The organism is Rhodoplanes sp. SY1, assembly GCF_046000175.1.
Taxonomy (GTDB): Bacteria; Pseudomonadota; Alphaproteobacteria; order Rhizobiales; family Xanthobacteraceae; genus Rhodoplanes.
In genome coordinates, this window is sequence record NZ_JBEOMB010000020.1 from 1 (window position 1) to 57,117 (window position 57,117).

The following is a 57,117-nucleotide window of genomic DNA, read 5'->3' on the forward strand; positions in this document are numbered from 1 at the left end:
GGTCCTCGCCGGACGAGCCGGTGAGCGACGTCATCGCCTGGGTGACCAGGAAGCCCGAGCCGTCGAAGGCGCCGGCCGGCTTGTCGCCGGGGGCGTTCGGGCGCCAGGCGAGCGCCGGGCGGATCAGGTCGGCGAGCCGCTCCAGAATGTCGACCCGCACGGCGCGCTCGCCGCACACCCGGTAGCCGATGGTGCGGTAGAGGGTGCGCGGCACCGCCTTGTCGACCGCGAAGGAGGTGCGGCCCGAGGCGGCGAGGCGCTGCAGGTCGTCGAGCCCGGTGGTGTCGACGTCGCCGTGCTTGAGCGCCCACAATTCGGCGGCGAGCGCGCGGGGCGCCGGCTTGAGCAGCGCCGGGACATAGACGTGATAGGCGCCGAAGCGCACGCCGTGCTTGCGCAGCGTCGCCCGCTGGGCCTGGTCGAGCCCTTTCAGCTCCTCGGCGATCTTGAAGCGCTCCAGCACGCCGAGCGCCTCGACGAGCTGGAACGCGATGCCGCGGGCGATGCCGGTGACGTCCTCGGCGGCGCCGAGCACGAACAGGGGCGACAGGATCCGCTCGACATGGGTGCGGGTCCACAGATCCAGCCGGGTCTGGACGTGCTCCAGCGCCGCACCGGTGAGATGCTCGTCGGCGAGGATCTTCACCCGCGGACGCAGAATGTTGTCGCCGGCCAGCAGCTTCGCGACCGGCTCGCCCATCCAGCGGATCAGCCCGTTGGAGGCCAGCACGAACTGGCTGTCGGGCGCGTGGGCGAGGCGGCCGGCGCGGGCGTCGATCTCGCCGGCCAGCGCCTTCTGGGCGGCGGCGGACAGCGCCTTGCTGTCGGTGCTGCCGGTGGTCGCCTCCGGTGCGAAGCGGAAGCCGTCGAGCCGGCCGATCACGTGCCCCTCGACGACGACCTCGCCCGTCTTGGTGATCTCTGTTTCCAACATCGCATTCTCTCGCAGACGCCGCATCAGAACGCTGGTGCGGCGGTCGATGAATCGTTCGGCCAGGCGCTCGTGCAAGGCATCCGAGAGCTTGTCCTCGATGGCACGGGTGACGCCCTGCCAGTGCTCGGGATCGCCGAGCCAGTCCGGACGATTGGCGACGAAGGTCCAGGTCCGGATGTGTGCAATTCGCGTAGACAGGGTATCGATACCGCCCTCGGTGTGATCCGCAAGGGCGACCTGTCGCGAAAACCAGTCGGTGGGGATCGTACCCTCGCGCGCCAGGAATCCAAAGAGGGTGACGACCATCTCGGCGTGCGCGGCGGGCGAGATCTTTCGATAGTCGGGCACCTGACAGGTGTCCCATAGGCGAGCGATGTCGGCCGGGCGACGCGCGAGGTCGCGCACCGCGTCGTCCCGCATCGCATGCTCGAGCACCAGGATGTCCTCGGCGACCGGCGCCCGGGTCAGCCCCGGCAGTGTCGGGGTGACGGCGAGCGAGGCCGACAGCGCACCGAGCGAGGCGAAGTCGAGATCGGTGTTGCGCCACTGCAGGACCTTCACCGAATCGAAGGCGTGGCTCTCCAGGGCCTGGACGAGCTCCTGCTCGAACGGCGGGCAGCGGCCGGTGGTGCCGAAGGTGCCGTCGCGCGTCGCGCGGCCGGCGCGGCCGGCGATCTGGCCGAGCTCGGCCGGATTGAGCTTGCGGTACTGATAGCCGTCGAACTTGCGGTCGGAGGCGAAGGCGACGTGATCGACGTCGAGATTGAGGCCCATGCCGATCGCGTCGGTGGCGACCAGGTAGTCGACGTCGCCCGACTGATAGAGCGCCACCTGGGCGTTGCGGGTGCGTGGCGAGAGCGCGCCCAGCACGACCGCCGCCCCGCCGCGCTGGCGGCGGATCAGCTCGGCGATCGCGTAGACCTCCTCGGCCGAGAAGGCGACGATGGCGGTGCGCCGCGGCAGCCGCGACAGCTTCTTCTCGCCCGCGAAGGCGAGCTGCGACAGCCGCGGGCGCGAGATCACGTTGGCGCCGGGCAGCAGCTTGTCGACCATGCCCCGCATGGTCGCGGCGCCCAGCACCAGCGTCTCCTCGCGGCCGCGCCGGTTGAGGATGCGGTCGGTGAAGACGTGGCCGCGATCGAGGTCGGAGCCGAGCTGCACCTCGTCGACCGCCACGAAGGCGACGTCGAGATCGCGCGGCATCGCCTCGACGGTCGACACCCAGTAGCGCGGATTGGCCGGCTTGATCTTCTCCTCGCCGGTGACGAGGGCGACGGCGTCGGGGCCGATCCGGTCGACGATCTTGTTGTAGACCTCGCGCGCCAGCAGGCGCAGCGGCAGCCCGATCAGGCCGGACGAGTGGCCGAGCATGCGCTCGATGGCGAGATGCGTCTTGCCCGTGTTGGTCGGTCCGAGCACGGCGGTGACGCCGGCCCCGCGGGCACGGCTGTCGCGGACGGATGGGGACGAGAAACTGATGGGCATCGGCTGTTCTGGACCGGAGCGCCGCGGTCAAGCCGCGGGGCGGCACGAGGAGGGGCGCGCCGGATCGCGAGCGACGGCGCGCGGCGAAGCCTCTCGGGGCCGTCTCCGAACCATCGTGTCCGAAGACATCGGGTCGAGAGACGTCGTGACGGATGACGTCGTGAGTGTGGACGTCGAGAAGTGGGACGTCATGTCCGGGTCCGTTCCTGTCCGGGCGGCGCTGTACCGGACGGCGCGTCTCGCCCGCCGCGACCGCGCGGGCCTGCCGGTGCCCCGTCGGACGTCGCGTCCGTTCCCACGGGAGGGATGCACCGGCGGACCTCTCTTAGCCGCTTTCGCCCGCGCACCCAAGCCTCGCCTCGCCTCCCGCGACGTGTTTCCGGAGCAAAGGTGGGGGCCCCTGTCCCGGAATGCGACGCTTTCGCGCGGCGCCGGCCGTTCCCGTTAAGCCCTTGGAACGACTCTCGAACGAATCGCGCCCGAATCGCTGACTCGGGGCGAGTCGAGATTCGTTCTCCTCCACATCTCGGTTTCGTCGCCGCCGGAGCCCCAGATGAGGTAGACGCCCGGTCGCGGCCGGACCGCATCCGCGCCGCTCCGGTTAACGCCACGGCACCGCCGTGCAATGATCAGGGAATGCGCGCGCTGGTCGGTGTCGGCCGGGTGGCGCCCGCGGTCGCGACGAACTGGGTCGCCTCCAGCACGCCGAGGCCGAACGGCGTCGGGATGATGATCTTGTAGGGGACCACGACGCGGGTGCCGGCGAGGGGCGCCAGCCAGATCTCCATGTCGCGCTGGCGCGACAGGTAGGCAATGGCGGGGCGATCCGGGATGTAGCCGGCGATCGGCTTGAAGGTGACGGTGCAGACCGCCACCGGCCCGGAATAGCCGCGCTCGGATTTCACGGTCTCGAGGCGCTTGAAGGCGAGCTGCAGGTCGAAACGCATGCGGCCGTCGAAGATCGGCAGCGTGCGGGCGCAGGCCTCGGTCCCGATCTGCTGACCGGCGCCCGCGACCGTCATCAGGGCCGCGCTCATCGGGTCGGTGACGCCGCGCCGATGGGCGTCGGTGACGGGCAGCCGCTCCGGCTGCGGGGGCGACGGCGGCTCGACCGAGACGTCCTTGACGGTGCCGTTCTGCAGGACGATGCGCAGCTCCTCGGACTTCTTGTCCGAGGTCAGGCTCGACGCGTAGGTGGACGGCAGCAAGGTGCCGCGGCGGACATGGCCGCGCGAGGCGCTGGAGCCCTGGCCGCTGGCGAACAGGCGGACGATGCCGGCCGTGGTGCCGCTCGCGGCCGCCGTGTACTGGTCGTCGGCGATGTCGATGACCCAGGCGCCGCGGCCGATCGGGATGCCGGAGAGGGTCGCCGTGTAGCGGGCGTCGAGCTTGCCCTGCGCCATCGCCGGCGCCACGGCGCCGAGGCCGAAAAACGCAACCAAGGCGCACAGAAGCGGACGGGTGGCGAGACGGCCGGACGACACGGGGGTGCGGATCCTCGCGGGGTGCTGCGGCGATGGTCGGCGATCGGTCCTGTGTCGGGTTCGAATACGTCGTTTCTATGATGTTTCGGCAGGGCGGATCGGCCCGCAACGGCCGCGTTTCCGGCTCTCCGCGTGCTTGACGCTGCCGCTCCCCCTCTCTATACGTCCGCGATCCCGGATCGAGCTGTGGCTCGCGTCCCGGCCTTGCGCGCGCGCAGGGTCGCCGAATTGACAGACATCCATCGAGGTTTCCATGTCGCGACGGTGCGAACTGACCGGGAAGGGGGCACTCGTCGGCCACACGGTCAGCCACTCCAACATCAAGACGAAGCGGCGCTTCCTGCCGAACCTGGTCAACGTGACGCTGCAGTCCGAGGCGCTCGGCCGCGGCGTGCGCCTGCGCATCTCGGCGAACGCGCTCAAGAGCGTCGATCACCGGGGCGGCCTGGACGCGTTCCTGCTCAAGGCCCGCGACACCGAGCTCTCGCCGCGCGCCCTGCTGCTCAAGCGGCAGGTGACCAAGAAGGCCGTGGCCGCCAAGGCCGAGGCCCAGGCCGCGAGCTGACACGGCGCCGGCCGGCGCACAGGCGCCGGCGACCGGCCGTATCGAGATCGAAACGCCCCGTGCGGAGACATCCGCCGGGGCGTTTTCGCGTTCAGGGGGCGCGGGAGTTTGCCGGCGTCCGGGGATTGCCCTAGGCTCGCCGGATCGGCCGACGCGGCCGCGTGGAGCACGCGATGGGCGTCGAAGCTCACGAGCCGGCCCGGGCCGGGCAGATGTCCGGCGAGGCGTTCCGCCGCTTCCAGGACGGCCGTCCCGATCACGAGCGCTGGGAGCTGATCGCCGGTGTTCCGATGATGATGACGCCACCGACGATCGCCCACAATCGCATCGCCGGAAACCTCGAGCGCCTGTTGAACGACGCGCTCGCCGCCCACGATCAGACCCGCCTCGCGACGCAGCGACCCGGACTCGACCTCGGCTCCGGCGACTTCCGACCCGAGCCCGATGTCGGCGTGATCGACGCCGACTATGCGGCGGGTCAGCGCTTCGTCGCCCGCGCCTATCTGCTCGCCGAGATCGTCTCGGAGAGCGACGAAGTCCGGGTGCCGGGCACCCAGCGGAGCTGGATCGACGTCAAGTGCGACATCTACCGGGCGCATCCGTCCTGTGACGCCGTGCTGATCGTCGAGCAGGAGCGCGTCGCGGTGCGGGTCTTTTCCCGCGCTCCGACGGGCTGGACGGCGCAGACGCTCGGGGCGGAGAACACGCTGTCGCTGTCGGCCTTCGGCCTCGCCTGCCCGGTCACCGCCCTCTATGACGGCACACCGCTGCGGCCACGCCCCACGCGATAGGCGACGCCGCGCTCGACCCGGTGGCGACCGCGATGCACGCATCACCGCGCCGTCGGCGCGCCGATGCCCACCCTACGTCAGCACTCGCCGGCACCCGCCGACGCGCGCGGCCGGCAGTCATCTGTCGGGCCTCGCTCCCCCCTATCCGCGCGGCGGCGCCGCGGCGCTGGCGGGGCGCGGGCGGAGCGTGAGGTCGTCCGGGCCACCGTCGAGCGACAGCGACAGCGTCGTGCCGCCGCCGGTACGCGGGATGCGGTGGGCGAGACGGGTCTTCTCGACCTTGACGGGGGCCATCTCGACGACGACGCCGCGACCGACGCCTTCGCCGCGCGTATCGTCCGTCGCGGCGGCGCGGTCGGCACGATCGCGGCGCGCGCCGGCGCGGCGCGGACCGAGGCTGCGGAACCACTCGCGCGACTTCAGGCCCCAGCGCCACAGCGGCACCACCGACATCGGCATCACCAGGAACCAGTGCTCCAGGATGGCGAGCGACATCAGGGTGACGACGAAGGTGAGGCCGGCGGCCTGATGCGGATCGGTGGCCGACAGCTCGGAGGCCTGCACGGCCAGCACGGCGGCGATCACGGTCGAGGCCGTCACGGTGAACGGGAACAGCCAGTTCATCGGCCGCTTGCGGAAGTAGCCCTTCATGTAGGCGAGATGGTCCGGCAGGAACTCCTCGGCGAGGTTGGGCACGCCGAGGAAGATGTTGAGCTTGGTCGACAGCCGCATCAGCCAGAGGATCATGAAGGTCCAGGTGCCGACCTGGTTCGGCTCGCCCCAGCTCGCCCAGCAGACCAGCACGGCCGACACGACGATCCCGAGCTCGTGATACAGGATCGCCTCGACGGCGTGGACGAAGTGCCGCCAGCCCTTGCAGTCGGGCGGGCACGGCGTGGTGCGCGGGCCGGTCACGTAGCCCATCAGGAACGTGATCTCGTTGAAGCCCCAGATGATCAGGCCGCACGTGAAGGTGCAGTAGGCGCCGAACACCGTCATGTCGTGGCTCGACGCGGCGATCCCCCACAGCGCGAGGCCGTACAGCACCGCGGCGGCCGCGATGCTGTACGGGAACGTCTTCCGCGGCAGGCCGTCCAGGAACATGATCACGCCCGTGCTGAACCACCACACGAACAGCGTGTACAGGATCGGAATGCCGTAATGGACCACGCGGGCGGATCCTTCGTCGTTACCAGGCGGGTGCGAGACGCACCCGCTCCGGCAGGGTGTTCTGTTTGACGGGCAGCAGGTAGAGCCTGGCGAGCGTCCAGGCGCCCACGGCGCCGAGACGAACCCGCGTCAGCGCCCCGAGGATGCCGCCGCGGGCGCGTGCCGCGGCCCCCTCCTCGGCGATCCGCCACAGCGTGTCGAGGCCGGCCTTGAACTCCGGCCGGTCGATGTCGAGCTCCAGCGGGAACACCTGGCGCGAGATCTCGGTGGTCTTGCGGAACACCTCGAAGTCGTAGGTCGTCGGGTCCATCCCGATCGCCTTGTGGAACTCGGGCCGCATGTGGTCGCGTACGTACATGGTGGCGAACACGGCGAGCAGGAAGAAGCGGATCCACAGCTTGTTGACGCCGGAGGTCAGGCGCGGGTCGGCCCGCATCAGCAGCGCGAAGGCCTCGCCGTGGCGGAACTCGTCGTTGCACCACTTCTCGAACCACTTGAAGATCGGGTGGAAGCGGCGATCCGGATGGCGCTCGAGCTGGCGGTAGATGGTGATGTAGCGGGCGTAGCCGATCTTCTCCGACAGATAGGTCGCGTAGAAGATGAACTTCGGCCTGAAATACGTGTACTTCTTCGCCCGGCTGAGGAAGCCGAGATCGACCCCGATGCCGAAGTCCTTGAGCGCGTCGTTGATGAAGCCGGCGTGGCGGGCCTCGTCGCGGCTCATGTAGGTGAACAGATCCCGCACGTCGGGATTCTTGATGCGCTTCTTGATCTCGGCGTAGAGCACGCAGCCGGAGAATTCGGCCGTGAGCGACGAGACGAGGAAGTCGACGAACTCCTGGCGCAGCCCCTCGGGCAGCGAGTCGAGATCGGCCTTCCATTCGGCGTCGCGGGTGAAGTGGCCCTTGTTGTGGTCGGCGCGCAGCTCGGCCAGCATCGCCTCCCACTCGGCCCGCACCGACCCGATGTCGACCCGGTCCATGGCGGCGTAGTCGGTCGTGTAGAAGCGCGGGCTGAGGATCGTGTCCTGCTTGGCGATCTCGGTCGTGGTCTGTTCCGACGTGACCGGATCGGTCGCGATCGGATCGGTCGCGACACGTGGGGCCTTGATGGGGTTCGGCCCCACTCCGCCTTCCATCTGGATCATGGCGTCCTCCCAGGGGAAAAGCCGACCTCGTACAATTCGGTCAGCTCGAAGTAGCCGGCGATCCGCGCCATCAAGCGCTCCACGCGTCCGGCCAGGACCACGGTGGCCCGGCTGTGGACGATGGTGCTCTCACCGAACGGGATCGATGTCGGGGCGTCGTGGACGATGACCTCGTCGCCCGGCTCGATCTCTATCCCTTGAAGGTCGACGTGGGCGTGCAGGCTGTCCGCCGTCCGCTCGATCTCGATGGTGCACGGCACCTCGACGACGCGGCGCCCGCGCTTCCATGATCCGATCATCGCGTCCCGTCCCGTCGCTCGAGGAAGCGGCCGAAGGCCTCGGCATTGGTGACGCCGAAGGCCGACAGCTCGACATGACGCCCGGTCGCGGGATCGTCGAGCGACAGCCGCCCGTCGGCCCACCGGGTGAGACGGAACGGCAGCTCGACGCCGATGTCCTGGCGCCGACGCTCGCGGGCGAAGCCGCGCAGCGTGCCGCGGATGAAGTTGTCCTGGCCGGTGGCCAGCGTGTCGATGTCGCGGCCGCTCGCCGCGTCGACCACGGCGACGCCGCCGTCGGGGCGATCGACGAATTTCAGGTCGCGCGCCGCCACCGCGGCGGCCGCCTCGGGCGCCGGCGGCGCGCCGATCGGCACGGTTCCGACGCCGCGCGAGACGCCGACGGCGATCAGAACGAAGGCCAGCAGAGCCGCCGCGCCGAGCAGCGGACCGAGCGGAAACGGTCGTCGCGCCTGATCGCCATTGGCGACGTCGCCCATGAAAAGCTCCGTGTCAGGCCGCGGCGCTGGAGGTCCGCGGCAGGTCGGGGGTCGGCAGGTCGGGGGTCGTGGCGCCCTGCGAAGGGTCGGCGTTCTCGGCCGGCCGGGAGACGATCGCCCGGGCGAGAATCTCGGCGACCTTTCGGCCGTCGGCGACGACCCGCAGCATAGGCTCGGGACGGCGCAGATGCCATGGCCGAGCGTGCGGCCACAGGATCGGATAGGCGATCTTGACGCCGCCGGTCAGGACCACCGGGACGTCGCCGGAGCCGTCGCGATAGAGGCGCACGGCCGCCGCCCCGATGTGCTTGAACGGCAGGTTCAGGGTCATCGGGAAGGCGACGCCGTACTGCAGGATGATCCGGCGGGACGTGATCGTGTACGTCGTGGTCCGCCGGACCAGATAGGCGAACAGCCCCAGGATGCCGATCGCGGCGAGCGCGAGCGGCACCACCCACATGGCCGCGACGACGGCTCCGGCCAGGGAGCCCTCGTCCGCATAGGTGGACGCGCCGAACCACAGGAGGAGCACCGCGAAATAGACGGCGGCCTTCCGGACGTGGAACACGTGCACGGCCAGCGGCGCGAGGAGTGGCCCGCCCCGCCACAGGATCTCTTCACCGTCGGGAAGAGCTTCCGGCAGGGGACGGGGTTCCCAGGGCTTCAGCCATCTCACAGGAGCGGCTCCGCACGGGCCGGGGTGGCGTAGAGCTTGCCGCCGGCGAAGTAGGCCGACACCTTGTCCTCCTCGAGCGCCGTGATCTGGCTGCCGCTCTTGATCGGCGGAACGCCGGCGAACTGGCTGGCCAGCACGGCCGGAACCGAGAGCTCCTTGCGCACGCCGTCGACATAGGCGAACACGGCCGGCAGCATCACGGTCTTGCCCTTGCCGGCGAGCGCGACCTCGTAGTAGCGCACGATCGGCTCGGCCCGGTCGATCCACAGCTCGGTGACCGTGCCGGCGATCTCGCCGTCGGCGGCGACCACGTTGAAGCCGCGCGGATCCGGATCGTTCTCGTCGACCCAGTGGTCGGTCGCGACGCGCAGCGGCACGATGCGGTTCTCGCCGGCCCAGGTGAGGTCCGGATGGTCGGCGCGCTCCGCATAGGCGGCCGGGCCGACGCCCGTGGCCATCGGATCGCCGACCGGCTCGAACGGCGAGCCCGCATGCGGGCCCGGCTTCACGCGGGTGTCGATCGTCAGCGGGGCGTAGGACGGCACCGTGACGGTGGCGCCGCTCGCCAGCAGATAGGTCTTGGGCTCGGGCGGGCGCGGCCAGCCGACCACCTCGACCTGACCGCCGGACGCGACGGTGCGATCGGAATCGAGCGGATAGCCTTCGCGCTTGTCCTCGCGCCGGAGATAGAAGATCAGCCCGGCGAAGAAGATCCAGAAGGCGTAGAGAACGACTTGGGCAACGTCCATATATCCAGTGAAGGCGCCGGTTTGCATGAAAGACCTCCGCGCAATGACGGCTAGCCGGGAAATTCGGCCAGACCGAACTTCAGGGAAGATTGCCCTTTCGCGCTCGCTAAACGAACGAGCGGTCCGATGGCAATCAGGGTGATGAACAGAAGCACGACTTCGATGCCGTAGACGAAGCCGTAGGCGGACGCGACGCTGGAGAAGGTCGATCCGAACGCTCCGCCCGTGACGAGATCGGCGACGACGTCCCGGATGGCGCCGCCGGACGCGATGGCGACGCCCGCCGCCGTCGCCTGGACGGCTCCCCAGGCCCCGAGGGCGAGACCGCTCTCGCCTTCGCGGCCGAGCGACATCGCCGCCGTCAGGGTGCCGACCGCGAACAAGCCGCTGCCGAAGCCGATCAGCGCGGTGCCGATGCGGAACAGCAGGGGCGAGTCGATCGGGGCCGAGATGATCACGGCCACGAAGGCCAGCACGCCGGCGACCACACCCCAGCGGGCGAGCCGGTAGGGGTCGACGCCGCGGCCGAGCTGGCGAGCCGCCAGCCAGAAGCCGACCAGGCTTCCGGCCGACATCAGCGCGGTCAGCAGCGTGGTGGCGCCGACCGAGAGATGCAGGACCTGCCCGCCATACGGCTCGAGCAGAATGTCCTGCATGCTGAATCCAGCCGTGCCGCAGCCGACGACGACCAGCACCCGGGTCGAGTGCCCGCTCGCCGTGAAGGCGCGCCAGGACTCCCGGAACGACGGCCGCGGCCCCTCGCGGTTGGTGCGCGAGGGATCGCGCGGCTCCTGCTTCCACAGGGCCACGCTGTTGAGGATCATGGTGACGAGCGCCGCACCCTGGATCATCTGGATCAGGCGCAGCGGGCTGAAATCGGTGAGCCAGCGGCCGTAGATCAGCGACGCGCCGACCATGCCGACCAGCAGCATGACGTAGAGGAACGCGACGACGCGCGGCCGCTTCTCCTCGGGCACGATGTCGGTGGCGAGCGCGAGGCCGGCCGTCTGGGTCGTGTGCAGGCCGGCGCCGACCAGGAGGAACGCCAGCGCGGCCCCGACATGGCCGATCCAGATCGGGCCGTGCGCGTCGCCGGTGAGGATCAGCAGCGAGAACGGCATGATCGAGAAGCCGCCGAACTGCAGCATCGTGCCGCCCCAGATATAGGGGACGCGGCGCCAGCCGAGCGCCGAGCGGCGGTTGTCCGACTTGAAGCCGATCAGCGCCCGGAACGGCGCGAAGACCAGCGGCAGCGATACCATCAGGGCGACCAGCCAGCTCGGCACGCCCATCTCGACGATCATGACGCGATTGAGGGTGCCGGTGAGCAGCACCAGCGCCATGCCGACCGATACCTGGAACAGCGACAGGCGCAGGAGGCGCCCCATCGGGACCTCCTTGGTCGCCACGTCGGCGAACGGCAGGAAGCGCGGCCCGAGCTGCCCGAGGATGCCGAGAAACGCGCTGCCGAGGGTTCCGACCTTCTGTTTCTTCTTGGTCATGACGGCACGAGCTCCAGGGCCTGCGACGTGTAGAAGCCGACCGCGATCCGCCGGGTGCGGCCGGGCCGCCAGCGGGCGAGATCGGGATCGGCCGCGATCAGCTCGTACAGATGCTCCTCGCGCACCGGCTCGATCGACGGCGCGCGGTCGCTGCGCGGGAAGAAGCCGCCGACGAAATGCATCAGCGCGAGCGCCTTGGTGCGCGGCGCGAAGGTGAAGACGAGCGAGCGCGAGGTGCGGGCCGCGAGCCCGGCGATCACCCGCACGGCGTCCTCGGCCCGGTAGTGGATGATCGAGTCCATGGCGACGACGTGATCGAACTCGCCGAACTCGGGCGACAGCATGTCGCCGGCCACGAACGTCACCCGGCCGGCGAGGTCGGCCGGGATGCGCTCGCGCGCGAGATCGAGCAGCGTCGGCGAGAGGTCGACGGCGACCACCTCGGCGCCGCGACGCGCCGCCTCGATCGACAGCATGCCGGGGCCGCAGCCGGCGTCCAGGATGCGGCGGCCGGAGAGGTCGTCGGGCAGCCACGACAGGAGCGTCGCGCGCATGTCGTCGCGGCCCTTGCGCACCGTCGCGCGGATGCCGGAGACCGGCGCGTCGGAGGTCAGGCGCGCCCAGGCGTCGGCCGCCGTGCGATCGAAATAGGCCTCGATCTCGCCGCGTCGCTCCTGGTAGGTCTCGCCCTGCATCCCTCGTCGTCCTGTCGTTCGCGGTCCTGCCGTCGTGCCCCGATCCTTCGGCGGCCCGATCGGCGTCCGCGCCGACCGGTCGTGTGCGGATCGCTCGTCGCTCACCTCAATCGTAGCCCAGGAGATCGAAGATCTCGCGGTCCTTGAGCGGCGTCGGGGTCAGCGGATCGACGCCGGCCCACAGCTTCTCGGCGAGCTGCAGATACTCGTTCTGAACCGCGATCACCTCGTCGGTCGGATCCATCTCGAACAGCGTCGCCTTCTTCAGGCGGCTGCGGCGGACCACGTCGAGGTCGCGGATATGGGCGAGCGTCTTGAGCCCGGTGCGGCCGCAGAAGCGGTCGATCTCGTCGGTCGCCGCCGAGCGGTTGGCGATGACGCCGCCGACCCGCACCTTGTAGTTCTTGGCCTTCGCCTGGATGGCCGCGGCGATGCGGTTCATCGCGAAGATCGAGTCGAAGTCGTTGGCCGTGACGATCAGGGCGCGGTCGGCGTGCTGGAGGGGGGCCGCGAAGCCGCCGCACACCACGTCGCCGAGCACGTCGAACACCACGACGTCGGTGTCGTCGAGCAGATGGTGCTCCTTGAGGAGCTTGACGGTCTGGCCGACGACGTAGCCGCCGCAGCCGGTGCCGGCCGGCGGACCGCCGGCCTCGACGCACATGACGCCGTTGTAGCCCTCGTAGACGAAGTCCTCCATCCGCAGCTCCTCGGAGTGGAAGTTCACCGACTCGAGGATGTCGATGACGGTCGGCACCAGGCACTTGGTCAGCGTGAAGGTCGAGTCGTGCTTGGGATCGCAGCCGATCTGCAGCACGCGCTTGCCGAGCTTGGAGAACGCGACCGACAGGTTCGACGAGGTCGTCGACTTGCCGATGCCGCCCTTGCCGTAGACGGCGAACACCTTGGCGGTGCCGATCTGGACGCGCGGGTCGAGCTGGACCTGCACGCTGCCTTCGCCGTCCTCGCGGCCGGCGTTCTCGGCGGCCGCGCAGGACCCGCAGCCCTCCTGCTTGACGGGCTCACCGGTGAGATCGGCCGGGCGGGGGATGACGGTCATGCGGCGGCTCCTTGGTCGACACCTTCGAGGCGGTCCTCCAGCTCCTCGCCGGCGCGCCGCAGCGCGTCGAGCATGGCCTCGTCGGGCGTCCAGTAGCGACGCTCGTGGGCCTCGAGCAGCCGATGTGCGACTTTCGCCGAGGCGACCGGATTGAGGTCGGCCAGGCGTCGCCGCATCTTCTCGTCGAGCATGAAGGTCTGGGTCAGCTGCTCGTACACCCACGGCGCCACCTGGCCCGTGGTCGCCGACCAGCCGAGCGTGTTGGTGACCTGCGCCTCGATGTTGCGCACGCCTTCGTAGCCGTGCGCGAGCAGCGCCTCGTACCATTTCGGATTGAGGGCGCGGGTGTGGGTCTCCAGCGCCACCTGCTCGGCGAGCGTACGCACCGTGCCCTCGCCGCGGGTCTGGTCGCCGATATAGACCGACGCCGTGGTGCCGCGGGCGCGCTGCACGGCGCGCGTGATGCCGCCGAGCGTGTCGAAGTAGTGGTCGATCGTGGTGATGCCGAGCTCGACCGAGTCGAGATTCTGGTAGGTGAGATCGACGCTCGACAGCACGTGGGACAAGACCTTGTCCTGGCGGGCCGGCTTGCCGTCGACCCCGTAGGCGAAGCCCTTGCGCCGCATGTAGGCCTCGGCGAGCTCGTCCTCGTCGTTCCAGCCGCCCTGGTCGATGAGCTGGTTGACGTTGGAGCCGTAGGCGCCGTCGGCGTTGGAGAACACGCGCAGCGACGCCTCCTCGATCGAGCCGCCGTTGGCCGCCTGATAGGCGAGCGCGTGCTTGCGCACGAAGTTCGTCTCGGCCGGCTCGTCGGCTTGCGCCGCGAGCAGCGCGGCCTCGGCGAGCAGCTTGGTCTGCATCGGCAGGAGGTCGCGGAAGATGCCCGACAGCGTGACGACGACGTCGATGCGCGGTCGGCCGAGCTTCTCCAGCGAGACGAGCTGGGCGCCGCAGACGCGGCCGTAGCTGTCGTGGCGCGGCTCGGCGCCCATCAGCCACAGCGTCTGGGCGATGGGGCCGCCTTCGGTCTTCAGGTTGTCGGTGCCCCACAGGACCATGGCGATGGTCTCGGGCACCGCGTGGCCGTCGGCCTGCCAGCGGGCGAGCAGGCGCTCGGCCTGGCGGGCGCCGTCCTGGATCGCGAAGGCGCTCGGGATGCGGAACGGATCGAAGCCGTGCAGGTTGCGGCCGGTCGGCAGCACGTCGGTGGTGCGCAGGAGATCACCGCCCGGCGCCGGGGCGAGATAGCGCCCGTCGAGCGCCTTGACGATCGCCGGCAGCTCGTGGTCGACGGCCAGGAGCTTGTCGAGCGCGGCGCGCTTCTCGGCCTCGGTCACGCCGGCGGCGTCGAGCATCTCGGCGCGCTCGGGCGCGGTCGGCACCTCGCCGACCACGTGCAGGCCGTGCGGGATCAGCGTGTATTCGAGCTCCAGCACCTTGTTGGTGAGCGCTGCGATCTCGGTCACCGGGTCGTCCCAGGCGGGCTCGACGGGGGCCAGATTGACGGCCGAGGCCTGCGCCTGCACCAGCACGGCGAGCGCGGTGCGGCTCTCCGGATCGGTGTCGGGCTCCAGCGCCCGCCAGCGGTCGAGCGAGGACTTGAGATCCAGCAGCCCGCGATACAGGCCCGCATTGGTGATCGGCGGCGTGAGATAGCTGATCAGCGCGGCGCCGGCGCGGCGCTTGGCGAGCGTGCCCTCGGACGGGTTGTTGGAGGCGTAGAGATAGAGGTTCGGCAGGTCGCCGATCAGGCGGTCCGGCCAGCACTCGCCCGACATGCCGGCCTGCTTGCCGGGCATGAACTCGAGCGCCCCGTGGGTGCCGAAATGCAGCACCGCATGCGCGCCGAAGTCCTCCTTGATCCAGCGGTAGAACGCCGAGAAGGCATGGGTCGGGGCGAAGCCGCGCTCGAACAGCAGCCGCATCGGGTCGCCCTCGTAGCCGAAGGCGGGCTGCACGCCGACGAAGACGTTGCCGAAGGTCTCGCCGAGCACGAACAGGCTGCGGCCGTCGGTGAGATGGCGGCCGGGCGCCGGGCCCCACTGCTTCTCGATCTCGGCGAGGTGCTTCTCGCGGCGGACATGCTCGTCGGCGCCGATCTTGGCGGCGACATTGGCCTCGCTGCCGTGGCGCGCCGCGTTGCCCTTGAGGATGCGGTCGCGCAGGTCGTCGACCGTCTCCGGCACCTCGACCTTGTAGCCGGCGTCGCGCAGCGTCTTCAGCGTGTTGTGCAGCGAGGCGAAGACCGACAGGAAGGCCGCCGTGCCGATCGCGCCGGCGTTCGGCGGGAAGTTGAAGATGACGATCGCGACCTTGCGCTCGGCCCGCTTGGCGCGGCGCAGGGCGACCAGCTTGGCGACGCGCGCGGCGAGCGTGCCGGCGCGCTCCGGGTGCGCCGTCATCTCGCGCTGGCCCTCGTCGCGCGGGCCGGCATTGTCGGACAGGATCGAGCGGCCGCCGAAGGTCATCGGCCAGATGGCGCCGTCGAGCTCGGGGATCGCCACCATCATGGTGGCCTCGACCGGCATCAGGCCGCGCGGGTCGGCCTGCCACTGCTCGAGCGTCTGGAACTCGACCGGATGCGCCGCGATGTAGGGCACATCGAGCCTGGCCAGCAGCTCGGCGGCGGCGCGGGCGTCGTTGTAGGCCGGGCCGCCGACCAGCGAGAAGCCGGTGAGCGACACCACGGCGTCGACGGTCGCGCGGCCGTCCTTCATGAAGAAGGCCTCGACGGCGGGGCGCTGGTCGAGCCCCGACGCGAAGGCCGGGATGACGCGCAGGCCCTTGGCCTCCAGCGCCTTGATGACGCCGTCGTAGTGGGCGGCGTTGCCGGCCAGCACGTAGGAGCGCATCACCAGCACGCCCACCGTGCCGTTCGGGCCGGCGGTCGGCAGCTCGGCGAGCTTCTCGGTGACCCGGCCCTTGACGGCCGGATGATAGAGGCCGACGTCCGGATACTCGACCGGCGGGCCCGACTTCACCGCGCTGCGCAGCCCCTTGCGCGGGCCGTCGGCATAGCGCTCGACCATCAGGCGGACGAGATTGGTGATGTTCTCGTCGGTGCCGGCGAGCCAGTACTGCAGCACCAGGAAGTAGGCGCGCAGATCCTGGGCCGTGCCCGGGATGAAGCGCAGGAACTTCGGGATCTGGCGCAGCATCTTCATCTGCCCCTGGCCGTTCGATCCCGGCCCTTCGGAGCTCTTGCCGCGCAGCCGCTTGAGCAGGCTCAGCACGCCCATCGTCTCGCCCGACATGCTGAACTTGTGCATGCGGGTGAGGCGCACCACCTCGCCGGCGGCGAGCGCGCAGACGATCGCGTCGCACTTGTCGCGCCGCGCCTGCAGGGCGGGCAGCACCGGGCGGATGTGCTCGTCGAGGAACAGCATCGTGGCGACGACGATGTCGGCCGATGCGATGTCCGCGAGGCAGCGCGACAGCGCCGCCTGGTCACCGCCCCATTCGTCGGCCGCGTGCATCACCAGGTCGAGACCGGGCAGCTCGCGCGACAGCACGGCGCGGGCACGCGCCACCGAGCCCGCGAGATGGCTGTCCATCGTCACGATGACGACGCGGATCGGGGTCGTGTCAGCGGGCGAAGTACGCTTTCGCATCATACAACGTCTCGACTGTGATCAGGGACAGACCGCGATCCTGCGCGAAGCGCTCGGTGTTGCGGCGGGCTTTTCCGCGCACGAAGAAGGGAATCTTGTGCAGTTCCTTCTCGGCGTCGGCGGCCCAGCGAATCGGGGGTGGTGCCGGGGGCGGCGAAACCGGCCCGCCGTCTGCGGACGGGACCGGGGAAGCACGGTCGAGAACCGACGCCGCGACGGCGGCGGCCGGCTCGAGCACCGGCGGGACGGCCGGCGCGGCGACAGGTGAGACGACGGACGGCGCCTCGGCGCGGGCCGCAGCGGCGGCGCCGTGCGACCCGAGATGCGAGGGCGCCGCGTCGGCGTGGAACTCGAAGTCCTCGCGGAACATCTGCAGGAGATGCTCCTCGAGGCCCATCATCAGCGGGTGCACGAAGGTGTCGAACAGCACGTTCGCGCCCTCGAAGCCCATCTGGGGCGAGTAGCGGGCCGGAAAGTCCTGCACGTGCACGGGCGCCGAGATGACGGCGCAGGGCACGCCCAGGCGCTTCGCCGTGTGGCGCTCCATCTGGGTGCCGAGCACCAGCTCGGGATGGGCGGCCGCGATCTTCTCCTCGACGTCCAGATAGTCGTCGGTGATCAGCGGCTCGACGCCGTACTTGGCCGCCGCGGCCCGCACCTCGCGGGCGAACTCGCGCGAGTAGGTGCCGAGCCCGACGACCTCGAAGCCCAGCTCCTCCGCCGCGATCCGAGCGGCCGCGATCGCGTGGGTCGCGTCGCCGAACACGAAGACGCGCTTGCCGGTGAGATACGTCGAGTCGACCGAGCGGGCATACCAGGGCGCACGGCTGCGCGTGTCGGCGAGAACCGGCGCTGCATCGACGCCGGCGAGCGCCGCGACCTCTTTCACGAAGTCGCAGGTCGCGCCGAAGCCGATCGGCACCACCTTGGTGGACTTCTGGCCGAAGCTGCGCTCCAGCCACTGCGCCGCCTGATAGCCGGTCTCGGGATAGAGCACGACGTTGAAGTCGGCCTCGCCGAGGCGGGCGAGGTCGGCCGGGCTGGCGCCGAGGGGCGCGACGACGTTCACGACGATGCCGAGCCGGTGGAGCAGACCGGTGACCTCGTGAACGTCGTCGCGGTGTCGGAAGCCGAGCGAGGTCGGCCCGAGGATGTTGCAGCGGGGAGGCTGGTCCGGCGCCCGTGGCGGCCGCTTGGAGCCGGGCGGCGGCACGGAGGGACCGGCGAGAGTCCGGACGAGACGGTAGAAGGTCTCGGCCGCACCCCAGTTCTCCTTGCGCTGGTACGCGGGCAGCTCGAGCGGCACCACCGGGACCGGCAGCCCGAGCGCCTGGGCGAGACCGCCCGGGTCGTCCTGGATCAGCTCGGCCGTGCAGGACGCCCCGACCATCAGGGCCTGCGGGCGGAACCGCTCGTACGCCTCCTTCACGGAGGTCTTGAACAGCTCGGCGGTGTCGCCGCCGAGATCGCGGGCCTGGAAGGTCGTGTAGGTGACGGGCGGACGCTTCCGGGCGCGTTCGATCATGGTGAAGAGCAGGTCGGCATAGGTGTCGCCCTGCGGCGCGTGCAGCACGTAATGGACGCCCTCCATGGCGGCGGCGATGCGCATCGCACCGACATGCGGAGGAGCCTCGTATGTCCACACCGTGAGCTGCATGCTGCTACACCGTCCTCCTCACACCTTCAGCCGGTCGCGACGCACGAGCGGCCGGGCGAACAGCTCGGCCAAGTCGGCCGCCTGCTCGAAGCCGTGCACCGGGGTGAACAGAAGCTCGATCGACCACTTGGTCGCGAGGCCCTCGGCCTCCAGCGGATTGGCGAGGCCGAGCCCGCAGACCGTGAGGTCGGGTCGCGCCGCGCGGGCGCGATCGAGCTGCCTGTCGACGTCCTGGCCTTCCGACAGCGCCGTGCCGGCCGGCAGCAGCGCCAGCTCGGCGGCGAGATGGCCGCGGTGCAGATAGGGCGTGCCGACCTCGACGAGCGTCATCCCGAGCTCCCGCGCGGCGAACCGGGCGAGCGGCACCTCGAGCTGCGAGTCGGGGAAGAAGAAGATGCTCTTGCCCGCGAGCTTCTCGCGCTGGCGTCCGAGCGCGACGCGGGCCCGCTCGGCGCGCGGCGCGACGACCGCGTCGAAGCGCGCGTCGTCGACCCCGAAGGCCTTGGCGACGGCGCCGATCCAGCCGGTCGTGCCCTCGACGCCGAGCGGGAACGGCGCCGACAGGCGCTGCGCCCCGCGCTTCTCCAGCAGGCGCGCCGTCTCGGCCAGGAACGGCTGGGCGAGCAGCATCCGGGTTTGCGGCCCGACCGGCGGCAGGTCGTCGGAGCGGCGCGGCGGGAAGAAGCGCACCCGCTCGACGCCCAGATCTGCGAACAGGCGGACGAACTGGTCCTCGACCACCTCGGCTAGGGCCCCGACCACGAGGAGCGATGGTGCCGCGTCGGCGGCCTCGGCCGGCATCTGCGGCACCAGGGCGGCCAGGCAGGCGTCCTCGCCCTGGGTGAAGGTCGTCTCGATGCCGCTGCCCGACCACGACAGGATCCGCACCCGCGGCGCGAACGCCTCGGACAGCCGCTCGGCGGCCCGCTGGAGGTCGAGCTTGATCACCTCGGACGGGCAGGAGCCGACCAGGAACAGGAGCTTGATGTCGGGCCGGCGCTCCACCAGCCGGGTCACCACCCGGTCGAGCTCGGCATTGGCGTCGGCCAGCCCGGCGAGGTCGCGCTCCTCGATCACGGCGGTGGCGAAGCGCGGCTCGGCGAAGATCATCACGCCGGCGGCCGACTGCAGGAGATGCGCGCAGGTGCGCGAGCCGACCACCAGGAAGAAGGCGTCCTGGATCTTCCGGTGCAGCCAGACGATGCCGGTCAGCCCGCAGAACACCTCGCGCTGGCCGCGCTCGTAGAGCACCGGGGCATCGGTGCAGCCGATCTCGGCGGACGGCGTGGCGACGGGCGGGACGATGGCGTTCATTGCGCCGCTCCGGCGAGGGCGGCGGCGGCGTCCATCGCCTCCTGCTGCTTGCGGGCGGCCCGCAGCTTGAGGACGAACTGGGTCGCGTTGACGACGTAGGAGGCGTAGGCGGCGAGCGCCAGCGTCATCTGGGTGGTCACGTCGGCCCCGGTCGCGACGGCGACCAGGTAGCCCGTGTGCAGCGCCAGCACCAGCATGCTGAACACGTCTTCCCAGAAGAAGGGACGTGCGAACAGGTACTTGCCGAAGACCACCTTCTCCCAGATCGAGCCCGTGACCATGATGATGTAGAGCACGATCGTCTTGATCACGACCGAGACGGTGGCCGCGACATAGCCCTCGCCGGTGGCGAGGAAGCGCAGCACCAGCCCGAGGCTGACCAGGAAAACGAGGAACTGCAACGGCGCCAGGATGCCCTGCACGAGGGTCCACGGCGACGCATCACGGCGAATGCGCTCCTCGGGCGTGTAAAGCCCGATAGGCACCGCCTTCGATGCTGCATCGGAAGAAACCTGCATCCGATCAGGATCCGAGTTGCCTGACAATCGGTAATGACACGGACTGTCAACCGCCCTTGACGGGCGGGACGCCGGATGGTGCGATGAATCTCCCGCAGCGCCGCGGCCTGCCGCATCTTGCGTTGCGCAACATGCAGACGAGACCACCCCCTCTGAGTCAGCTTTTTGCATCGCGCCGCTCCTTGCGCGTGCCATCGTGAGGCGAGCCTAGGATGCTTCCCTGGTGGTGTCAACAATTCTGTACGTAAACTAAACTTGACTGTTCATCCCCGCGGGCTTTAACTTGTTGAGAGGCGTAGCTATGGCCGAAGCGAGACCCCAGGTGGCGGCGAGGGATTGGTGGGTCAGAACGAGCGGCTATCCTGGCGACGGCCGCGCCGCCGATCGGCTCGCCGTGGCCGAGACGCATCGTTCCAACGACACACCATGGTCTTCGACGGTGGCGCCGGCCGCCCCGCTGGCGACACCCGTCAACCGGGCCGTCGAGCACCACATCCTCCCGAAGCTCGTGCTCGCGCACTCCTGCACCTGTGACGAGCTGCCGATGCCGGGCCGGGCCCTGGACGCGGACGAGGTCGCCGAGCTGACCGACCGGGTGCTGGCCGGCGACGATGCCGGCGCGCTGTCCTTCGTCGAGGCCGTGCTCGCCCGCGGCATGCCGGTCGAGCGGGTCTATCTCGACGTGCTGGCGCCGACCGCCCGGCGCCTCGGCGAGATGTGGAACCACGACACCTGCGACTTCACCCAGGTCACGCTCGGCCTGTGGCGTCTCCATCGCGTGCTGCGCGAGTTCAGCGCCTCGTTCCACAGCGAGGTCGAGCACCTGCAGGAAGGCCTGCCGGTGCTCCTCGTGCCGGCGCCCGGCGAGCAGCACACCTTCGGCATCGCCATGGTGGCGGAGTTCTTCCGCCGCGCCGGCTGGCTCGTTTGGGACGCGCCGGTGCCGGCCCGCGCCGATCTCGCCGCCATGGTCCGCAACGAGTGGTTCGCCGTGGTGGGCTTCTCGTTGAGCTGCGAAACGCGGCTGGAGGCGCTCGCCGCCTGCATCCAGACGGTTCGCCGCGACTCCTGCAACCGTTCGGTCGGCGTGCTGGTCGGCGGTCGCGTCTTCGTCGATCACCCGGACTATGTCGCCCGGGTCGGTGCCGACGCGGTCGCGGTCGATGCCCGCCAGGCACCCATTCAGGCACAGAATCTCGTCGCCGCGCTCGCCCATCGCCCGTGATCGACGCCACGCGCCGACCAGGGACGACGGCGGGCCGGTGACGGCTCGAAAGAGGACTTGGTCGCACGTGAACGGCTTCAGAGCGCCGATAGAGTCGTTGGGCGAGCTGGACGTGAAGGCGGCGGCGACCCTCGTCGCGGCCGCGGCGGACGTTGCGCTGGTGGTCGGCGACAACGGCATCATCCGCGACATGGCCTGCCAGAGCCCGGAGCTGCAATCCGCCCTCGAGGGTCACGGGCCCCTGCTCGGCCAGACCTTCGCCGACACGGTGACGACCGAGAGCCGTCCCAAGGTCGAGGCGCTGTTGCGCGAGGCGGGCGACCTGGCGACCCCGCGCCGCCAGGTCAACCATCCCTCCACCCGCGGCATGGACGTGCCGATCCTCTACTCGGCGATCCGGCTGCCGTCCGGCCCGCTGATCGCGGTCGGCCGCGACCTGCGCCCGGTCGCCGAGCTGCAGCAGCGGCTCGTCGAGGCGCAGCAGTCGATGGAGCGCGACTACACGCGCCTGCGCCACGCCGAGACCCGCTACCGGCTCCTGTTCCAGATGTCGCCCGAGCCGGTGCTGATCGTCGACACCTCGTCGCAACGGGTGGTCGAGGCGAATCCCGCCGCCGCCCAGACCTTCGGGGATCTCGGCCGCCGCATCATCGGCCGCCCGCTCCTGGAGGCGTTCGAGCCCGACACCGTGCCGGCCATCCAGGCGCTGCTCGCCGGCGTCCGCTCGGCCGGCCGATCGGATTCCACGCGCGCCCGGCTGGTCGATTCCGGCCGCACCGTGTTCGTCTCCGCCTCGCTGTTCCGCCAGGAGAACGCCTCGCTGTTCCTGGTCCGCCTGTCGCTGCCGGAGCGCGACGGCGCCGGGACCGGCACGGAAAGCCGCACGAAGCTCCTGCGCTTCTTCGAGCACGCCCCGGACGGCATCGTCGTCACCGACCGCGACGGCCGCGTGCTCGCCGCCAACCCGGCGTTCCTGGATCTCGCCCAGCTCGCCAGCGAGGAGCAGGCGCGCGGGGAATCGCTCGAGCGCTGGCTCGGCCGCTCCGGCGTCGACCTCAACGTGCTGGTCGCGAACCTTCGCCAGATCGGCTCGGTGCGGCTGTTCGCGACGACGCTGCGCGGCGAGCTCGGCGCTCAGGCCGAGGTCGAGATCTCGGCCGCCGCCGTCGCCAACGGGGCCGAGCCCTTCTACGGCTTCACGGTCCGCAATGTCGGCCGCCGCCTGCCGACCGACGCCCGCGCCGGTCGCGAGATGCCGCGCTCGGTCGACCAGCTCACCGAGCTGGTCGGACGGGTGTCGCTGAAGGAGCTGGTGCGCGAGGCCACCGACGTGGTCGAGCGGCTGTGCATCGAGGCGGCGCTCGAGCTGACCGGCAACAACCGCGCCTCGGCGGCCGAGATGCTCGGCCTGTCGCGCCAGAGCCTCTACGTGAAGCTGCGCCGCTACGGCCTCGCCGACGCCGGCGAGCCGGTCGAGCCGGAAGAATGAGCCAATGAGCGAGCTGGTATGAGTGCGACGACGACCCTGCAGGTGCCGGCCCCGTCGGCCGTGCTCGAGCTGTTGAAGCCGATCACCTGGTTCCCGCCCATGTGGGCGTTCGCCTGCGGCGTCGTCTCGTCCGGGCTGCCGCTCGGGCCGCGCTGGCCCGTGGTGGTCGCCGGCATCGTGCTGTGCGGGCCGCTGCTGGTCGCCACCAGCCAGGTCGTCAACGACTGGTTCGACCGCCATGTCGACGCCATCAACGAGCCGCACCGGCCGATCCCGTCCGGCCGCATCCCGGGCCGCTGGGGCCTCTATCTCGCGATTCTCTGGACCGCGATGTCGCTGGCGCTGGCGAGCCAGCTCGGCGACTGGGTGCTCGGCGCCGCCGCGGTCGGCCTGGTGCTCGCCTGGCTCTACAGCGCGCCGCCGGTCCGGCTGAAGCAGAACGGCTGGTACGGAAACGCCGCCTGCGCCATCACCTACGAGGGCTTCGCCTGGTTCACGGGCGCCGCCGTGATGATCGGCGGCCTGCCCGACTGGCGGATCGTGACACTCGCGTTCCTTTACAGCGCCGGCGCGCACGGCATCATGACCCTCAACGACTTCAAGTCGATCGAGGGCGACATCCGCACCGGCGTCCGCTCGCTGCCCGTGCAGCTCGGCGTCGACGCCGCCGCCCGCCTCGCCTGCATCGTGATGGCGGTGCCGCAGGTGATCGTCATCGCCCTGCTGCTCGCCTGGGGCAAGCCGATACAGGCCGCCATCGTCGCGGCGCTGCTGGTCGCGCAGGGCGCGCTGGCGGTGCGCTTCCTGCGCGAGCCGATCGCCAAGGCGACGTGGTTCAGCGGCCTCGGCGTCACGCTCTATGTCGCCGGCATGATGACGAGCGCCGTCGCGCTCGCGAGCCTCGGAGCCCCGGCATGAGCCCGACCGCGCACCTCGCCTCGGGCGCAAGACCGCTCGACCTCGTCGGGATCGTCCGGCTCGGCCTCGTGCAGACGGCGCTCGGCGCGATCGTGGTGCTGACCACCTCGACCCTCAACCGGGTGATGGTCGTCGAGTTCGCCCTCCCGGCGATGCTACCCGGCGCGCTGGTCGCCATCCATTACGCCGTGCAGGTGCTGCGGCCGCGCTGGGGCCACGGCTCCGACTCGGGCGGCCGGGCGACGCCGTGGATCCTCGGCGGCATGGCGACGCTGGCGCTGTCGGGCGCCGCCGCCGCGATGGGCACGGCCCTGCTCGGCACCAGCGTGGTGCTCGGCGTCGCCATCGCGGCGCTCGCCTTCGTCGGCATCGGCATCGGGGTCGGCGCCGCCGGCACCTCGCTTCTCGTGCTGCTCGCCAAGCGCGTCGATCCGGACCGCCGCGCCGCCGCCGCCACCATCGTCTGGGTGATGATGATCGTCGGCTTCATCGTCACGGCGGGCGGCGCCGGCCATCTGCTCGACCCGTTCTCGCCGGCCCGGCTCGTCACCGTCGCGACCAGCGTGTCGGCGATCGCCATCGTGGTCTCGGTGCTGGCCGTGTGGGGCGTCGAGGGCGATCCTCGCGCCGCGGCCGCGCCGGCCGCCACGGGCCGCGGCGAGGACACGCGAAAAGTGCCGTTCCGCGAGGCGCTGGCCCAGGTCTGGGCCGAGCCCGAGGCGCGCCGCTTCGCCATCTTCGTGCTGATCTCGATGCTCGCCTACAGCGCCCAGGACCTGATCCTCGAGCCGTTCGCCGGCACCGTGTTCGGCTTCACGCCGGGCGATTCGACCAAGCTCTCCGGCGTCCAGCACACCGGCGTGCTGATCGGCATGGTGACGGTCGGCATCGCCGGCACGGGCCGCTTCGGGCGGGCGCTCGCCTCGATGCGGGGCTGGTGCATCGGCGGCTGCATCGCCTCGGCGATCGCGCTCGCGAGCCTCGCGCTCGGCGCCTTCGTCGGCCCCGGCTGGCCGCTGCGGGCCTGCGTGTTCATGCTCGGCGTCACCAACGGCGCCTACGCGGTCGCCGCCATCGGCTCGATGATGGGGCTCGCCAGCGAGGGCCGCGAGCACCGCGAGGGCGTCCGCATGGGCCTGTGGGGCGCCGCCCAGGCGATCTCCTTCGGGGTCGGCGGCTTTCTCGGGACGCTGGCGAGCGACGTCGCGCGCGCCCTGCTCGGCTCGCCCGTCTCCGCCTACGCCACCGTTTTCGCGCTCGAGGCCGTGCTGTTCCTGGTGTCCGCCGTGCTGGCCGCCCGGGTGCATCCGGGCCGCGTCTCCGAGCGCACCGTCGCTTTGACCGAGGGCGAGACCGACGCGGACGACCCGCTCTACGCGCCCGCGAAGGCAGGGAGGTGATGACCATGCCCGCACTGGAGACCTACGACACCGTCGTCGTCGGCGGCGGCCCCGCCGGGGCGACCGCCGCCACCGATCTCGCCCGCCGCGGCCGCGCCGTGCTGCTGCTCGACAAGGCCGGCCGCATCAAGCCGTGCGGCGGCGCCATCCCGCCGCGCGCCATCCGCGACTTCGACATTCCCGAGCACATGTTGTGCGCCAAGATCACCGGCGCCCGCATGGTGGCGCCCTCGGCCCGCCAGGTCGACATGCCGATCGACGGCGGCTTCGTCGGTATGGTCGACCGCGGCCCGTTCGACGAGTGGCTGCGCGAGCGCGCCGCCAAGGCCGGCGCCGTGCGGCGCACCGGCACGTTCGAGAAGCTCGAGCGCGACGACTCCGGCCTCTCGGTCCTCCACTATCGCGACAAGGAGAGCGGCGCGCCGCAGAGCGTGCGGGCCCGCACCGTGATCGGCGCCGACGGCGCGGTGTCGCAGGTCGGGCGCCAGGCGGTGCCGGGCGCCGACAAGGTGCCGATGGTGTTCGCCTATCACGAGATCGTCCGGTCGCCGGAGGCCGGCGTCGGCGACTTCGATCCGGCGCGCTGCGACGTCTACTACCAGGGCCCGCTGTCGCCCGACTTCTACGCCTGGATCTTCCCGCACGGCACGACCACCAGCATCGGCACCGGCTCGATGAAGAAGGGCTTCGCGCTGCGCGAGGCGGTGGCACAGCTGCGCCGCGCCACCGGGCTCGACGCCTGCGAGACGCTGCGTCACGAGGGCGCGCCGATCCCGCTGCATCCGCTCAAGCGCTGGGACAACGGCCGCGACGTGCTCTTGGCCGGCGACGCCGCCGGCGTGGTGGCGCCGGCCTCGGGCGAAGGCATCTACTACGCGCTCGCCGGCGGCCGCCTCGCCGCCGAGGCGGTCGACGAGGCGCTGGCGACCGGCGACGCGCGCGCCCTCGCGCTCGCCCGCAAGCGCTTCATGAAGGCGCACGGCCGGGTGTTCTTCATCCTTGGAATGATGCAGCGCTTCTGGTATCGCAGCGACTGGACGCGCGAGCGTTTCGTCGGGATGTGCCGCGACCCGGACGTGCAGCGGCTGACCTGGCAAGCCTACATGAACAAGGAGCTGGTCCGGGCCAAGCCCGCGGCTCACGTGCGGATCTTCTTCAAGGACGTCGCCACGCTGTGCGGTCTCGCTCGCCCCTGACGCTTCGCGTCGACCTGCCGCAGGAGCCGCGCGAGCGCGGCTTCTGGTGGCCCCTCGTGCTCGCCACGCTGTTCACGGCGGCGATCGCCACCATCGGCGGCGAGCTCACCCAGCTCGGCGACTGGTACCAGGCGCTCAAGAAGCCGTCCTGGCAGCCGCCCGACTACGCCTTCCCGATCGTCTGGACGACCGTGTTCGCCTTCTCGGTGATCGGCATGGCGTTCGCCTGGCGCGACGTCGCCTGCCCGCGCCGGCGCGGCGTGATCGTCGCGCTGTTCGTCCTGGTCGGCGGCCTCAACATGTTGTGGAGCTTCCTGTTCTTCAATCAGCAACGGCCCGACTGGGCGCTGATCGAGGTCGGCGCCCTGTGGCTCGCCGTGTTCCTGATGGTGGTCGCGCCGCTGAAGGACTCCAAGCTCGCCAGCCTGTTCTTCTTCCCTTACCTCGTGTGGGTGACGATCGCGTCCTATCTCACCTGGACCGTGGTCCAGCTCAACGGCCCGTTCGGCTGACCGGCCCCGCGATGGCCGAGCTGTTCGCCAGCGGCCGGGTGATCGACCTGATCCTGGCGCTCGTGGTGGTCGAGACGATCGCGCTGGCGCTGGCGGGGCGGATGACGGCCCTCGCCGGGCGCCTGCCGCCATTGCGCCGGCTGCTGCCCAATCTCGCCGCCGGCGCCTGCCTTCTCGTCGCCGTCCGGGCCGCATTGGTCGGGGCGGACTGGGTCTGGGTGGCGGCGTCCCTGCTGGCCGCGCTGATGGCTCATATCGCGGATTTGCTGACGCGCCTGACAGAACCACCCGTCAAGTCGTCCGGACAACACTCGACAGTTTCGCAGTGACAACCCGGTAGGCGCAACTTCGCGGGATCTACGCCATAGTTGCATACCAGGTCAAAAAAACCTGACAGTTTGCGTGTTGACGCTTGAATTACGCCGCGATCCGCAATAGCTCCATTGACGGACGCCGCGTCAGCTGTCCAATTGACAAGCAAGGAATGGGAATTCGAGCCATACTGATTCGCCCCTGGTGAGCGAACCCCTGTGCCGCCGGGCTCCCGCTGAGACCATCGTCGTGGTCATGACAACTTGATCATCGAGGGCAGCGCGCGGTCGCCTCTTTAACGTTTCCGGTATCGAGCGACCATGACCAGTCTCAACATCTCGCAGCCGGACGTCACCCTGTTGCTCGACATGAACGGGGTGATCCGCGAGGTCACGCTCTCCGATGCCATCTCCGAGAAGGGCGTCGAAGCCTGGCTCGGACGGCCCTGGGTCGACACCGTCACCGAGGTGGGCGGCGAGAAGGTCCGCCGCATGGTGGAGGACGCCCTCAAGACCGGCGTCTCCGCGTTCCGACAGGTCACCCAGCGCTTCCCCAGCGGCCGCGAGCTGCCGATCGAGTACACGACCGTACTGCTCGGCGGCCGGCCCGGCCTGCTCGCCATCGGCAAGAACCTGCAGGCGGTCGCCGAACTGCAGTCGCGGCTGATCGCCGCCCAGCAGACGATGGAGCGCGACTACTGGAAGCTGCGCGACGTCGAGACCCGCTACCGGCTTCTGTTCCACACCTCGACAGAGGCCGTGCTGCTTCTGCGCGCCTCCAACCTGCGGATCATCGAGGCGAACCCGGCCGCCGTGCAGGCGCTCGGCGCGGTCGGGCCGCGCCCCGACAGCGTCGCCGGCCGCGACTTCCTGGCCGACGTGCTGGCGGAGGAGCGCGACCTCCTGCAGGCGATGCTGTTGCGGGTGCGCGAACAGGGCAAGGCGCCCGGTATCGTCATGCATTTCGGCCAGACCCGGAAGGCCTGCCTGGTGCGCGCCTCGCTGATGACCTCGGATCCGGGGCCTATCTTCCTGGTCCAGCTCTCGCCGGTCGGCGCGCCGCTCGCGATGCCGGCGCAGGCCGACCGCCTGTCGGTCGAGGACCTGATCGAGCGGATGCCGGACGGCTTCGTGGTGATCAACCAGGAAGGCGTGATCCGCCGCACCAACCAGGCCTTCCTCGATCTCGTCGAGGTCGGGGCGAAGGGGCTCGTGGTCGGCGAGCGGCTCGGCCGCTGGCTGTGGCGCCCGGGCGCGGACCTCACCGTGCTGCTCGCCAATGTCCACCGGCAACGCTTCGTCCGGCTGTTCTCGACGACCATCCACGGCGAGCTCGGCGCCTCGACCGAGGTCGAGATCTCGGCGGCCGGCACCGGCGATCCGTCGAACCCGCACATCGGCGTCATCCTGCGCGACGTCGCCCGGCGGCTGCCGCCGGCCGAGGACGCCAATCGGCTGATCTCGGCGCTCGGACCGCTGACCGAGCAGATCGGCAAGACCTCGCTGCGCAAGCTGGTGCGCGATACCATCAACGTGGTGGAGCGGCACTATGTCCGGGCCGCCCTCGACCTCGCCGGCGGCAATCGCACCGCCGCGGCCGAGCTGCTCGGGCTGTCCCGGCAGAGCCTCTACGCCAAGCTCAACCGCTACGACCTCGGCGACGATCCGCCGGCCGGCGGATCGAAGAGCTGAATTTTACCGCTCGAACGCCAATTTTACTCTCATCCGCCGCAAATGCTGGACGAGCCGTGACCTGTTTCGGTTAGATAGGCGACCTCGCGGTGGCCGGCGGCCGCCCGACCCGCGAGCCCCTGCGGGCTGCGCGACGGGCTCCGTCTCGACGGGTTCCGGCACGATGGAGTGGAGCTCGCCGAAAGAGAGTGCTTGCACCACTGCGCCGGCGCGCTCGGCGGCGAACCGTGACGGCGGACCGTGACGACGACGCTGCGCGGAAGACGACGACCCTGGACCGACCACACCCGTAACGACGGCACGAGAACGACACACCGGAGCACGCAGACTTGGGCGAGCCACTCGCGATCCCGCCGTTCGGACAGGCCGACCTGTCGAACTGCGAGCTGGAGCAGATCCATCTCGCACAGTCGATCCAGCCGCACGGCGCGCTGATGATGATGCGCGAGAGCGACGGCGTCGTCGTCATGGCGAGCGCCAACACGGCGGCGTTCCTGGGCGTCGACGGCCCGGTGATCGGCCGCCGCGTCGCCGACCTGGCGCCGGCGCTCGCCGCGGCGATCGCGCCGCATCAGGCCGAGCCGCTCGACACCATTCCGCACGCGATCCGCTGCCGTTTCGGCGGCGAGTCCTGGGACGTGCTGATCCACCGGCCGCCCGGCGAAGGGCTGGTGATCGAGCTCGAGCGGGCCGGCGCCGCGATGCCGCTGGCGTCGCAGATCGAGAAGGCGCTTCAGGGCATTCTCGGCGCGCCCTCGCTGCGCGCCCTGTGCGACGAGGCGGCCCGCATCTACAAGGCGATCACCGGCTACGACCGGGTGATGATCTACCGGTTCGACGAGCTCGGCCACGGGCAGGTGTTCTCCGAGCAGCGCGAGCCGGAGCTCGAGCCCTATCTGGGCAACCGCTACCCGGCCTCCGACATCCCGCAGATCGCCCGGCGGCTCTACGAGCGCAACCGGGTGCGCGTGCTGGTCGACGTCGCCTACGACCCGGTGCCGCTGGAGCCGCGGCTGTCGCCGATCACCGGCACGGATCTCGACATGTCGCTGTGCGGGCTGCGCAGCATGTCACCGATCCACATCCAGTATCTGAAGAACATGGGGGTCGGCGCGACGCTGGTCGCATCGCTGATGGTCGGCGGCAAGCTGTGGGGGCTGGTCGCCTGCCACCATTACGTCCCGCGCATCGTGTCCTTCGAGGTGCGGGCCGTGTGCGAGCTGCTCGCCGAGGCGGTCGCCACCCGGGTCGCGGCGCTGGAGAGCTTCGTGCAGGCGCAGGCCGAGCTGTCGGTGCGCCGGCTCGAGCAGCGCATGATCGAGGCGATCGCCCGCGAGGGCGACTGGCGAATGGCGCTGTTCGACCAGTCGCAGGCGCTGCTGACGCCGGTGAACGCGACCGGCGCGGCGTTGCTCTACGACGGCCAGGTTCTCACCACCGGTGAGGTGCCGGGGACGCCGGATCTGCGCGCCATCGGGGCTTGGCTCGACAGCCGGCCGCGGCTGCCGCTCTACGCCACCTCGGCGCTCGGCGCCGAGAAGCCGGACCTCGCCCGGCTCGCCGCGGTGGCGAGCGGGATTCTCGCGACCCCGGTGTCGCCCTCGCCGGGCGAGTATCTGATCTGGTTCCGCCCCGAGCGGGTGCGCACCGTCACCTGGGGTGGCGATCCGCTCAAGCCGGTCGAGGTCGGCGCCACGCCCAAGGACCTGTCGCCGCGGCGCTCCTTCGCCAAGTGGCACCAGCTCGTCGAGGGCACGAGCGACGCCTGGACCTCGGCCGACCTCACCGCCGCAAGGCTGATCAGCGACACGGTGACGGACGTGGTGCTGCAGTTCCGCGCCGTCAGCTTCCTGATCGCCCAGCACCAGCTCGACACCGTGCGCAGCCAGGTGCGGGTCTCCGACCAGCCGGCCGTAATCGCCGACGCGAGCGGTCACATCCTCCTGTGCAACGCCGCCTTCAACCGGTTGCTGCCGCTCTCGCACGGCGATCTCGCCACCATCCACGACCTCGTCCCGCTGTTCGTCGACGCCGCCGAGGTGCGCCAGCGCATGATCGATCTCGCCCGCGACCACCGCACCTGGCGGGGCGAGGTGCAGCTCGCCGCCGGCCAGGACGATCCGCGCCAGCTCCTGGTGCGGGCCGACCCGGTGTTCTCGTCGCCCGGCAAGGTGCTGGGCTTCGTCCTCCTGTTCATGGATTTGTCCGAGCGCAAGGCGGCCGAGACGGCCCGCAGCCGGTTCCAGGAGAACGTGGTCGACCGCAACGCGTTGTTCGCGGCCCGGCTCGATCCGAAGGCCGACCACATCTACCGCACCCTGCTGTCGCCCGTGGTCGAGAACGCGCAGCTCGCCGCGCTGGAGATCACCGACGGGCTCGACACCACCCGGATGGCCGAGATGCTCGGCAGCGTGCAGGCGTCGGTCTACCGCACCGCCGAGGTGCTGGCGCATCTCGCCGCCCACGCGGCGCGCGCCGAGGATGTCGAGGCCGGGCCGCAGCCCGGCACCACCGGCGAACCCGAGGCGCCACGGTCGAGCCCCGACGACCGCGGCGACGGGCCGGGCGGCCGCCCCGGACCGCGCCGGCCGAACTGATCCCGACGGACACGGCGGCGCCACGCCGCCGCCGCCGGGGTCGTCGCCGCGGGGCTTCGCCTAACGGCGGCGGCGGGCCGGCGGAGCCACCGGCGGGCGCTGCCAGATGGTCCCCTTGTCGAACTGGATGGTCATGCCGTCCGGCGAGTAGACGGCCCCCTGCCAGGCGTTGGCGATCCAGATGCGGCCCGGATACTCGACCCACCCGGCCGACGGCTGACCGGCGTCGTTGATGACGTTGAGCTGGGCGCCGTACTGGGTGATGAAGGCGCTGCTGCCCTGGCCGCCGAGACAGTTCGCGACGCAAATCCACGGGCCGTTCAGATTCACGCCCTGCACCTGCGCCGAGGCGCCGCCCGCGGCCACGCTCGCCAGCACGACACCGACCAACAGACTCGTTCTCATGAGCATCTCCCTGCTGTGATCAAACGAAGGTCGCCCCCTCGGGCGCGTCTCGTTCCAGCCCTCGACTCTCCCGACCCGTCATGCCCGCGCGTCGCGAGCATCCACGATCTCGCGGTCTCCGCAAGACCACGATCGTGGATGGCCGCGACGCGCCCGGCCATGACGAAGGGAGCGCCTTTCACCTGGCGAAAGCTGCCTCAATGCGGCCCGGGCTGCACGCGGGTGAGCGGCGCGCCGTCGACCGCGGTCGCCCGCGCGGTCTCCAGCTTCTCGATGTCGGCCTTGCCGAGCTGCGGCCGGTCGACCTTGATGGTCAGCTTGTTCAGCCTGGCGGTGAGCCGGAACGGCGGCGTGTAGTCGGCGTCGTTGACGCCGGTCAGCGTGTCGGAGCCGATGTCGAAGGCCTCGTCCCATTGCAGGATCATCGGCAACGTGTGCGGCAGCGTGATGGTCTGGACCGCCTTGCCGTCGACCTTCAGGATTCCGGTGCCGCCGCGACCGACGCCGCTCATGTTGTTGAACGCCAGCGTGCCGATGCCGAGCCCGTCATACTTGAAGTTGAACTCCAGCGTGTGACGGCCCGGCGCGAGCACGTCGGGCCCTTCCCACCTCACTCGCTTCAGATCCACCAGGTTCCACAGGAACACGGGCTTGCCGTCCTTCAGATAGAAGCCGTAGCCGGCGAAGCGCCCACCCGAGGTGAGGATCATGCCTTCGGCGCCGCCGTCCGGCACCTCGATGTCGGCCGTGATCGTGTAGGAGGTGTTGAGCAGGTTCGGCGAGTCGCCCTGCGGCAGCCCGGTCATCGGCCGCGTGTAGACGAACTCGCTGCGGCCCGCCGTGATGTTCGGACGCGGCGCGACGATGCGGGCGGCGACCGAGGCGTCGAGTGGCAGCACCTGATACTTCTTCGCCTCGGCCAGGAAGGCCTCGCGCATCTCCTTCACCTTCTGCGGGTTCTTGGCGGCGATGTCGTCGGCCTGGGTGAAGTCCTTGGACAGGTCGTAGAGTTGGAACACCTGGTTGTTCAGCGGGTCAGGGTTGGCCGCGCCGAACGCCTCCCAGGGTGCGCGGTTGACCTTGGTGCTCAGGAGCCAACCGTCCTTGTAGAGCGCCCACTGGCCCATCATCTCGAAATACTGGGTGCCGTGCCGCGACGCCGCCTTGGCGTTCTTCGGGTCGAACGTGTAGGCGAAGCTGGTGCCCTCGATCGGCGCCTGCTTGATCCCGTCGACCGTGTCGGGCGCCCGCAGTCCGGCGACCTCCAGGATCGTCGGCACCACGTCGATGACGTGGACGAACTGCTCGCGCAACGCGCCCTTGTCGGTGATGCGGGCCGGCCACGACACCACCATGTTCTGGTTGGTCCCGCCGAGCCGCGAGGCGTTCTGCTTGAACCAGTCGAACGGCGTGTCGAAAGCCCACGACCAGCCGGCCGACATGTGATTGTAGGTCTGCTCCGTGCCCCACACGTCGTAGAACTTAATCTGCACGTCGACCGGCAGCTCGCTCAGGCCGTTGAAGAACGCCACCTCGTTGGGCGTACCCATCGGGCCGCCCTCGGCGCTCGTACCGTTGTCGCCGTTGATGTAGATGATCAGCGTGTTGTCGCGTCGGCCGACGTCCTCGAACGCCTGGATCACCCGGCCGATCTCGTGATCGTTGTAGGCCGCGTAGGCGGCGAACACCTCGACCTGGCGGACGAACAGCTTCTTGGCCTCCGGCGTCAGCGTATCCCACTCCTTCAGAACCTCGCGCGGCCACGGCGTCAGCTTGGCATCCTTCGGGATCACGCCGAGCCGCTTCTGGTTCTCGAAGATCCGCTCGCGCAGCGTCTCGTAGCCGTCGTCGAACAGATGCATGGCCGTGATCTTCTCCACCCACTCCTTGGTCGGGTGGTGCGGCGCATGGGTGGCGCCCGGCGCATACTTGATGAAGATCGGCTTCGTCGGATCGGTCTGGTGCATCCGGCCGATATAGTCGATGGCGTCGTCGGCCATCGCCGTGATCAGGTTCCAGGTGCCGGGCGGCTTGCCGTCGAACGGGTAGATCTGCGTCGTGTTGCGGAACAGGTTCGGCTGCCACTGGTTGGCGTCGCCGCCGACGAAGCCGTAGAAGTACTCGAAGCCCATGCCGGTCGGCCACTGGTCGAACGGCCCGACCTGGCTCGCCGCGAAGGCCGGCGTGTTGTGGTCCTTGCCGAACCACGCGGTGGCGTAGCCGTTGTCGGTCAGGATCCGGCCGATGGTCGCCTTGTCCCTGCCGATGATGCTGTTGTAGCCCGGGAACCCGGTCGACTGCTCGGAGATCACGCCGAAGCCGACCGAGTGATGGTTGCGCCCGGTGATCAGCGCGGCGCGGGTCGGCGAACACAGCGCGGTCGAGAAGACACGATTGTAGCGCAGGCCCTCGGCCGCGAGGCCGTCCATGGTCGGCGTCGGGATGACGCCGCCGAACGTCGACGGCACGCCGAAGCCGGCGTCGTCCGTGATGATCAGGAGGACGTTCGGCGCCTCCTTCGGCGGCACGATGCGGGGCGCCCACCAGGGCTTCGATTGCAGCGCATCGTTCCTGATCACACCACCGAACTTCGGGTCCGGCGCGGGGAGCTGGCGACCGTCGATGGTCGTGGTGGCATCCGGCGCGCCGAGCGTGCCGGTGACCTGCTGGGCCACGGCCGGCCCGAGCGACCAGCTCGCGCCGAGCAGGAGGCCGGCCGTGACTCCGACGAGCGTACGCATGGCTGTTGATCCGAAGGTCATGCAATCTCCTCCGTTGAGAATGTCACGTCCCACTGGTGAATGCCGGCTTCCGGGCCCGGATGTCGGTCGCGATGGCGTCGGCCGCGGGCCCCGCATGGCGGAAGAAGCGCTTCAGCCCGGCGCACAGATAGTTGAGGCCCGGCTCGCCGTCGGGTGTCCTGATCAGGCGGTTGCGCGGGCATTCGCCCCAGCAGTCGGCCAGCGCCTCGCAGGCCCGGCAATAGGCCGGCAGGCGGTCCGACTTGGCGTAGCCGAACATCACCTGCGCGCGCGAGAAGACGAGATCGGCGAGGGTCGCCTCGTGCAGGCTGCCGAGCCGGTGCTCGGGATAGACGTAGTGGTCGCAGGAGAAGACGCTGCCGTCGTGCTCGACCACGACGGCCTTGCCGCAGGTCTCGGCGTAGATGCAGATCTGAGCCGGCTGGCCGAGGCGGCGCGCAACCAGGGTCTCGAAATGGGTGACCAGGACGGTGCCGAGATCCTTGCGCCGCCACTCGTCGAACACCCGCGACAGGAAGGTGCCCCAGTCGTCGGGATCGACCGACCAGTCGGTGACGACCGAGTCCGGATCGCCGGGCCGCGCCTGCGGGCTGCCGAGCAATGGCGCGCGCGCCGGGTCGTGCGCCTGCGGCGCCGTGGTCGCGAAGTCGCGCGGCTCGACCACCGGGATGAACTGGATCACCGTCACGCCGAGCTCGCGGCGCAGGAAGCGATAGACGTCGAGCGGCTTCCCGGCGTTGAGGCGGTGCACGGAGACGAGCGCGTTGAACGGCACGCCGAACCGGCGCAGCAGCGCGGCGGCCGCCATCCCCTTGTCGAAGGTCGGCGCGCCGCCCTTGTTCACCCGACACGGGTCGTGCAGCACGCGCGGCCCGTCGATGCTGAGACCGACCAGGAACCGGTGCTCCTTCAGGAAGCGGGCCCACGCCTCGTCGATCAGCACGCCGTTGGTCTGCAGGTCGTTGTGGATCCGCTGGCCCGGTCGGACATGCTTCGCCTGCAGGGCGACCACCTTCTCGAAGAAGGCGAGGCCGCGCAACGTCGGCTCGCCGCCCTGCCAGGTGAAGACCACCTCCGGGCCGGTCACGCCGGCGATGTACTGGCGCACGAACCGCTCGAGCGTGCCGCGGTCCATGTCGCCGGCGCCGGGTCCGCGTGCATCCGGTCCGCCGGGCAGGCTCTCCTTGCTCAGATAGAAGCAATAGGTGCAGTCGAGATTGCAGCGCGCCCCGGCCGGCTTGGCCATGGCATGGAAGCTGCGTTCGCCCATTCCCGCGAGCTTGATCGGAGCGTCGTACTTGTCGGCCACGGAGCTCATGCGGCGAGAAAACCGGGGTTCAGCGCCGCTCTCGGCACCGGCGGAGAGGCGAGGCTGCCAGGGATCGATCGGAGGCTAGCGTGCCGCCCCACGGGCCAGTATGCAGTTCCGGCCAGCCGCGAGGGACGCGAGACCAGATGCCGTGCTTGTGATCGAACCGAGCGCGGCCACACCTTTATGTGCAATCCATTAAGCTTATCACGATAGGCATGCGCACGGTTTGTTCGTATGATGGGGTTTCACTCCGGCATTTTGTATTAGCCTTATTGACGTAGGCGGGTGGAGCAGCGTGTCTTCGGCATCGGCCTTCGTCGAGTTCGCCCGCGCGGTGCGCGAGGCCGATGTCAGCTTCCTGCTGACCAGCCGCGGCCTGCCCGAGTGGTCGGTCCACAACCGACGCTGCGGCGACGTGGTGATCCAGCGCGGGCGCTGCGGCGCCGGCATGGTGGCCGACGGCGTGATGGGGCAGCCGGGCGCCCTGGTCTTCGTCATGCAGAGCACGCTCGACCGGCACGCCGTCACGCTCAACGGCGTCCCGGTCGCCCGGCACGGCATCGCGGTGCTGCCCCCGGGCAGCCATTTCGTGTTCGCCAACGCGGTGCCGCACTGTTGGATCTCGCTGACGCTGCCGCTGGCCATGCTGACGCCCGCGCAGATCGACCGGCTCGCCGGGCGGCCCCGCAGTGCCGCCGCGTCGCTGATCGAGGCGGAGGCCGAGACCTTCTCCGCCCTGCTGGCGCAGATCGACAAAGCCCGATCCGAGGCGACCCGTCGCGAGGCGCCATCCGGCGACGACGCGGCGTCACCCGAGCAGGCGCACGACGCCGCCGCGGCGATCTCCCGGATGCTCGTCGAGGTGATCGGAGCGCCGGGGAGCCGCCATGTGCCCGCGGCGCCGCACCACCACCTGATCGTCCAACGGGCGTTCGAGACGCGACGCGACGCGACCGGGCCGGCCCCGGGCCTCGCCGATCTGTGTGTCGCCGCCGGGGTGTGCGAGCGGACGCTGCGGCGCGCCTTCGGCGCCGTCTACGGCATGCCGCCGTCGCGCTATCTCAAGCTCCTGCAGCTCAACCAGGTTCACGCCTCGCTGCTCGATCCGAGCGCCCGCGGACGGCTGGTCACCGACGTGCTGACCAGCCACGGCGTCACCGAGCTCGGCCGCTTCGCGGCGCAATACCGGACGCTGTTCGGCGAGCTGCCGTCACAGACCATGCGGCGGCTGGAGCGCTCCACCGGCTGACGGGGAGCGAGCGGGTGAGTGGGCGCAAATCCGCTCGCGCCTGTGTTGTCGACCCGCAACAACGCACCCCATTCGTCGTTTCGCCGACGGTCCTGGCCGTTCTTGCATAGCGAATGGCGTCGATCCGGATACCGTCACGGCGGGACTTTTCCGCATCGGGGGAGGCGGAGATGGCAGGCACGACGACCGGACATCGGCGGGGACGGGCGCGCGGGCGGGGGCGCGGGCGGGTCGGAACACCGGTGGCGCTGATCGCCGCCGCGACCACCATGGCCCTCGCGGCGACACCCGCCGCCGCCGACGAGGGCGGCGTGAGCTTCTGGCTGCCCGGCATCTTCGGCAGCCTCGCGGCGGCGCCGCAGCAGCCCGGCTTTTCGCTCACCTCGATCTATTATCACACGACCGTCACGGCCGGCGGCAGCGTCGCCCGTGCCCGCGAGATCAATGCCGGGCGGCTGCCCGTCACGGTGGCGGCGAACGTCGAGGCGAGTCTCACCGGCAAGGCCGACCTCGCAATCGTCATCCCGTCCTACACGTTCGCCTCGCCGGTGTTCGGCGCGCAGGCCACGGTGGGCCTGATGACGGTGTCGGGCCGCAACAGCACGTCGATCGACGCGCTCTTGAACGCCTCCGTGCTGGCCGGGCCGTTTGCCGTGTCGGGCTCACGCTTCTTCAATCTCAGCGAGACAGACACCGGGGTCGGCGATCTCTACCCGCAGCTCTTCCTGCGCTGGAACGCCGGCGTGAACAACTACATGACCTACCTGACCGGCAACATCCCGGTCGGCAGCTACGACCCGAACAGCATCGCCAATCTCGGCATCGGTCACGGCGCCGTCGACGGCGGCTTCGGCTACACCTATTTCAATCCGGCGACCGGGCGCGAGTTCTCGGCCGTCGCCGGCCTCACCTACAACTTCAAGAATCCCGACACGCAATACCGGAACGGCGTCGACTTCCACGTCGATTGGGGCGCCTCGCAGTTTCTCACCAAGCAGCTCCAGGTCGGCTTGGTCGGCTATCTGTACCAGCAGCTCTCCTGCGACAGCGGATCGGGCGATCGAGTGGGCTGCTTCGAGTCGCGGGTCATGAGCGTCGGCGCCCAGGTCGGCTATATCGTGCCGATGGGCGAGATCCAGGGCTATCTGAATTTGAAGGCCTACAAGGAGTTCGAGTCCGAGAACCGGCCCGAAGGCTGGAACGTGTGGCTGACTCTGGCGCTGTCGCCCGCCGCCGCGCCGCCGCCGGCCGCGACCCCGACCCGGCGCCTGGCGCTGAAGTAGCGCGTTCGGCTTCACCGCGACGCCAGGTCCACGCCGCCTCTCGGCGAACCGCGTCTGGTCGCGGCGCCGACCGGCACACCCATCGCCGGACCCGGGCGCGAGAGCAACGGGAGGCCGACACCCGAGCGCCCTCGCCGCAGCTTTCGCGCGCCGCAGTTTCCATACGGGATCGTTGCAGGTCTTTTCGCGTTACGTCTCCGACAGCGCGGCCGGACTCGGCTTCGTCGCGATCCGGCGGATCGATCGCCCGGCAGCGACGATCGCGCCGGCGCACGAGGTGACGTGATGCGACCCTCCCGGGTGATCCTCTCGACGGCGGCGGCCGGCCTCGCCGGTGCCGCCCTCGGTGCCCTGCTCGGCCCGGCCGCGGGTCCGGTCGAGCGCCTGCTCGCGCTCTGCCTCGCCGGCGTGACCACCGTGACGCCGGGCACGGCCGCGTCCGCCTGGAGCCTCGCGCCGGCGACGCTGCTGCCCGTGCTGGTCCTGCCGGCGCTCTATCTGTCGGCCATCGTCAGCCGGCGGCACGAGAGCGCGCCGCCCGCCTGGCGGGTCGTGCTGTTCGGCACGGGATGGCTCCTGCTCGTCGTCGCCGTGGTGTCGCCGCTGTGCCGGCTCGCGGCTCATCTCGCCTGGGCCCATATGGTCCAGCACGTGATCCTGGTCGCGCTGGCCCCGCCGCTTCTGCTGCTCGGGACGGAGGACGTGTGGCGGCGCGCCGCCGCCGTGCGGGGCGGCCGTGTCGCGATCCGGTCGTGGCTCGGCCGGCCCATCGGCGCCGGGCTCGCCTACGGCGCCGCCATCTGGTTCTGGCATGTGCCGAGCGCCTACGAGGCGGCGCTGCGCGACGGCGCGCTGCATCTCGTGATGCTCGGCACGCTCCTCTGCGTCGCGCTGATGTTCTGGCGCAGTCTCCTGGCGGCGGCACGCAGCGACGCCGGGGTCGCGCTGGCCGCCGCGCCGGTGCTGCTCGCGACCCTGATGCATACCGGCATGCTGGGGGCGCTTCTCACCTTCTCGCCCGGCCTGTGGTTCCCGCTGATGGCGCAAGGCGCGCTCGCCTTCGGGCTGTCGCCGCTCGCCGACCAGCAGCTCGCCGGCCTGATCATGTGGGTGCCGATGGGGCTGGTCTACATGGCGGCGGCCCTCGGCCTCGTGGCGCGCGGCCTCGCAGGACCGGAGGATTCCGCTGCGATCGCTTTTCGCACCGCGGCCGGTCCGCCCGACGGGCCAGCCGAGCCCGCCGCGTAATCGGCTGGCGATCGGAGGGCGCGGTCCGTCCGGACGGCCGGACGACACATCAATAGTCCAGCTCCTTCATCACCTGGGCGTAGGCGATAAGGGCGAACAGCACCGTCCCGCCGACGACGTTGCCGAGCAGCACGGGTAGCATGAACCCGGTCAGCATGCGCCAGACCTCGAGCTCGCCGTGCAGCATCAGCAGGAACGCCTCCGCGCTCCCGGCGACGATATGGGTGAACTCGCCGAGCGCGATCAGCCAGGTCATCAGGGTGATCACGAGAAACTGGCTGCCGCCCGAGCTCGGGATGAGCCACACCATGGTGGCGATCAGGAATCCCGACGCGATGCCCTTGAAGAACATCTGCGGCCAGTCGTTCTCCATCATGTGGCGGCTGATCTCCAGCATCGCGTCGCGCAGGTCCTGATCGATCACCGGAGTCACGGTGCAGAACGTCGCGGCGAACAGCGTGCCGACGAGATTGGCGGCGAGCACGATCCCCCAGACACGAACCAGACGACCGACGGTGCGCCAGCCGAACCGCGCCATCAGGGGCAGGACGATCGTGATCGTGTTCTCGGTGAAGAGCTGCTGGCGGGCCAGCACGACCATCAGGAAGCCGACGCTGTAGCCGAAGCTGGTGACCAGCGGGCGCCAGGGCGCGTCCGGCACGTGCTCGGTGAGGAGCGCCTGCGCGAGCAACGAGAAGCTGATCGACAGGCCGGCCGCGAAGCCCGACCACCACAGCGAGACGGCGGGCCGGACCATCTCCTCCTCGCCATGGCGCCGCACCACCTCGTAGATCACGGGCGCGCGCGGACTGGAGCGCTCCTCGACGTCCTCGCTCTCGTGACGGGTCATCGCCGCGGTCGGTCGCGGCGAATCGTCCTCCGTCTCCGCCCGGCCGCGGGCGGTCCCCGTGGCGCGCCCCCGCGCAGCACTCCGCTTCGCCATGGGCGGCGCTCACTCGGCGGCGAGCGCGGCCGTCTCCTTCTCGATCCGCACCGGCACCGACTTGGCCGCCGGGACCTTGCTGCCCTCCGCGTGGTGCGCCACCGGAATCAGCACGTTGCACTCGGGGTAATAGCCGGCGATCGACCCTTGCGGGATGCCGAAGGGCAGCACCTGCAGGCCGCCGAGCTCACGCCGGACACCGTCGTCGTAGTCCGTCACCAGCCGGATCGTGTCGCCTTTCTCGAGCCCGAGCCGCGCCATGTCGGCCGTGTTCATCAGCACGACGTCGCGCCCACCGAAGATGCCGCGAAACCTGTCGTCGAGGCCGTAGACCGTGGTGTTGAACTGGCCGTCGGAGCGCAGCGTGACGAGCTGATAGACGCCCTCCGGCACCGGCAGCCGGTTCTCCAAGCTCTTCGGAACCGTGAAGTTCGCCTTGCCGTTCGGCGTGGTCCATCTCCGCTCGCGGGCGCCGAGCGGACGCGGGAAGCCGCCCGGTGTGAACAGGCGCTTGTTGAAACCCTCGAACTGATCAGGCCAGGTCCTCTCGATGGCGTCGCGCACCAGCGAATAGTTGCCGACCCAGGCGTCCCAATCCACCTTCGGGTTTCGCGCAAGCGTCGCCTTGGCGAGACCGGCGACGATCGCCGGCTCGGAGCGCAGATGCGGGCTCACCGGCTCGCGGAATCCGTTCGAGCCGTGGATGCAGGTGGTGGAATCCTCCATCGACACGGCCTGCGGCCCGGTCGCCTGCCGGTCGACCTCGATGCGGCCCCGGCACGGCAGCAGATACGTCACCTCGCCCGGGATCAGATGTGTGCGGTTGAGCTTGGTCGCCACCTGGACGGAGAGCCGGAGCTTGCCCCAGGCCGGCTCCATGCGGGAATGATCAGGAATGGCGCGCAGAAAATTGCCGCCGAGCGCGACGAAGCCGCGCACCCGGCCGTCGAGGATCGCCTCGCAGGCATCCACGGTGGCGAGCCCGTCCTCGCGCGGCGGCTCGAAGCCATAGAGCTCCTTCAGCCGGTCGAGCGGCACCAGCTTTGTCTTCTCCGAGATGCCGACGGTGCGCTGGCCCTGCACGTTCGAGTGGCCTCGCACCGGCGAGATGCCGGCGCCCGTCTTGCCGATATTGCCGCGCAGGAGCAGCAGGTTCACGACCATCTGGCAGGCTTCGACGCCGTGCACGTGCTGGGTCATGCCCATCCCGTAATTGGCGATGACCGCCTTCGCCTCGGCATAGGTCCGGGCGGCCTGCCGCATCTCGGCCTCGGGCAGGCCCGAGACCGCCTCGAGGTCGGTCCATCGCTGCGCCCGGCAGAACGCGGCGAAGTCCTCGAAGCCATGCGTGTGCTGGGCGATGAAGTCGACGTCGAGCACGCGCGGCCGGCCGTTCTGCTGTGCCACCTCGTCCATCTCGATCAGCGCCTTGCAGATGCCCGCGATGGCGGCGATGTCGCCGCCCGGCTTCACCTGATGATACTGGGTGGCGATCCGGGTGGTGCTGCCGGTCGCCATCTCGACCGGGCTCTGCGGATTGGTGAAGCGCTCGAGGCCGCGCTCGCGGATCGGGTTGAAGACGACGATCGGCACGCCGCGCTTCGAGGCGGCCTGCAGCGGGTGCAGCATGCGGGGCGAGTTGGTGGTGGTGTTCTGGCCGAAGAAAAAGATGCAGTCGGTGTGCTCGAAGTCCTCGAGCAGCACGGTGCCGACCGGCACGCCGATCACCTGCGGCAGCGCCACCGAGGTCGACTCGTGGCACATGTTGGAGCTGTCGGGGAAGTTGTTGGTGCCGTACATGCGGCCGAACAGCTGGTACATGTAGCTCGCCTCCAGCGAGGCGCGGCCCGACGTGTAGAAGACGACCTCCTTCGGATCGAGCGTCTTCAGCTCCGCCCCGATCTCGGCGAAGGCGTCGTCCCACGACACCTGGACGTATTTGTCGCGCGCGGCATCGTAGCGCAACGGATGCGTCAGACGGCCGTTCTCCTCCAGCGCGTGATCCGACCAGTCGCGCAGCTCGGTCAGCGTGTGCGCCTCGAAGAAGGCCGGATCGGTCTTCTTGGTCGTGATCTCCCAGGCCGTCGCCTTGGCGCCGTTCTCGCAGAACTCGAACGGATGCGGATCGGCCGGCTTCGCCCAGGAGCAGGACACGCACATGAAGCCGTCCGGCTTGTTCTGCTTCCACAGGATCTCGCTGCCGAGAATCCGGACCTCCTCCTGGGTCAGGATGCTGGCCACCGCCCTGACGGACCCCCACCCGCCGGCCGGACCCGAATAGTCCTTCTGGACGGCCTTCTGCTTTCGCTGCTGCGCCATGTCGTCCTCGCGGGAGTGGGATGCGGCTGCTCACGTCGCTCGGACGGGAACGATCCTGCGGTGCGAACGCCGGGCGGGGGATCGGAGTTCCTGTGGAGACGTTCTCCCGACAGGAGCCGGCACGCGACCTCGGTCCGCCGGCGAACAGACGAGGCCGGACCTTTGCCATCCGTCACCATGACCGCGCCGCTTCCGCGTCCCCATCCCGTGGCCGCCGCGAATGGTGCCGTGGCCGAACCGGCCAGGCCGGCCGCGCTGCCGACCGACCCCGTCACCGCGTTGCCCGCCGCGATGCGGCGGGTCGTGTCGGTCGCCCACGGGCGCGAGCCGCCGGCCGCCGGCCACCGCACGGTGCCGGAGGAGACCGCGGTCGCGCTGGTCTACGGCGGCAGCACCGAAGCCGTCATGATGGCGACGCCGGCCGACCTCGCGGACTTCGGCATCGGCTTCAGCCTGACCGAGGGGATCGTCACGAGCCGCGACGAGATCGAGGACCTGGCGATCGTGCCGGGTCCTTCCGGCGTCGAGGTGCGGATGTGGCTCGCCGGCGCGCGCGCCGAGAGCCAGGCCCGACGCCGGCGCCGCCTCGCCGGGCCCACCGGCTGCGGCCTGTGCGGGATCGAGAGTCTCGACGAGGCGTGCCGGCCCGTCCGCGCCGTATCCGATCACCTCGATCGCGACGGCGTGACGTTCGACGGCGCGACGATCGCCGCCGCCGTGGCGGCGCTCGCATCCGCTCAGCACCTCCAGCATGCGACCCACGCGACCCACGCGGCCGGCTTCTTCTCGCCGGAGGACGGCCTGGTGGCGCTGCGCGAGGATGTCGGACGCCACAATGCCCTGGACAAGCTCGCCGGCACGCTGGCGCGCAACGGCGTGTCCGCCGCCTCGGGCGCCGTCGTCATCACCAGCCGCGTCTCCGTCGAGATGGTGCAGAAGACGGCCGCGATCGGCGCCCCGGTGCTGATCGCCGTCTCGGCCCCCACCGCCCTGGCGGTCCGGGTCGCCGCCGCGGCCGGCGTCACGCTGGTTGCGATGGCGCGCGGAGCCTCCTTCGAGGTCTATTCCCATCCGCAGCGGATCGGCTGATCCGCGCCGAAGCGGCTGCTGCGCGGCGCGCACGACACCATGGTCAGTGCCGGTCGATGGGAGTGCGTCATACGCTGCCGCCGGCGCGACATCCGGATCGAGACGCGGGCCGTCGTGATCAGCCGGCGTTCGCCAGCCGCGAGGCGACCGAGGCGAGCAGAATGGCGTGGGCGCGGTCGACGATGGAGTCGAGCGACGGCGTCTTCGCGAACATGGCGCGCGCCTCGGCCAGCAGCTCGTCGCGGCCGGGAACATGCGGCAGGTCGAGGCTCGCGAGCATCTCGGAGGCACGGTGCTGCGCCGCGGCGACGCTGGCTCGAAACGCCGCCAGGTCGGGGCCGTGCAGCGCCGTCGCGGCCGCGGCCGCGATGCGCTCGACGTTGAAGCGGGCGGCGAGCTGCTCGGCCGCCCGGTTCACCACCTTGGTGCCGAGCCGCTGCTCGTTGCGGAGCACCTCGGCCGGCGGCGTCTTCAGGCCCCACACGAGGCCGAGCCGGGACAGGCCGAGGAGGATGTAGTAGGTCGGGTCGATCTCCCACCAGCGAAACCCCTGGCGCGCACTGCTCTGATAGGCGTGGTGGTTGTTGTGCCATCCTTCGCCCATGGTCATGAGCACCAGCGCCCAGTTGTTGCGCGACTCGTCCCCGGTGACGAAGCGCTTCTTGCCGCGCACATGGGCGAGCGAGTTGATGCAGAAGGTCGCGTGATAGACGGCCACGGTGCTCCAGAAGAAGCCGACCACCAGCCCCGACCACCCGGCCACCAGGAAGCAGAGCACGGCCAACCCCACGGCCGGCACCAGCTCGAAGCGGTGCAGCCACATCAGCTCCGGGAAGCGGGCGAAGTCGGCGATCTTCGAGAGGTCGGTGTCGTCGTGCCGGCGGGCGAAGATCCAGCCGACGTGACTGTACAGGAAGCCGCTCCGCACCGGCGAGTGCACGTCCTGCTCGGTGTCGGAATGCAGGTGGTGATGCCGGTGCTTGGCGGCCCACCACAGGACGCTGCGCTGTGCCGAGCTCTGCGCCAGCACGGCGAGGGCGAGCTGGACCGGCCGGCTGGTCGAGAAGGCGCGGTGCGAGAAATAGCGGTGATAGCCGGCGCCGATGCCGAACATCCGCAGCCAGTACAGGCCGATGCCCAGGATCACCGCCTCGACGGTGACGCCGGTCCAGATCGCGGCGAAGCACGCCAGATGGACGAGCAGGAACGGAATGGTGGACGGATAGACGATGTCGTCGTGCTCGTCTCTGCAGTCGGTCTGGCGCGGCAAAAGGCGTGCTCCCGGAGGTGAGGGTCTGGTCGTGAACGTCGTGATGCCTCGCCGGGTTGCATCGGCCGGGGCGGAACGCAGACGCTCGTCGCCGGCCGATGCCGGTGGACCATGGTGGACACAGGTGGGTGGACGCACACGGCCCGATTCTCGTGTCGGCGATGTGGCGGAAGGCGGATGGCGAGGGATCGCTCGCCGGACGTCCCGCGCCGCCGCGACCGGGATCGGATCTGCGCGGCGGATGCTGCGGGCACGGGGCCGACGCTCAGAGATCGAGAATGTTCTTCGCGCCGACCGTTCCGCACCCTTCGCGTACCAGCCGGTGCTCGAGCGCACCGCCCTTCGGTGCCACCTCGGTGATCAGGCCCATCGCCAGCGCGTCGGGCGCCTTCACGGCCTCGCCGGTCAGCATCTGTCGATGGCCGCCGCCGCCTCGCAGTTGTCTTCGGTCACGTGCTCGTGCTCATCTCGGCACTTGTCGGGCGCCGGCATGCGTAACGCTCGATCGTCCTCGTGCGAACCGGGCTTCGCGCGCGGTGGATGCGCACGACGACCCACGGCCCGAGGACGGATTCGACTGCATGACCGGTGTGACGGGAAAGCCTGTTCGAGACTATCCCTGGCTCGTCCGCCTGTTCTTCTGGAAGCAGCGGCGGACCTATGGGCGCGTGCTCGATCCGGCGCTGCTGTGGGGCCGGTCGCCCTGGGTCTTCGGCGCGCTGGCGCTCCTGTACGGCGCGCTCGACCGGCGCTCCTCGCCGATCGCCCCGGCGCTTCGCTCGCTCGTCACGGTCCGGGTCTCCCAGATCAACCACTGCGAATTCTGCGTCGACATCAACTCGGCGACCTTGGAGAAGCGCGGCGTCGCCACCGAGAAGATCCTCGCGCTCGCCGACTGGCGCGACAGCCCGCTGTTCGACGCCGAGGAGCGGCTGGCGCTCGAATATGCCGAGGCCATGACCGACAACCGGACGGACGTCGACGACGGCCTGCGGGCCCGACTGAAGGCGCGCTGGAACGACGACGCCGTGGTCGAGCTCACCGGCCTGATCGCGTTCCAGAACATGTCGTCGAAGTTCAACGCCGCGCTCGACGTCCCGGCGCAGGGCTTCTGCCGGCTGCCGCGGTGATCCCGGAGGTCGTTTCGGTGGAGCGCGGCGGGAGCCTGACGGACCTCTCGATCGTCGTGCCGGCGCTCGACGAGGCGGCCGGGATCGCGTCGGCCCTGGCGCGGCTCGGGCCGCTGCGCGCGCTCGGGGCCGAGGTCGTCGTCGTCGACGGCGGCAGCACCGACCGCACGGCGGAGATCGCGCGCGACCACGCCGACCGGGTGCTCGCGTCGCGGCGCGGTCGGGCCTGGCAGATGAACGCCGGAGCCGCGGCGGCGCGCGGCGCCGTGATCCTGTTCCTGCACGCCGACACGACGCTGCCGGACGCGGCTGCCGCGGCGCTCCACGACTTCGTCGCCCGCGGTGACCCGTCGTGGGGACGGTTCGACGTGCGCATCGCCGGCCGGCCCCGCCTGCTCGCTGTCGTCGCCCACATGATGAACCTGCGGTCCCGCTGGACCGGGATCGCGACGGGCGACCAGGCGATCTTCGTGCGCCGCGCCGCCTTCGAGACGGTCGGTGGCTATCCCGCGATTCCGCTGATGGAGGACATCGCCCTGTCGCGGGCCCTGAAGCGGCTGAGCCGGCCGCTCTGCCTGCGCGACCGCGTCACCACGTCCGGGCGGCGCTGGGAGAAGCATGGCGTTCTGCGGACGATCCTGCTGATGTGGCGGCTTCGTCTCGCGTATTGGCGGGGCGTCGACACATGGACCTTGGCGAGGCGCTATGGCATCGACCCCGGACCCCGTGATCGTCGCGATCCTGGCTAAGGCGCCGGTCCCCGGCCTCGCCAAGACCCGGCTCGTCCCGCGGCTCGGCGCCGCCGGCGCCGCGGACCTCCAGGCGCGCCTGATCGTCCGGACGGTCGAGACCGCGATCCGGGCGGCCGTCGGGCCGGTGTGCCTGTGGTGTGCGCCCGACGCCGAGCACTTGGTCTTCGTCGACCTCGCGGCGCGGCACGGCATCGCATTGCGGGCGCAGGTCGAAGGCGATCTGGGACAGCGCATGCACGCCGTCGTCGCCGCCGAGACGATGCGAGCCCCGGTGCTCCTCGTGGGCGTCGATTGTCCGCCGCTCACGGCGGAGCATCTGCGGGTCTGCGCCGCGGCGCTGCGGAGCCACGACGCCGTGCTCGTGCCGGCCGAGGACGGCGGCTATGTCCTGGTCGGCCTGCGCGGTCCCGATGCGCGGGTGTTCGAGGACATCGCCTGGGGCGGCCCGGACGTGATGGCGGACACCCGCCGCCGCCTGACGGAACGGCGGCTGTCGTGGTGCGAGCCGTTCGTCCTCTGGGATCTCGACCGGCCCGAGGATCTCGACCGGGATCCGACCCTCGTCGGCGGACGGCGCGACACCACCCGCGACGGATGATCATGACCCGCCTGCGCGCGCCGGGAGGCGCTTCGGCCGTCTCCGGCGCTCACGCTCCGGGGCTGCACGACGCGCCGCCGAGAACGCAGAAGCGCGCACAGTGACGGTGATTGAGCCACACCGGCTTCTGCGCCTCGGCGAGCGTCGCGCCCACCTCGAAGCGCGGATCGTAGGGCAGCAGCGTGCAGGCGACGACCGTCGGCCGCGCCGCGCCCTTGCGCTTCACCACCATCCGGGAGGTCGCGCACATCACCGACCCGGGATCCTTGCCGAGGATCCCCCAGCAGCGCTCGGTGATCTCGGGAACCGCGGCGGCATCGTCCAGCTCGGGAAACAGCACGAGACGCGACGGATCGCGCGCGTCGATCGCGAGGCCGAGCGCCGCGAACAGCGCCGCGAACCCGTCGCGCAGCACCGCATCGGTCTCGCCCCACACGGTCCGGCTCGCGACCGCGACGTCGAAGCCGTTCTCGACCAGCCAGACGAGGCCGTCGAGGGTGGGTTGCCAGCTCCCGCGGCCGCGCAGCGCCTCGTGCTTCTCCGCCGCGTGGTGATCGAGCGACACCCGGACGGTCAGCCGGCCGGGCCAGCGGCGCCCGATCTCGCACAGCCGGTCCTTCACCTTCTGCATCGGCCGCATCGCGTTGGTCAGGACCAGCACGCGGAAGCCGGCCGCGGCCGCGTCCTCGATCATGTCGGGGAGCGCCGGGTTCAGGAACGGCTCGCCGCCCGTGAAGCCGATCTCGTCCGGCGGCGGATCGCGCCGCGCCGCCTCGTCGAGAAAGCCGCGCACCTCGTCCCGCGTCGGATAGGCGAGCCGGTCGTTGCGGGGGCTCGATTCGATGTAGCAGCCCTCGCAGCTCAGATTGCACAGCGTGCCGGTGGCGAACCACAACGTCCGCAAGGTGCCGAGGGCGACGCGCGCGCGCCGCTCGCCGGTCGCCGTGATCTCCGGATCGTCGAACGCGGCCCGGACCGGAGCAGACGCCGGAGCGCGCATCGGCGGATCGCCGACGGCGCCGGCGGCGCCGGCGAGAAGCGCGTCTTTCATCCGTCCCGGCAGATCCATCGCGGCTCCCTTCGACTCGGGTTTCGGACGACCTGTACGAACGCACGGCCCGAATTGTTTCACGACATACCAAATTTCGTCGTAACGACGCCGCGGACCGGCCCGCGAATGCGCGGGCGGCGCGCCTCGCACGCGCGCCCGAACGACCCACCGCCGACGTCGGTTCCGGCTTGCCCCCGGAATACCGAACCTCCATCGTAACAACCCGGCCGGCGGTCGCGAAGAGTCCCGGGTCGAAGCGGGTCACCGAGAAGCTGGTCAAAGAGGGGTGGAATGGATTCGTCGATGAACGTGCCGGCCGCCTTCGGTCTGGTGACGATGCTCGTCTCCGGCGGGCCGATGCTGCTGTCCGGGACGTCGGCGATCGATTCGACCTTCACCAGCACGGTCGAGCTGGTGGCACGCGACTGGCGGAACGATGGTGACGGGCCTCGCGCCTTCTCGTGAACGGCATCGGAGACGATCATGACCCGTCGCTCGCCCGGACATGAATCGTCGCCCCTGATGGTCGATCTCTGCGTCATCGGCGCCGGGTCCGCAGGCCTGTCGGTGGCCGCCGGCGCCGTGCAGATGGGTGCCTCCGTGGTGCTGATCGAGAAGGACCGGATGGGCGGCGATTGCCTGAACACCGGTTGCGTGCCGTCGAAGGCGCTGATCGCCGCGGCCGCCGCGGCGCACGCCGTGCGCACCGGCGCGCCGTTCGGCGTGACCGGGCCTGCGCCCACGATCGACTTCGCCGCCGTGCATGCTCACGTCCACGGCGTGATCGGCGCCATCGCGCCCCACGACAGCGTCGAGCGCTCCGAAGGGCTCGGCGTCACCGTGATCCGGGACGCCGCCCGCTTCGTCGGACCCGACAGCGTGGAGGCCGGCGGCCGATGCGTCACGGCACGCCGCATCGTCGTGGCGACCGGCTCGCGCGCCGCGGTTCCGGCGATCCCGGGGCTTCGCGACGTGCCATATCTGACCAATGAAAGCGTGTTCGAGCTCGCGGAGCGGCCCGACCATCTGATCGTCGTCGGCGGCGGGCCGATCGGCATCGAGCTCGCTCAGGCGTTCCGCCGGCTCGGCGCCGCCGTCACGGTGGTCGAACGGTTCGGCATCCTCGCCCGCGACGAGCCGGAGGCCGTCGACGTGGTCCGACGCGCCCTCCTGGCCGAGGGCGTCGTGCTCCACGAGAGCACGGCGGTCGCCGCGGTGCGCCGCACCGGCACCGGGATCGCGCTGACGGTCGCGCCGCCCGGCGGCGCCCCCGTCATGATCGCCGGCTCGCATCTGCTGGTCGCGGCGGGGAGAACCCCCAACACCGAAGACCTCGCGCTCGACGTCGCCGGGATCGCCGCGACGCCGAAGGGGATCACGGTCGATGCGCGGCTGCGCACCACCAACCGCCGCGTCTTCGCCATCGGCGACGTCGCCGGCGGACCGCAGTTTACCCATGTGGCCGGCTACCACGCCGGCATCGTGATCAGGAACGCGCTGTTCGGCCTGCCCGCCAAGGTCGACTATGCGGCCCTGCCGTGGGTGACCTACACGGATCCGGAGCTGGCCCATGTCGGGCTCACCGAGACGGACGCCCGCGAGGCCGGCCACGCCGTGACCGTGCTGACGGCGCCGTTCGCCGGCAACGACCGCGCCCAGGCCGAGCGACGGACCGAGGGGGTCGCCAAGATCGTGCTCGGCCGGCGCGGACGGATCCTCGGGGCGACCCTGGTCGGCCCGAGCGCCGGCGAGCTGGTGAGCCCGTGGGGCCTCGCGATCTCGGCCGGACTGAAGATCGGCGCAATGGCGAACATGATCGCGCCCTATCCGACGCTCTCCGAGATCAACAAGCGCGTCGCCGGGAGCCATTTCACCCCGACGCTGTTCGGCCCCTGGACGCGGCGGGTCGTGCGGCTCGTGCAGCGCGTGCTGCCCTGACGCGACAGCGAGGCGCCCACCATGACCGTCCCCGCGCTCCTGGCCGACCGCCGATTGTGGATCGGGCTCGCCGTCGTCGCGCTCGTCGTCGCGCTGCGCCTGTCCGGGCTCGCCGAGCACCTCTCGCTCGACACGCTGCGGACGCATCGCGAGGTCCTCACCCGCTGGGTCGAGCACAACGCCGTCGTCGCCGCGCCGGCCTTTGTGGCCGTCTATGCGGCAGTCGTGGCCATGTCGTTGCCGGGCGCGGTCTTTCTCACCCTGTCGGGCGGCTTCCTGTTCGGCACCGCCCTCGGAACCCTGCTCACCGTGATGGGGGCGACGACCGGCGCGACGGTGGTGTTCCTGCTCGCCAAGGCGCTGCTCGGCGAGCGGGCACTCGACCGCTTCGGCGACAAGGCCGGACGGCTCGGCGAGATCGTCCGGCGCAACGCCTTCGCCTATCTGCTGGCCCTGCGGCTCGTCCCGCTGTTTCCGTTCTTTCTCGTCAACCTGGTTCCGGCCTTCGTCGGCGTCCGGCTTCCGGTCTTCGTGATCACGACCTTCGTCGGGATCATTCCGGGCACCGTCGTGTTCTCCCTGGCCGGCGCCGGCCTCGGCAGCGTCCTCGACCGGGGCGGCGAGCTGTCCGTCGAGGCGATCCTGACGCCCGAGATCGTCGCCGGGCTCGCCGGGCTCGCAGTGCTGTCGCTCGTGTCGATCCCGGTCCGCCGATGGCTCGCGCGCGGCGACACCCCGCCCGAGCCGGCGGGGAGCGATCGGGCGTAGGAAGCATGTCCCTCGCCGGCATCGTCGCGCGATTCTCGCGCGAAGAAACTTTTCATTTGAGTGACAAAGTCACTCGCCGCGGCGGGAAACTCGCTTATCACCGATCTCCGAAGACAGCCGTGCCGGTCGTGCATGTCACGAAGACTGCGCCACCCGGAGCGGGCCCGGGTCGATCTGCGGGCTATCGTCACGCCGCATCTTGCGCACCAGACGGAGGAGCCCGCTTTGGCCGAGGCCCGACACATCAGGTTCTGGAACCGGATCGCCCAACGTTACGCGGCAAAGCCCGTGAAGGACACGGCCGCCTACGAGGCGATGCTGGCCGACGCCGCCGGACGGCTGCGCGCGACCGACCGGGTGCTGGAGATCGGCTGCGGCTCGGGCTCGACCGCGATCCGTCTCGCCCCTCACGTGGCGGAATGGACCGCGACCGACTTCTCGTCCGAGATGCTGCGCATCGCCCGCGCCAAGCCGGCGCCCGACAACCTGCGCTTCGTCCTCGCCGATGCGCAGAACGCCTTCGCGGGCGGACCATTCGACGCGATCTGCGCCTTCCAGGTGCTGCACCTGGTGGGTGATCTCCCCGGCACGCTGGCGCGGATCCACACCCATCTGAAGCCCGGCGGCCTGATGATCTCCAAGACGTGGTGCTTCGCCGACATGGGATTCAAGCTGCGCAGCCTGTTCTTCGTGCTGGGCGCGCTCCGCGTGTTCCCGCCCGTGAACAAGCTGACCAGGGTCGCGTTGCGCGACAGCATCCGCGACGCCGGCTTCGAGATCGTCGACGAGCGCGTCTTCGGCACGAACCCGGCCGGCCCCTACATCGTCGCACGAAAGCCCGACCGATCCTGAAGCACGGCAGAGGAGCACGGCCGGCGCGATCCGTAGCGTCGGTCGACACGCTCGACCGCGACGGGCCGCCGAGGCGCCTCGGCCCCCGGACGTCTGGTCAGTCGGCGCCGTCGGTCCGACGATCGGAAGGCGCGGGATCGTCGGTCGATCCGGCCGGCCCGGCCGCTCCCTCGGTCGCGCTCGCGACCGCCCTGCCCGGTCCGAGTCGCCCGCAATGACCGCGGCGTCGGCGCATGCCGCGGCCGCAGCACGGCGCCGCGCCCTCGTCGGCGACGCGCGCCGGGCCGCCCTCGATGCGGAGCGCCAAGCCCTGCACCAGCGCGGTCGCCACCGTGGTTCGCGCCTCGGCGATCAGCCGCGAGAAGGTCGGCCGCGAGACGCCCATCTGGGCGGCGGCAGCGGCGTGCTCGAACCCCTCCGCATCGCCGAGGCGCAGCGCCTCCAGCGCATCGAGCGTGAGCACGATCTCGTCGAGATCGCGCCGCGGCACGCCGGCCGGCTTATAGACGCGGGCCGGGACCGGCTCGCGGACCGTGCGCAGCTTGCGGGGACGGGGCATCGTCTCGGCGATCCTCTATTGAACATATGCTCATAATGCGCTACGGTCGATCATATCACGATCGACGGCGTGGACGGCGCGCGACGCCCCCGCCACCGACCAAAGGCCCGCGGCGGATCGCGCCCGGCCCGCCGCGACGCGGGTGCGGAGCCGCATGCCGCCGCTCCGATGCCAGAGACGTTTCCGAAGCCGTGCGGCGCCCGGAACGGGCGCGGTGCGCGCCCTTCGACGCCCACGAGGATGAGCCATGACCACCATGCCCGCCGCAGTTCCGAACCGCGCCGATCCCAGTCGCCGCGACTTTCTCTATCTGGCCACCGGGGGCGTCGCCGCCGTCGGCGTCGGCGCCGCCGTGTGGCCGCTCGTCGACCAGATGAACCCCGACCGCTCGACCATCGCGGCCGGCGTGCCGATCGAGATCAGCCTCGCCGCCATCGCGCAGGGCCAGATCATCAGCATCTTCTGGCGCGGCAAGCCGATCTTCATCCGCCACCGCACCCCCGACGAGATCGCCAAGGAGCAGGCGACCAAGCTCTCCGAGCTGATGGATCCGCAGGCCGACGGCGACCGCGTGAAGGCGGGGCGCGAGCAGTGGCTCGTCGTGTTCGCCAGCTGCACGCATCTCGGCTGCATCCCGCTCGGCAAGCAGGGCGAGTGGGGCGGCTGGTTCTGCCCGTGCCACGGCTCGCAATACGACGCCTCCGGTCGCGTCCGCCACGGACCCGCCGCGCTCAATCTCCCGGTGCCGCCCTACGCCTTCGTCGACGACACGACGATCCGCATCGGCGAGGCGTGACCTGTCGTCCTCCTCCCGACCGGTGGCGGAGCGCCGCCGGCCGACCCTTCGTGAGCCGATCCTTCGTGACAAGCGCAACTTCGCGACAAGCGCAACTTCGTGACAGGAGCACCGACGTGAGAATCGCGGTCGCCAGCCAGAACTTCCGAACCGTGACGGGCCATGCCGGCAAAAGCCGGCGCTTCCTGGTGTTCGAGGCGGAGCGCGGGGCGCCGCCTCGCGAGGTCGCGCGCCTCGACCTGCCGAAGGAGCTTTCCATTCACGAGTTCGCCTGCGACGGCCCGCATCCGTTGTTCGCGGTCGATGCCGTGATCGCCGGCAGCGCGGGCGCGGGCTTCGTTCGCCGCATGGCCGAGCACGGCGTCACCGCGGTCGCGACCGCGGAACCCGATCCCGCCACGGCTGTCGCCGGCTTCCTGGACGGCACGCTGGCGGCCGCCGGCCCGCACGATCACGCCGCGCACGATCACGCCGCGCACGATCATGCGACGCACAGTCATGGCGCGGATCGGAGCGGCGCACGTGATCAGGACCACGAGGACGACTGCGGCGACTGCTGCTGCGGGCACATCTGACCTGGCGAACCGGCTCGATCGATCCCGCCGCGTTCGTCGTCACGGTCACCGCGCGTGTCTTTCATGGCGCGGACGCGCCGCACGACCGACGAGGCGGGGCGATGAACGAGCTGTCGCTGGACGGTGCTCTGGACGGCGGACGGCATCGCATGCGCGTGCGCGTCTACATCGAGGACACCGACTTCTCCGGCATCGTATATCACGCGAGCTACCTGCGGTTCCTCGAGCGCGCGCGCACCAACTACATGCGACTGCTCGGGGTGCACCAGCGCCGGCTGTGGGACGGCACCGACGAGTCCCTGCCGCGATACGCCTTCGTGGTGCGCGCGATGACGCTCGAGTTCCTGAAGCCGGCCGTCATGGACGATCTGTTGACCGTCACGACCGCGACCGACACGGTCGGCGGTGCATCGATGATCCTCGCGCAGACCATCATGCGAGGCGCCACCCTCCTGATCGAGGCCCGCGCGCGCATCGCGCTCGTCTCCGGCGGCCGCGCGAGACCGTTCCCGAAGCCCCTGCGTCTCGCCCTCCAGACGATCGAGGACCGGTGCCGGACGGAGAACCTCGTTCCCACCTGATGAACGACCTCGAAGCCACGACGTCACCACCGTGTCCACGTCTCGGCTTCCGCTCGCACCACGCGCGTCGCAGGTCGGAGACGAGAGCGACGTGATCTTACGGATTGACGCATTTTCCGGGGCGTGAAAGTCATATTCACCTCGTGGAATGCGTTGGAGTCGAGCCTCGCGACGTCGGATCCGATCCGGCACAGGTGCGACGCCGACACGTGACACGCCGGTCCGAGCGCGGCCTTCCGAACAGGGCCTTCCGAAAAGGGCCTGCCGAGCACCGCCCGACCATCCGCACATGATCTCTCGACCGCGCCCCTCGGCCGAGACCCGCGCGCTTCCGCAACGACGCGATCAGAGAGCTCCCGATGATCGACCCGACCTTCGTCGAACTGTCGCGATGGCAATTCGCCGCTGTCGCCATGTACCACTTCATCTTCGTGCCGCTCACCATCGGCTTGATCTGGATCCTGGTGATCATGGAGTCGGTCTACGTGATGACCGGCAAGCAGATCTACCAGGACATGTCGCGGTTCTGGACCAAGCTGTTCGCCATCAACTTCGCGCTCGGCGTCACCACCGGTCTGACGATGGAGTTCCAGTTCGGAACCAACTGGGCCTACTACTCGCATTACGTGGGCGACGTGTTCGGCGCGCCGCTGGCGATCGAGGGCCTGATGGCCTTCTTTCTCGAATCGACCTTCGTCGGCCTTCTGCTGCTCGGCCGCGATCGGCTCTCCAAGGTGCAGTATCTCCTGGTCGTGTTCCTGACGGCGCTCGGCACCAATCTCTCGGCGTTGTGGATCCTGGTCGCCAACGCCTGGATGCAGAACCCGGTCGGCGCCGAGTTCTCGGCCGAGACGATGCGGATGGAGATGACCGACTTCGTCGCGGTCCTGTTCAATCCGGTCGCGCAGGTGAAATTCATCCACACGGCCGCCGCCGGCTACGTGACGGCGAGCATGTTCGTGATCGGGATCTCGGCCTGGTATCTGCTCAAGCGGCGTGACGTCGCTTTCGCCAAGCGCTCCTTCGCGGTGGCTGCCGGCTTCGGTCTCGCGTCCTCGTTGTCCGTCATCGTGCTCGGCGACGAGAGCGGCTACGAGCTCGGCGACGTCCAGAAGATGAAGCTCGCCGCCATCGAGGCCGAGTGGCACACCCAGCCGACGCCGGCCAGCTTCAACGTCGTCGCGATCACGGACCAGGACAAGCGCGAGAACAGCTTCGAGATCAAGATTCCCTGGGCGCTGGGGCTGATCGCGACCCGGTCGATCGACAAGCCGGTGCTCGGCATCGACGAGCTCGTCGCCCATGCGGAGACGCGCGTCCGCTCGGGCGTCGCCGCCTATGCGATGCTGGAGAAGCTGCGCGCCGGCGACAAGGCGGCCGACACGCGCGCGAGTTTCGACCGCCACAAGAAGGACCTGGGATACGGCCTGCTGCTCAAGCGCTACGTCGCCGATCCGGCGACCGCGACCGAGGACCAGATCCGGCAGGCCGCCTGGGACAGCGTGCCCCGCGTCCCCTACCTGTTCTGGAGCTTCCGCATCATGGTCGGGCTCGGGTTCCTGATGCTCGGCCTGTTCGCGGCGTCGTTCTATCTCCTGGCGCGCGGACGGCTGGAGAAGAACGCCTGGCTGCTTCGGGTGCTGGTGTGGTGCATTCCCCTGCCCTGGCTGGCGAGCGAGACGGGGTGGTTCGTCGCCGAGTACGGCCGGCAGCCGTGGGCGATCGGCGAGGTGCTGCCGACCTTCCTGGCCACCTCGGCCTTGACCACGACCGACATCGTCACCTCGATGGCGGCCTATCTGATCTTCTACTCGATCCTGCTGGCGATCGAGCTCTACCTGATGGTGCGCTTCGCACGGCTGGGGCCGAGCTCGCTGCACACCGGGCGCTATCATCACGAGCGCGCCGACAAGCGGGCCGATGCCGCGCCCGCGCCGCGCCTCGTTCCCGCCGAATGACCCCGGACGCCGCCGAAAGGATCCTGAGATGCTCGACTATGAGACCCTGAAGCTGGTCTGGTGGGTGCTGGTGGGCGTGCTGCTCATCGGCTTCGCCATCGCCGACGGCATGGACATGGGCGTCGGCATGCTCCTGCCCTTCGTCGGGCGCGACGACGCCGAGCGCCGCGTCGTCATCAACACGGTCGGCCCGCACTGGGACG

The 57,117-nt window shown here is 70.3% G+C and carries 51 protein-coding genes (1 of these 51 only partly in view); 27 read left to right on the plus strand and 24 right to left on the minus strand.

Features of this window, described 5'->3' with window-relative positions:
• Together ABTU92_RS07005 and ABTU92_RS07010 are read right to left on the minus strand one after the other, a co-directional pair.
• Nucleotides 1–2,419 (minus strand): helicase-related protein (locus tag ABTU92_RS07005; protein ID WP_408089004.1); only part of this gene is annotated, 2,419 nt, incomplete at its 3' end.
• Between the two features lie 629 nt (nt 2,420–3,048).
• The gene (locus ABTU92_RS07010) at nt 3,049–3,903 is read right to left on the minus strand and encodes a DUF3108 domain-containing protein (RefSeq protein WP_408089006.1); all 855 of its coding nucleotides are present in this window, start codon (nt 3,901–3,903) and stop codon (nt 3,049–3,051) included.
• Nucleotides 3,904–4,156: 253 nt separating this feature from the next.
• Here ABTU92_RS07010 and rpmB point away from each other — a divergent pair, with 253 nt between their 5' ends.
• Complete coding sequence (rpmB, locus tag ABTU92_RS07015; protein ID WP_408089008.1) at nt 4,157–4,468, plus strand: 50S ribosomal protein L28; 312 nt, start codon at nt 4,157–4,159, stop codon at nt 4,466–4,468.
• A 173-nt stretch (nt 4,469–4,641) separates the two neighbouring features.
• Nucleotides 4,642–5,259, plus strand: a complete 618-nt coding sequence (locus ABTU92_RS07020) for a Uma2 family endonuclease (protein ID WP_408089010.1) — start codon at nt 4,642–4,644, stop codon at nt 5,257–5,259.
• Between the two features lie 141 nt (nt 5,260–5,400).
• Here the strand turns inward: ABTU92_RS07020 and puhE are convergent, their stop codons facing one another.
• The 13 genes from puhE to bchF all read right to left on the minus strand — a co-directional run bounded on the left by puhE (nt 5,401) and on the right by bchF (nt 20,136).
• Complete coding sequence (puhE, locus tag ABTU92_RS07025) at nt 5,401–6,429, minus strand: putative photosynthetic complex assembly protein PuhE (protein WP_408089012.1); 1,029 nt, start codon at nt 6,427–6,429, stop codon at nt 5,401–5,403.
• Between the two features lie 19 nt (nt 6,430–6,448).
• On the minus strand, nt 6,449–7,576 hold the full coding sequence (gene acsF / locus ABTU92_RS07030) for a magnesium-protoporphyrin IX monomethyl ester (oxidative) cyclase (RefSeq protein ID WP_408089014.1): 1,128 nt from the start codon (nt 7,574–7,576) through the stop codon (nt 6,449–6,451).
• The gene (locus ABTU92_RS07035; RefSeq protein ID WP_408089016.1) at nt 7,573–7,875 is read right to left on the minus strand and encodes a hypothetical protein; all 303 of its coding nucleotides are present in this window, start codon (nt 7,873–7,875) and stop codon (nt 7,573–7,575) included. The genes acsF and ABTU92_RS07035 overlap by 4 nt, the downstream gene beginning before the upstream one ends.
• On the minus strand, nt 7,872–8,354 hold the full coding sequence (puhC, locus tag ABTU92_RS07040) for a photosynthetic complex assembly protein PuhC (RefSeq protein WP_408089018.1): 483 nt from the start codon (nt 8,352–8,354) through the stop codon (nt 7,872–7,874). The genes ABTU92_RS07035 and puhC overlap by 4 nt, the downstream gene beginning before the upstream one ends.
• 13 nt (nt 8,355–8,367) lie before the next feature.
• Nucleotides 8,368–9,030 carry a photosynthetic complex putative assembly protein PuhB gene (gene puhB, locus ABTU92_RS07045; protein WP_408089020.1) on the minus strand — a complete coding sequence of 221 codons (663 nt, stop codon included), beginning with the start codon at nt 9,028–9,030 and terminating at the stop codon, nt 8,368–8,370.
• A complete protein-coding gene (gene puhA, locus ABTU92_RS07050) occupies nt 9,027–9,806 on the minus strand; it encodes a photosynthetic reaction center subunit H (RefSeq protein ID WP_408089022.1) in 780 nt (259 codons plus the stop codon). Before puhA ends, puhB begins: the two co-directional genes overlap by 4 nt.
• Nucleotides 9,807–9,829: 23 nt before the next feature.
• Nucleotides 9,830–11,281 (minus strand): BCD family MFS transporter, encoded by a 1,452-nt coding sequence (locus tag ABTU92_RS07055; protein WP_408089024.1) that lies wholly within the window; start codon nt 11,279–11,281, stop codon nt 9,830–9,832.
• Nucleotides 11,278–11,976, minus strand: coding sequence for a magnesium protoporphyrin IX methyltransferase (gene bchM / locus ABTU92_RS07060; RefSeq protein ID WP_408089026.1), 699 nt, complete (start codon nt 11,974–11,976; stop codon nt 11,278–11,280). The genes ABTU92_RS07055 and bchM overlap by 4 nt, the downstream gene beginning before the upstream one ends.
• A 106-nt stretch (nt 11,977–12,082) precedes the next feature.
• Entirely contained in the window at nt 12,083–13,036 is a 954-nt protein-coding gene (gene bchL, locus ABTU92_RS07065; protein WP_408089028.1) for a ferredoxin:protochlorophyllide reductase (ATP-dependent) iron-sulfur ATP-binding protein, read from the minus strand.
• A complete protein-coding gene (locus tag ABTU92_RS07070) occupies nt 13,033–16,647 on the minus strand; it encodes a magnesium chelatase subunit H (protein ID WP_408089212.1) in 3,615 nt (1,204 codons plus the stop codon). The genes bchL and ABTU92_RS07070 overlap by 4 nt, the downstream gene beginning before the upstream one ends.
• A complete protein-coding gene (bchB, locus tag ABTU92_RS07075; protein ID WP_408089030.1) occupies nt 16,622–18,304 on the minus strand; it encodes a ferredoxin:protochlorophyllide reductase (ATP-dependent) subunit B in 1,683 nt (560 codons plus the stop codon). Before bchB ends, ABTU92_RS07070 begins: the two co-directional genes overlap by 26 nt.
• Before the next feature lie 18 nt (nt 18,305–18,322).
• The gene (locus ABTU92_RS07080) at nt 18,323–19,618 is read right to left on the minus strand and encodes a ferredoxin:protochlorophyllide reductase (ATP-dependent) subunit N (RefSeq protein ID WP_408089032.1); all 1,296 of its coding nucleotides are present in this window, start codon (nt 19,616–19,618) and stop codon (nt 18,323–18,325) included.
• On the minus strand, nt 19,615–20,136 hold the full coding sequence (gene bchF, locus ABTU92_RS07085) for a 2-vinyl bacteriochlorophyllide hydratase (RefSeq protein WP_408089034.1): 522 nt from the start codon (nt 20,134–20,136) through the stop codon (nt 19,615–19,617). The genes ABTU92_RS07080 and bchF overlap by 4 nt, the downstream gene beginning before the upstream one ends.
• Before the next feature lie 322 nt (nt 20,137–20,458).
• Here bchF and ABTU92_RS07090 point away from each other — a divergent pair, with 322 nt between their 5' ends.
• The 9 genes from ABTU92_RS07090 (at nt 20,459) to ABTU92_RS07130 (ending at nt 31,476) form a co-directional block, all read left to right on the plus strand.
• A complete protein-coding gene (locus tag ABTU92_RS07090; RefSeq protein ID WP_408089036.1) occupies nt 20,459–21,361 on the plus strand; it encodes a B12-binding domain-containing protein in 903 nt (300 codons plus the stop codon).
• A gap of 67 nt (nt 21,362–21,428) precedes the next feature.
• Nucleotides 21,429–22,850: a transcriptional regulator PpsR gene (gene ppsR / locus ABTU92_RS07095; RefSeq protein ID WP_408089038.1), complete on the plus strand. Its 1,422-nt coding sequence runs from the start codon at nt 21,429–21,431 to the stop codon at nt 22,848–22,850.
• Nucleotides 22,851–22,868: 18 nt separating this feature from the next.
• Nucleotides 22,869–23,768 carry a chlorophyll synthase ChlG gene (chlG, locus tag ABTU92_RS07100; RefSeq protein ID WP_408089040.1) on the plus strand — a complete coding sequence of 300 codons (900 nt, stop codon included), beginning with the start codon at nt 22,869–22,871 and terminating at the stop codon, nt 23,766–23,768.
• Complete coding sequence (locus tag ABTU92_RS07105) at nt 23,765–25,168, plus strand: BCD family MFS transporter (RefSeq protein ID WP_408089042.1); 1,404 nt, start codon at nt 23,765–23,767, stop codon at nt 25,166–25,168. The genes chlG and ABTU92_RS07105 overlap by 4 nt, the downstream gene beginning before the upstream one ends.
• A gap of 5 nt (nt 25,169–25,173) precedes the next feature.
• On the plus strand, nt 25,174–26,364 hold the full coding sequence (locus ABTU92_RS07110) for a geranylgeranyl diphosphate reductase (RefSeq protein ID WP_408089214.1): 1,191 nt from the start codon (nt 25,174–25,176) through the stop codon (nt 26,362–26,364).
• Complete coding sequence (locus ABTU92_RS07115) at nt 26,343–26,876, plus strand: TspO/MBR family protein (protein ID WP_408089044.1); 534 nt, start codon at nt 26,343–26,345, stop codon at nt 26,874–26,876. Before ABTU92_RS07110 ends, ABTU92_RS07115 begins: the two co-directional genes overlap by 22 nt.
• A gap of 11 nt (nt 26,877–26,887) precedes the next feature.
• The gene (locus tag ABTU92_RS07120; RefSeq protein ID WP_408089046.1) at nt 26,888–27,205 is read left to right on the plus strand and encodes a hypothetical protein; all 318 of its coding nucleotides are present in this window, start codon (nt 26,888–26,890) and stop codon (nt 27,203–27,205) included.
• A gap of 303 nt (nt 27,206–27,508) precedes the next feature.
• The gene (gene ppsR / locus ABTU92_RS07125; RefSeq protein WP_408089048.1) at nt 27,509–28,879 is read left to right on the plus strand and encodes a transcriptional regulator PpsR; all 1,371 of its coding nucleotides are present in this window, start codon (nt 27,509–27,511) and stop codon (nt 28,877–28,879) included.
• Nucleotides 28,880–29,208: 329 nt separating this feature from the next.
• Nucleotides 29,209–31,476: a GAF domain-containing protein gene (locus ABTU92_RS07130; RefSeq protein WP_408089050.1), complete on the plus strand. Its 2,268-nt coding sequence runs from the start codon at nt 29,209–29,211 to the stop codon at nt 31,474–31,476.
• Nucleotides 31,477–31,536: 60 nt separating this feature from the next.
• Here ABTU92_RS07130 and ABTU92_RS07135 read toward each other — a convergent pair whose 3' ends face one another.
• From ABTU92_RS07135 to ABTU92_RS07145, 3 genes are all read right to left on the minus strand, one after another.
• Nucleotides 31,537–31,881, minus strand: coding sequence for a hypothetical protein (locus tag ABTU92_RS07135; RefSeq protein ID WP_408089052.1), 345 nt, complete (start codon nt 31,879–31,881; stop codon nt 31,537–31,539).
• 197 nt (nt 31,882–32,078) lie between these two features.
• Nucleotides 32,079–34,622: an arylsulfatase gene (locus tag ABTU92_RS07140; protein ID WP_408089054.1), complete on the minus strand. Its 2,544-nt coding sequence runs from the start codon at nt 34,620–34,622 to the stop codon at nt 32,079–32,081.
• Nucleotides 34,623–34,665: 43 nt separating this feature from the next.
• Nucleotides 34,666–35,961: an anaerobic sulfatase maturase gene (locus ABTU92_RS07145; protein ID WP_408089056.1), complete on the minus strand. Its 1,296-nt coding sequence runs from the start codon at nt 35,959–35,961 to the stop codon at nt 34,666–34,668.
• Between the two features lie 289 nt (nt 35,962–36,250).
• Here ABTU92_RS07145 and ABTU92_RS07150 point away from each other — a divergent pair, with 289 nt between their 5' ends.
• The 3 genes from ABTU92_RS07150 (at nt 36,251) to ABTU92_RS07160 (ending at nt 39,735) form a co-directional block, all read left to right on the plus strand.
• A complete protein-coding gene (locus tag ABTU92_RS07150) occupies nt 36,251–37,204 on the plus strand; it encodes a helix-turn-helix domain-containing protein (RefSeq protein WP_408089058.1) in 954 nt (317 codons plus the stop codon).
• A gap of 242 nt (nt 37,205–37,446) precedes the next feature.
• Nucleotides 37,447–38,487 (plus strand): transporter, encoded by a 1,041-nt coding sequence (locus tag ABTU92_RS07155; protein ID WP_408089060.1) that lies wholly within the window; start codon nt 37,447–37,449, stop codon nt 38,485–38,487.
• Nucleotides 38,488–38,772: 285 nt separating this feature from the next.
• Nucleotides 38,773–39,735: a cytochrome c oxidase assembly protein gene (locus ABTU92_RS07160; RefSeq protein ID WP_408089216.1), complete on the plus strand. Its 963-nt coding sequence runs from the start codon at nt 38,773–38,775 to the stop codon at nt 39,733–39,735.
• A 49-nt stretch (nt 39,736–39,784) separates the two neighbouring features.
• Here ABTU92_RS07160 and ABTU92_RS07165 read toward each other — a convergent pair whose 3' ends face one another.
• The gene (locus ABTU92_RS07165) at nt 39,785–40,585 is read right to left on the minus strand and encodes a formate/nitrite transporter family protein (RefSeq protein ID WP_408089062.1); all 801 of its coding nucleotides are present in this window, start codon (nt 40,583–40,585) and stop codon (nt 39,785–39,787) included.
• 102 nt (nt 40,586–40,687) lie between these two features.
• Nucleotides 40,688–42,997: an FdhF/YdeP family oxidoreductase gene (locus ABTU92_RS07170; RefSeq protein ID WP_408089064.1), complete on the minus strand. Its 2,310-nt coding sequence runs from the start codon at nt 42,995–42,997 to the stop codon at nt 40,688–40,690.
• Nucleotides 42,998–43,288: 291 nt separating this feature from the next.
• Here ABTU92_RS07170 and fdhD point away from each other — a divergent pair, with 291 nt between their 5' ends.
• A complete protein-coding gene (gene fdhD, locus ABTU92_RS07175) occupies nt 43,289–44,086 on the plus strand; it encodes a formate dehydrogenase accessory sulfurtransferase FdhD (RefSeq protein WP_408089217.1) in 798 nt (265 codons plus the stop codon).
• 118 nt (nt 44,087–44,204) lie between these two features.
• On the opposite strand, the gene ABTU92_RS07180 is transcribed toward fdhD, so the two are convergent.
• Together ABTU92_RS07180 and ABTU92_RS07185 are read right to left on the minus strand one after the other, a co-directional pair.
• Nucleotides 44,205–45,356: an acyl-CoA desaturase gene (locus ABTU92_RS07180; RefSeq protein ID WP_408089066.1), complete on the minus strand. Its 1,152-nt coding sequence runs from the start codon at nt 45,354–45,356 to the stop codon at nt 44,205–44,207.
• 265 nt (nt 45,357–45,621) lie between these two features.
• Complete coding sequence (locus ABTU92_RS07185) at nt 45,622–45,768, minus strand: hypothetical protein (RefSeq protein ID WP_408089068.1); 147 nt, start codon at nt 45,766–45,768, stop codon at nt 45,622–45,624.
• A gap of 169 nt (nt 45,769–45,937) precedes the next feature.
• On the opposite strand from ABTU92_RS07185, the gene ABTU92_RS07190 reads away from it, so the two are divergent.
• The 3 genes from ABTU92_RS07190 to ABTU92_RS07200 are packed head-to-tail and all read left to right on the plus strand — an operon-like array spanning nt 45,938 to nt 47,836.
• Nucleotides 45,938–46,486: a carboxymuconolactone decarboxylase family protein gene (locus tag ABTU92_RS07190; protein ID WP_408089070.1), complete on the plus strand. Its 549-nt coding sequence runs from the start codon at nt 45,938–45,940 to the stop codon at nt 46,484–46,486.
• Between the two features lie 17 nt (nt 46,487–46,503).
• On the plus strand, nt 46,504–47,235 hold the full coding sequence (locus ABTU92_RS07195; RefSeq protein WP_408089072.1) for a TIGR04283 family arsenosugar biosynthesis glycosyltransferase: 732 nt from the start codon (nt 46,504–46,506) through the stop codon (nt 47,233–47,235).
• Nucleotides 47,192–47,836 carry a TIGR04282 family arsenosugar biosynthesis glycosyltransferase gene (locus ABTU92_RS07200; RefSeq protein WP_408089074.1) on the plus strand — a complete coding sequence of 215 codons (645 nt, stop codon included), beginning with the start codon at nt 47,192–47,194 and terminating at the stop codon, nt 47,834–47,836. The genes ABTU92_RS07195 and ABTU92_RS07200 overlap by 44 nt, the downstream gene beginning before the upstream one ends.
• Nucleotides 47,837–47,885: 49 nt before the next feature.
• Here the strand turns inward: ABTU92_RS07200 and ABTU92_RS07205 are convergent, their stop codons facing one another.
• Nucleotides 47,886–48,887 carry a radical SAM protein gene (locus ABTU92_RS07205; RefSeq protein WP_408089076.1) on the minus strand — a complete coding sequence of 334 codons (1,002 nt, stop codon included), beginning with the start codon at nt 48,885–48,887 and terminating at the stop codon, nt 47,886–47,888.
• Between the two features lie 291 nt (nt 48,888–49,178).
• On the opposite strand from ABTU92_RS07205, the gene ABTU92_RS07210 reads away from it, so the two are divergent.
• The 4 genes from ABTU92_RS07210 (at nt 49,179) to ABTU92_RS07225 (ending at nt 52,445) form a co-directional block, all read left to right on the plus strand.
• A complete protein-coding gene (locus ABTU92_RS07210) occupies nt 49,179–49,352 on the plus strand; it encodes a hypothetical protein (protein ID WP_408089078.1) in 174 nt (57 codons plus the stop codon).
• A gap of 18 nt (nt 49,353–49,370) precedes the next feature.
• The gene (locus ABTU92_RS07215) at nt 49,371–50,825 is read left to right on the plus strand and encodes a dihydrolipoyl dehydrogenase family protein (protein ID WP_408089080.1); all 1,455 of its coding nucleotides are present in this window, start codon (nt 49,371–49,373) and stop codon (nt 50,823–50,825) included.
• A gap of 21 nt (nt 50,826–50,846) precedes the next feature.
• The gene (locus ABTU92_RS07220) at nt 50,847–51,593 is read left to right on the plus strand and encodes a TVP38/TMEM64 family protein (RefSeq protein ID WP_408089082.1); all 747 of its coding nucleotides are present in this window, start codon (nt 50,847–50,849) and stop codon (nt 51,591–51,593) included.
• Nucleotides 51,594–51,818: 225 nt separating this feature from the next.
• On the plus strand, nt 51,819–52,445 hold the full coding sequence (locus ABTU92_RS07225; protein ID WP_408089084.1) for a class I SAM-dependent methyltransferase: 627 nt from the start codon (nt 51,819–51,821) through the stop codon (nt 52,443–52,445).
• Between the two features lie 97 nt (nt 52,446–52,542).
• Here the strand turns inward: ABTU92_RS07225 and ABTU92_RS07230 are convergent, their stop codons facing one another.
• Entirely contained in the window at nt 52,543–53,004 is a 462-nt protein-coding gene (locus tag ABTU92_RS07230; protein WP_408089086.1) for a DUF134 domain-containing protein, read from the minus strand.
• 247 nt (nt 53,005–53,251) lie between these two features.
• Between ABTU92_RS07230 and petA the strand changes: the two genes are divergently transcribed.
• The 5 genes from petA to cydB all read left to right on the plus strand — a co-directional run.
• Entirely contained in the window at nt 53,252–53,800 is a 549-nt protein-coding gene (gene petA, locus ABTU92_RS07235; RefSeq protein WP_408089088.1) for a ubiquinol-cytochrome c reductase iron-sulfur subunit, read from the plus strand.
• A 116-nt stretch (nt 53,801–53,916) separates the two neighbouring features.
• Complete coding sequence (locus ABTU92_RS07240) at nt 53,917–54,375, plus strand: NifB/NifX family molybdenum-iron cluster-binding protein (protein ID WP_408089090.1); 459 nt, start codon at nt 53,917–53,919, stop codon at nt 54,373–54,375.
• 101 nt (nt 54,376–54,476) lie between these two features.
• Complete coding sequence (gene ybgC, locus ABTU92_RS07245) at nt 54,477–54,956, plus strand: tol-pal system-associated acyl-CoA thioesterase (protein ID WP_408089092.1); 480 nt, start codon at nt 54,477–54,479, stop codon at nt 54,954–54,956.
• A 359-nt stretch (nt 54,957–55,315) separates the two neighbouring features.
• A complete protein-coding gene (locus ABTU92_RS07250) occupies nt 55,316–56,914 on the plus strand; it encodes a cytochrome ubiquinol oxidase subunit I (protein WP_408089094.1) in 1,599 nt (532 codons plus the stop codon).
• Between the two features lie 28 nt (nt 56,915–56,942).
• Nucleotides 56,943–57,117: the beginning of a cytochrome d ubiquinol oxidase subunit II gene (gene cydB / locus ABTU92_RS07255; protein WP_408089096.1), read on the plus strand. 977 nt of this gene lie beyond the right edge of the window; 175 of the gene's 1,152 nt are visible here — the first part of the coding sequence; the start codon lies at nt 56,943–56,945; its stop codon lies off the right edge, out of view.

Bases quoted from the DNA above. Each gene is read 5' to 3' on its own strand.
- ABTU92_RS07105 (WP_408089042.1), top strand. From the start codon at position 23,765: ATGAGCCCGACCGCGCACCTCGCCTCGGGCGCAAGACCGCTCGACCTC.
- ABTU92_RS07205 (WP_408089076.1), bottom strand. From the start codon at position 48,887: ATGAAAGACGCGCTTCTCGCCGGCGCCGCCGGCGCCGTCGGCGATCCG.
- ABTU92_RS07055 (WP_408089024.1), bottom strand. From the start codon at position 11,281: ATGACCAAGAAGAAACAGAAGGTCGGAACCCTCGGCAGCGCGTTTCTC.
- ABTU92_RS07250 (WP_408089094.1), top strand. From the start codon at position 55,316: ATGATCGACCCGACCTTCGTCGAACTGTCGCGATGGCAATTCGCCGCT.
- acsF (WP_408089014.1), bottom strand. From the start codon at position 7,576: ATGATCCAGATGGAAGGCGGAGTGGGGCCGAACCCCATCAAGGCCCCA.
- ABTU92_RS07190 (WP_408089070.1), top strand. From the start codon at position 45,938: ATGACCGGTGTGACGGGAAAGCCTGTTCGAGACTATCCCTGGCTCGTC.
- ABTU92_RS07210 (WP_408089078.1), top strand. From the start codon at position 49,179: ATGGATTCGTCGATGAACGTGCCGGCCGCCTTCGGTCTGGTGACGATG.
- ABTU92_RS07165 (WP_408089062.1), bottom strand. From the start codon at position 40,585: ATGACCCGTCACGAGAGCGAGGACGTCGAGGAGCGCTCCAGTCCGCGC.
- ABTU92_RS07140 (WP_408089054.1), bottom strand. From the start codon at position 34,622: ATGCGTACGCTCGTCGGAGTCACGGCCGGCCTCCTGCTCGGCGCGAGC.
- ABTU92_RS07160 (WP_408089216.1), top strand. From the start codon at position 38,773: ATGCGACCCTCCCGGGTGATCCTCTCGACGGCGGCGGCCGGCCTCGCC.
- ABTU92_RS07120 (WP_408089046.1), top strand. From the start codon at position 26,888: ATGGCCGAGCTGTTCGCCAGCGGCCGGGTGATCGACCTGATCCTGGCG.
- petA (WP_408089088.1), top strand. From the start codon at position 53,252: ATGACCACCATGCCCGCCGCAGTTCCGAACCGCGCCGATCCCAGTCGC.
- bchB (WP_408089030.1), bottom strand. From the start codon at position 18,304: ATGCAGCTCACGGTGTGGACATACGAGGCTCCTCCGCATGTCGGTGCG.
- ABTU92_RS07035 (WP_408089016.1), bottom strand. From the start codon at position 7,875: ATGATCGGATCATGGAAGCGCGGGCGCCGCGTCGTCGAGGTGCCGTGC.
- puhC (WP_408089018.1), bottom strand. From the start codon at position 8,354: ATGGGCGACGTCGCCAATGGCGATCAGGCGCGACGACCGTTTCCGCTC.
- ABTU92_RS07185 (WP_408089068.1), bottom strand. From the start codon at position 45,768: ATGCTGACCGGCGAGGCCGTGAAGGCGCCCGACGCGCTGGCGATGGGC.
- rpmB (WP_408089008.1), top strand. From the start codon at position 4,157: ATGTCGCGACGGTGCGAACTGACCGGGAAGGGGGCACTCGTCGGCCAC.
- chlG (WP_408089040.1), top strand. From the start codon at position 22,869: ATGAGTGCGACGACGACCCTGCAGGTGCCGGCCCCGTCGGCCGTGCTC.
- ABTU92_RS07220 (WP_408089082.1), top strand. From the start codon at position 50,847: ATGACCGTCCCCGCGCTCCTGGCCGACCGCCGATTGTGGATCGGGCTC.
- ABTU92_RS07080 (WP_408089032.1), bottom strand. From the start codon at position 19,618: ATGAACGCCATCGTCCCGCCCGTCGCCACGCCGTCCGCCGAGATCGGC.
- ABTU92_RS07145 (WP_408089056.1), bottom strand. From the start codon at position 35,961: ATGAGCTCCGTGGCCGACAAGTACGACGCTCCGATCAAGCTCGCGGGA.
- ABTU92_RS07230 (WP_408089086.1), bottom strand. From the start codon at position 53,004: ATGCCCCGTCCCCGCAAGCTGCGCACGGTCCGCGAGCCGGTCCCGGCC.
- bchF (WP_408089034.1), bottom strand. From the start codon at position 20,136: ATGCAGGTTTCTTCCGATGCAGCATCGAAGGCGGTGCCTATCGGGCTT.
- bchM (WP_408089026.1), bottom strand. From the start codon at position 11,976: ATGCAGGGCGAGACCTACCAGGAGCGACGCGGCGAGATCGAGGCCTAT.
- bchL (WP_408089028.1), bottom strand. From the start codon at position 13,036: ATGACCGTCATCCCCCGCCCGGCCGATCTCACCGGTGAGCCCGTCAAG.
- ABTU92_RS07200 (WP_408089074.1), top strand. From the start codon at position 47,192: ATGGCATCGACCCCGGACCCCGTGATCGTCGCGATCCTGGCTAAGGCG.
- ybgC (WP_408089092.1), top strand. From the start codon at position 54,477: ATGAACGAGCTGTCGCTGGACGGTGCTCTGGACGGCGGACGGCATCGC.
- ABTU92_RS07110 (WP_408089214.1), top strand. From the start codon at position 25,174: ATGCCCGCACTGGAGACCTACGACACCGTCGTCGTCGGCGGCGGCCCC.
- ABTU92_RS07070 (WP_408089212.1), bottom strand. From the start codon at position 16,647: ATGCGAAAGCGTACTTCGCCCGCTGACACGACCCCGATCCGCGTCGTC.
- ABTU92_RS07135 (WP_408089052.1), bottom strand. From the start codon at position 31,881: ATGAGAACGAGTCTGTTGGTCGGTGTCGTGCTGGCGAGCGTGGCCGCG.
- puhA (WP_408089022.1), bottom strand. From the start codon at position 9,806: ATGCAAACCGGCGCCTTCACTGGATATATGGACGTTGCCCAAGTCGTT.
- ABTU92_RS07170 (WP_408089064.1), bottom strand. From the start codon at position 42,997: ATGGCGCAGCAGCGAAAGCAGAAGGCCGTCCAGAAGGACTATTCGGGT.
- ABTU92_RS07020 (WP_408089010.1), top strand. From the start codon at position 4,642: ATGGGCGTCGAAGCTCACGAGCCGGCCCGGGCCGGGCAGATGTCCGGC.
- ABTU92_RS07215 (WP_408089080.1), top strand. From the start codon at position 49,371: ATGACCCGTCGCTCGCCCGGACATGAATCGTCGCCCCTGATGGTCGAT.
- ppsR (WP_408089048.1), top strand. From the start codon at position 27,509: ATGACCAGTCTCAACATCTCGCAGCCGGACGTCACCCTGTTGCTCGAC.
- fdhD (WP_408089217.1), top strand. From the start codon at position 43,289: ATGCGGCGGGTCGTGTCGGTCGCCCACGGGCGCGAGCCGCCGGCCGCC.